Raw genomic sequence first — 49,112 nt, forward strand, 5'->3', positions numbered from 1 at the left:
AGGGGCTTCTAGCCGCTTTCTTTGCTTATCTTTCTTTGCGGCGGCAAAGAAAGTAAGTGCCGCCCCGCACAGGGGCAACGCTAATAGACCACTAACAATGCAAGGAAAGGCACCAAAGCCAGAACAAGGAAAGGCCAAAGCCCTAAGAACACGAACAACAAGCGCCGCGAAGGCAAAAAAACCGAAAACCTTCAAACAACAACCCCTTCCGCCGCAGGCGCCCCCAACGCATTACGAATAGCATTAGCCAGTTCACCGGCTGCAAACTTAGCCACATACCCATTCGCCCCAGCATTCTTCACATGCGCCTCGTTGGCTGCACCCGTCAAAGAAGAATGAATAATCACCGGAATATCCCGGGTCCGCTCATCAGCCTTGATCTGACGGGTCAACATGAACCCGTCCATCTCCGGCATCTCGAGATCAGTCAACACCAGCGCAATACTGTCCTTCACCCGCGTGCCGTTAGCCTGCGCTTCACGCGCAATCTGCTGCAACGTATTCCACGCCTCTTCGCCAGTCTTGGTCATCACGTAGTCCGCGCCGATCGCGCTCAACGCCTGCTCGATCAGCTTGCGCGCAAACCCGGAATCGTCAGCGGCGAGAATCTTCGCGCCAGGGCGGATGCCAAGCGCGTCACCCACCGAGGTCGGGTCGACGCTCGGATGCTGTGACGGAAACACGTCGCGCAACACCTGCTCCACGTCGATCACCTGGGCAAGCCGCGAATCGCCCGTGTTGCCGTCGATACGTGCAATGCTCGTCACCAGATTACCGCCGGCCGCGCCTTCCGCGGAGAGCACCTGGTTCCATTCAAGCCGCACGATGTCGTCTACTTCCTCGACCGCAAAAGCCTGCGTCGAACGCGCGAATTCCGTCACCAGCAAAATGTTCAAACCGCGCGTCGGCTCGCAGCCCATCAGGCGCGGTAAGTCGATCACGGGAATAATCTGGCCGCGAATGTCCACCGCGCCCATCACGAACGGCGAAGAACCCGCAATCGGCGTCACCGGCGGCATCGTCGAGATTTCACGCACCTTGAAAACGTTGATGCCGTAAAGCTCATGCGCATCGCTGCCGGGGACCGAACCCAGCCGATACAGCAACAGCTCGAATTTATTGGAACTCGTCAGGTTGCTGCGTTCGTCGTTCGCGCGGTGATCTACTGCCATCGAATCTCTCCAGGGATTGCGGTGCGAGTGGTGCGCCATGCATACCGTCCGTTCGGCCCTGGCGCGTGCCCTACCTCTCTGTTATCGGCGCAGCAGCAGGAAAGTTCAGCGAATTCAGGCGGTTTGCCGCTGCTTTCTGGTTTACACCAAGCCACTATTCAGGGTAGGAAGAGGCCGGTGGCTGTACAGCAAAAACAGGTATTTCGTATGAAGGTTACCTAACGTTACAGAAGCGACAGCATGGTTTCACATGCTGGGTAGTGCGCCTCCTAGAATGCACAGCGATAAGAGCGCGGCGCCGTTAGTCAGTCGCAAGCGACTTGCAAGGTTCAGTGCAATCGCGTGCCATGGCCAAGGCGCACTCGCATCTCCGTCGCTTCGCTTCCACTCCAAGGAGAACGTATGATCCGCTTGCCTCTCGCCGCCATCACCAGTGCCTGCATGGCCAGCCTTATGGTTGTCGCTACCTCGGCCAGTGCCCAGACTGCGGCCGCGCCGGATGCAGTTCGCATTCATGCCGCCGACCAGACCTTTATCACCGACGCCACCAAGGCTGTCGCCACGCAACGCGACGCCGCACGCATCGCCACTTCGCGCTCAACCGACCGGGACGTGAAGGCATTCGCTGAGCGCGTGTCGAACGACAACGCGAAAATATCCGACGCGCTGCGCGCCGCTAGCCCGCGTGGCGTCGACGTGCCGAAGAACGATCCGGACCCGGCGGTGCTCGCGAGCATCAATAACCTGCGCGGCGCCGACTTCGACAAGACCTACATCGAGCAGGTCGCGCTCGCCGGCGAACAGAAAGCGCTGTCGGCCTTCCAGGCGGAAATCGCATCGGGCCGCGACGAACAATTGAAGGACGCGGCGAAAAAGGCACTCCCGACCATCCAGGAGCACTACGCAATGGCTCAGGATCTCGCCAAGCGTAAGCATCTGACTGCCCAGTAAGCCGGACATCGGACACATCAGTCACACCAGCCACAGTCCAGGCATCAAGGCGCGCGTCACGTAGCGACGTGACGCGCGCCGCAACGCGGCATAGAAAGCCGCTTAAAAACACGTCTAAAAGAGACGCCTGCAAAGCCCGCCCCCCAAAACAAGCAGTTCTCCCTCCCGCTCGCGCACATTCGAAGCCGCTTGCACACAGCAGACCAAACGCGTTCTTTTCGGCGATAATCGGCTTCGTTCTTTCAAGCCTGACCCGCATGGCTTCCGCCGCGACTCAGGAAGCTTGAAGGCGGTTTCCCGATTCCACACGCATTCAATCCAAGCTCACCTCATGAGCAAGCCTGCCAATCTCCCGCAACAGTTGGACCATATGCTTAGGCAAGCCGTCGCGCTTCAGCAGAACGGCGCATTCGCCGAGGCCGAAGAACTCTATCGTGAGATTCTCGAACTCAAGCCACGCCATTTCGAGGCACTCCAATTGTTGGGCTCGCTCGCGCTGCAGGCGGGCCGTGTGGAGGAGGGCATCGAGTTCCTCAGAAAGGCGCTCGCCATCAATGCGAAACAGGCGCCCATTCATTCGAATCTCGCCTATGCGCTCAATGCCTTGCAACGTTTCGACGAAGCACTTGCGAGCGCCAATCGCGCGCTCGCATTGCAATCGAAATTCCCGGACGCACTGAACAATCGCGGCAACGCGCAAGCCGGCCTGAACTTGCCGCTCGAAGCGCTCAGCAGCTTTGATCGCGCGATCGCCTTGACGCCGGATTTCGCGCAAGCCTGGAACAATCGCGCCTGCGTGCTGCGCGATCTGGGTCGTCCCGCCGATGCGCTCGCAAGCTGCGATCACGCGCTCGCATTGCAGCCGACTTATCCCGACGCGTGGAGCAATCGCGGCAACGCGCTCAGCGACCTGAATCAGGCGGACGACGCACGGCAATGCTATGAGCGCGCGCTCGAACTCGCACCTGCGTTTGCCGATGCCTGGAACAACCTTGGACTGACCCAGGTCGATCTCGGTGAGCACGCGCAAGCATTGCAGAGCTATGAACGCGCATTGGCCGTCAATCCCGCCGCTGCCGAGACGCATTGGAACCAGTCGCTGTGTCTGCTGCAACTGGGGCAGCTAGAAGCGGGTTGGAAAGAGTACGAATGGCGTTGGGAGCGTAGCCGGATCAAAGCAGGCCGGCGCACCTTCGCGCAACCGCTTTGGCTGGGCGATTTTTCGATCGACGGCAAAACAATTCTGCTTCACGCGGAGCAGGGTCTCGGCGACACGCTGCAGTTCTGCCGCTATGCCGGGATGGTGTCGAAGCTCGGTGCGAAAGTCGTGCTCGAAGTGCCAGATGAGTTGATGCGGCTAATGTCCACGCTCGACGGCGTGGATCAATTGATCGAAGCGGGCCAGGTTCTGCCGCCGTTCGATTGTCACTGCCCATTGCTGAGTCTGCCGCTTGCATTCAAGACCGATCTCGCGAGCATTCCGTCAAAGACGCCTTATCTGTTCGCCGACCCGCAAGCAACGCGTGAATGGCACGAGCGTATCGCTGAGCAAGCAGAAGGTCGCCCGAAGGTCGGACTCGTGTGGGCCGGCGGAAACCGGCCGCATGTCGCCGAACTCCGCAAGAACGACGCACGCCGTTCGATTGCGTTCGAGCGGCTAGCACCGATTCTCGATGTGCCGAACGTGCAGTTCTTCAGTTTGCAAAAGGGGCCGTCTGCGCTTCAGTTACCACACAGCGATTCGCACCCTAACGTCATTGACTACACCGAAGAACTCGATGACTTTGCCGACACTGCCGCGCTGGTGGCAAACCTCGACCTGGTGATATCCGTAGACACATCCACCGCGCATCTGGCTGGCGCGCTAGACAAGCCGGTATGGATTCTGAATCGTTTCGACACTTGCTGGCGCTGGATGCTGGAGCGCTCAGATACGCCCTGGTATGCGCAAGCGAAATTGTTCCGGCAGCCGGCATTGGGCGATTGGGACAGCGTGATTCGAAACGCGCGTGATGCACTGGCCGCGCTCGCCGGCACGTTTGCCGAGACGCGCGTAGACTAAACGTCCGTTTATCGATGGCTACGACACGGAGAATCGTCAATGGAATACAGGCATTTGGGTGCATCTGGTTTAAAGGTGCCGGTACTGAGTTTCGGTACGGGCACATTCGGCGGCAAGGGTGAGTTTTTCCAGGCGTGGGGCGCCACGGACGTCGCCGAAGCGCGTCGTCTGATCGACATCTGTTTCGATGCGGGCGTTACGATGTTCGACAGCGCCGACATTTATTCGAGCGGCGCTTCCGAGTCGGTGCTCGGCGAAGCGCTCAAGGGCAAGCGCGACAAAGCGATTATTTCGACCAAAGCGACTTTCCGTTTCGACGACGGTCCGAACAATGTCGGCTCGTCGCGCTTTCATCTGATTCAGGCGGTGGACGCAGCGCTCAAGCGTCTGCAAACCGACTACATCGACCTGTTCCAGTTACACGGTTTCGACGCGAAGACGCCTGTCGCCGAAGTCATGTCGACGCTCGACGATCTCGTGCGCGCCGGCAAGATCCGCTACACCGGCGTGTCGAATTTCTCCGGCTGGCATCTGATGAAATCGCAGGACACCGCGGATCGTTACGGCTATCCGCGCTATGTCGCGAATCAGACTTACTACTCGCTGATCGGCCGCGATTACGAGTGGGAATTGATGCCGCTCGGCGTCGATCAGGGTGTGGGTGCGGTGGTGTGGAGTCCGCTCGGCTGGGGACGTCTCACCGGCAAGATCAAGCGCGGCCAGCCGTTGCCGGAAACGAGCCGGCTGCATAAAACCTCTGACATGGGGCCGCCGGTGCCGGATGAGTACCTGTTTCGCGTGCTCGATGCAATCGACGAGGTTGCGGCCGAAACCGGCAAGACCGTGCCGCAAATCGCGCTGAACTGGCTACTGCAGCGGCCGACTGTATCGACGGTGCTGATCGGTGCGCGCAACGAAGAGCAGTTGCGGCAGAACCTCGGCGCGGTGGGTTGGAATCTGACGCCCGAACAGGTGGCGAAACTCGACGCTGCGAGCGCTGTACGTCCCGCGTATCCGTACTGGCACCAGGAAGGATTTACGGAGCGCAATCCGAAGGCGGTTTAAGCGCGCTTCCTCGGCGTTTGCACAGCGTAATCACACGCTCCGGCTCGACTGCTATTTGACGAGTTCGGCCGGAGCGGCGAACAGTTCGCTGTAATAGCGGCGCCCTGCATCGAGATGTTGATCGAACGCGAAACCTTGTTTGAGCATCACGTCAAAATCGGCGCGTTCGATTTTCATCACATAGCTGTGTTCGGTCGTGACAAGGCTGCATGGCCGATCGGTCACAGTCGCGCTAAACCATTTGCCCGCACTCGCATGACCGGCCGGATACGACTGTTGACCATATTCGATACGCCAGCCGCCGTCCAGAAGAATCCACATGCCTTGATCGTTCGCAGCGCCGTCGTGCGCGCTGCCGTCGCATTGCGCGACCACGGTACCGGGCTGCGCTTCCCATTCATGCGAATGGCCGATCACCGAACGCAATTGTTCGGTTGTGAGGCTCGTAAAGAAGGGCGTGTGCTTCAACAGATGAAGATAAGTCACTGAGGGTTTCATGGCTGTACTCCGCGTGGTGACGGATGCGTCCGGCGACTGAGCTTGTTGTCGCGCATCGCAAGCGGCGATCAGAAATGGCAGCAGCACGGCGCAGGCGAGCAGGATTGAGGGTTTCATGAGCGGTGTGTTCAAAGCGGAAAAGGAACGGTGGGACGCAAAGGTTTATCAATCACCCTCGGCGTCCCTCACGGTCATGCGCTGATTACCGCTTGATCTTCGCTTCAAGCAGATCGCCCATACCGATGCGTTTGGCGAACTCGATGCGCACGCGCTCTGAGACTTCGAGCACTTCACGCGCGCCGTCGCCGACGAAGTCGATCACCGAGCGCATCGGCCGCTCGCCCGAAGGCAACGCGACGATCCGCACGATTTCATCGGCTACGGCTTGCGGATCGGCGTCGTCCGGTGTGAGTTCGGACAGGCGCTCGCCGATCTGATCCATCACGCCGTCATAGCGTGCATACGCGGCGGCGCGCTCTGCATCGGCAGGTTTGCCGGCGCTCGGAAAGTGTGCGGTGCCGCGAGTGAACGCGCCCGGCACCACGATCGAGGTCTCGATACCGAAGCGCGCGATTTCGTAGGCGAGGGTGACTGCCAAAGAATCCATCGCTGCCTTTGCGGCGCCGTAGGGTCCGAGGAAGGGAGGGAAACCGCCCTTGGTCGTCGTGCTGCTGATCCACAACATCAAGCCCGCTTCCTGCTGGCGCAGATACGGCAGCACTGCACGGTTCACACGCTGCGCGCCGAACAGGTTGGTGTCGAACACCTTCACCATTTCTTCGGGTGTGAACGCTTCGGTCGGACCGACCACCAGATGGCCCGCGTTCTGCATCACCACGTCGAGCCGTCCTTGCTCGCGAATGATCGTCGCGGCGGCGGCATCGGCGGATTCTTGCGACAACACATCGAGTTCGAGCGGATGCAACTGGATGTCCTTCGCCTGGGCGAGCACTCGAATTTCACCGGCGCGCGGCTTGTTGCGTCCTTCGATATCGCGCATCGTCGCGTAGACGATATGGCCGGCTTCGGCCAGGGATTGCGCGGTGAGCTTGCCGATGCCCGTACCCGCGCCCGTAACCAAAATGACGTTCTTCTGCATTTTTCTGCTCCGAGTCGTGAAAGTGATATGACTTTTAAAGGTGCCGTGAGAGAGGCTCTTTGCGTGTTTTCAAGCTCGGTTAAGCCACGCCGCCGTTGGCGCGCAGGATCTGGCCATTGACCCAACCTGCATCCGGACCGACGAGGAAAGACACGACCGAGGCGATGTCGTCCGGCTGGCCGAGGCGTTGCAGCGGCGGCATTTTGGCGAAGGTCTGGATCTGTTCTTCGGTCTTGCCGTCGAGGAACAGCGAGGTCGCGATCGGGCCCGGCGCCACCGCGTTGACGGTGATGTCGCGGCCGCGCAATTCCTTGGCGAACACATGCGTGAAGGCTTCGACGGCGGCCTTGGTGCCGTTGTAGATCGCGTAGCCCGGCATGTTCAGCGCCAGCGTCGTGCTCGAGAAGTTGACGATGCGTCCGCCGTTGTTCATCCGTGCGGCCGCTTCGCGCAGCGTGTTGAAGGTGCCGCGCACGTTGATGTCGAAAGTCTGGTCGTACAGCGCGTCGCTGGTGTCGGCGAGCGGCAGCGTCTTCAGCACGCCGGCGTTGTTGACCAGCACGTCCACTTTGCCGAGTTGTTGTTCGGTGATTTCGAACATGCGACGCACGTCGTCGGCGTTCGCAACGTCGGCCTTCACGGCGATGGCTTTGGTGCCTGCCGCTGTGAGTTCCGCGACCAGCGCATCGGCTTCCGTCGAGCTCGATGCGTAGTTCACGGCAACTGCAAAGCCGTCCTTGGCGAGGCGTTGCGCAACTGCTGCGCCGATGCCGCGGGATGCGCCAGTAACGATGGCGACTTGAGCGTTTTTGATCGTGTTCATGATTCGTTTCCTTCTGTCTGGTGGGTTGGTGAGGTGAATCATGGTCGCTTTCGTCGCTGAGATAATCGGGTTAGACTTGCCATCATCATTCCATTTGCTTTAATAATTGGCCGACGAGCAGCCGGATCTCCAGTCCGGCAAAGGCATCAACCATGGATCGTTTCGAGGAAATGCGGGTGTTCATCCGGATCGCCGAGCGGCAAAGCTTCACGCGTGCTTCGGATGATTTGCAGATTCCGCGCGCCACCGTCACCAACCTGATGAAGCGCATGGAGCAGCGGCTCGGCGCGCGGCTTCTCGAGCGCACCACGCGCTCCGTCCGCCTCACGCACGACGGCGAGGCGTATTACCGCCGCTGCGTGCGGCTGATCGCCGATATGGAGGAGGCGGAGGGTTCGTTTTCCAACATCGCGCCGAAGGGCCTGTTGCGTGTGAATTTGCAGGGCACGCTGGCCCGGCACTTTGTCGTGCCGGCGCTGCCGGCGTTTCTCGAGCGATTTCCCGACATCGAACTGACGATCGGCGAGGACGACCGGCTGGTCGACCTGGTGCGGGAGGGGATCGATTGCGTGTTGCGGGCGGGCAATCTGCAGGATTCGTCGATGGTGGGGCGGCGCGTGGCGCAACTGCCGCAAGTGACGGTGGCGAGTCCGGCTTATCTGGAAGCGTACGGCGAGCCGGCCGATCCGTCGGCTTTGTCCACGCATCGCGCGGTGAATTATCTATCCAGCGCGACGGGCAAGCCGGTGCCGCTCGAATTCAGAATTGACGGGCGCGATACGGCCACGTATTTGCCGTCGACGGTATCGGTGACGGGTGCCGATCTCTACACAGGTTCGGCGGTGGCCGGGCTTGGCATCGTGCAAGTGCCGCAATACCGCGTGATGAGTGAACTCGCGTCAGGGCGGCTGAAGATCATTCTCGCGGAATTCCCGCCGCCGCCGATGCCGGTTTCGGTGCTGTATCCGCAGAATCGCCAGTTGTCGTCGCGGGTGCGGGTGTTTGCGCAATGGTTGCGGGATATTTTCGAGGCGGCGGGCGCGCAGACGGGTTCACGGTAAGCGTGTGAGTTCAGCGCAGGCGCGCGGCGATTGGCATATGGCGCGAGCAGTCCGTGCTTTTGCGTAAGCCGCGCTGCGTATCGTGGGATCATACGTGCAGTGCTGGGCGATATTGCTTTTTGCACGGTACGGAATAACAGGAGCAGGACGATGATCGATGGACTGGTGGGCGGGCGCCTATACGGCGAGGCGCAGATCCGCACGGGGCAGAATGGTAAGCGCTTTGTGACCTGCAAGGTCCGGGCGACCACCAATGATGGCGATACGATTTTCGTTAACGTGATTGCGTTTGATGATGAGGTGCAGACTGCGCTGCTCGCTCTTGGTGACGCGGATAGCGTCGCGTTGAGTGGTGCGTTGACGCCGAAGGTTTGGACCGACAAGAATGGGTTGATTAAGCCTGCTGTGGATATGGTTGCGCATAAGGTGCTTGTGGGGTATTTGCGGGAAGGGTAATGGTTGGTTTTTGCCTTTTGCGGCGGCATTTGGCCGTGTTCTGAGGGCTTTGGCCTTTCCTTGAATTGTTAGTGGTCTATTAGCGTTGCCCCTGTGCGGGGCGGCACTTACTTTCTTTGCCGCCGCAAAGAAAGATAAGCAAAGAAAGCGGCTAGAAGCCCCTGCTAAGTGGGCACCGTGGTCTACGCAGGGTAGTGGTGCGACTGGAATCTGTGTTCGTGCCGCTGCACGTGCCTGTGACAAGGGCGTCATACTTCCGGCGGCGCTGCGCGCGCCGAAGAGCAGTTCATAAAACCAATCGCTGCGTTTTGGCGCTCGCGTCTCGCCATCAGACAGCGGCTTCATCATTGCCCCGCCATCGCCATCGCCATTGTGATTGGAACGGCAACGGCACCGGCGCCGTGACCATAATTGCGGCACGCCGCCATATCATTTGAAGTGGGGTTCCCTAGGGAGTGCAGAAGCGCGTCGCCGAGGCGAAGCCGACGGCCGCCACAAACTCAACCGAAGCCGGTGGTTTCCCCTGCAGACCCGTCCGCGACGCACGCAGTGCGGAGTGGGAGCTGATGACTCCTTTGTCACTAACGCCGAATGCGAGAGAACACGGATTCCAGTCGCACCACTACCCGTAGCAGACCACGGTGCCCGCTTAGCAGGGGCTTCTAGCCGCTTTCTTTGCTTATCTTTCTTTGCGGCGGCAAAGAAAGTAAGTGCCGCCCCGCACAGGGGCAACACTAATAGACCACTAACAATTCAAGGAAAGGCACGAAAGCCAGAACAAGGAAAGCCCAAAGCCCTAAGAACACTGACAAAAGCGCCGCGAAGGCAACAAAAAAACCTCACTTCCCATCTTTAAGATACTCAACAAACCGCTCCGCGACAGGCTCCGAATCGCCCCCTCTCCGCAAAAGCAAAACCTGCGACAGCAGCGTCTCCCCCTGCAAGGGCAAAAAGCAAACCCTCGGATCCTGCACCTGCCGTAAGGTAAAAGGCACCAACGCCACCCCCATCCCAAACCCGACCATCGTCACAACGGTCTGCCACAACCGCGCCTCGTGGCGAATCAACGGACTAAACCCAGCCCCCACGCACTGCGCAATAATCAGATCGTGATAATGCGGCGACACCGTGCGCGGAAACAGAATAAACGGCTCCTGCGCCAACGCCCGCAGATCGACCTTGCGCTTTCGCGCCAGCGGATGATCAATCGGTAAGCAACACAAAAACGGCTCCGAAAAAATCGGCGTCGAAAGCACATCCGACGGAAAATTCCCCCAATGCGCGCAGCCCATGTCGATCTGCATCCGCTGGATCGCATGCACCTGTTCGCTGGTGTTCATCTCCTTCAGCACGATTTCGACGCCCGGATAGTCAGCCTCGAAGCGGCTCACCGCGTGCGGCATCCCGCGATACAACATCGAGTTCACAAAGCCGATCCGCAAGCGGCCAGCTAGCCCGTGCGCAGATCGGACCGTGATGCGTTCGGCTTCGCCCGCCTGCAGCAGCAAGCGGCGCGCCTCGCCAAGCAGCACCTGCCCCGCGTTCGTCAGCGCGACCGTCTTGTTGGTGCGCGCGAGCAGTTGCACCCCTAACTGTTCCTCGAACTTGCGGATGTCGAAACTGAGCGCCGGCTGCGAAATGAACAGCCGCTTCGCCGCGCGGCCGAAATGCAATTCCTCGGCGACCGCCACGAAATAGCGCAATTGCTTCAGGTCCACGGCAGTCTCCGGTTCTGTGATCGATAAGCTGTATCTATCGTACCGGATATAAGTTGTATTAGACGTTTATCGAAGCCGCTTCTATGCTCCTTCCACAAAGGAGACAAGCATGAGCGAAATCACCGCGCAGCCGGCACACGGCTCGTCCAATATTCCCGACAGCCGGGGCGTCAACCTCTTCAGCAGCGACCCCGACTTCGCCCGTCTGCTCAAACTGCATCTCGGTGACGCGCTATATCAGGAACTCGAAAGCCAACTCGTTTCGCTAGGCCAGCGGGCGTCCGACGAACTCGACGTGTGGGCGTTGTCCGCCGACAAGAACCCGCCGCAATTGCGGCATCGCACGCGGCGCGGCGAAGCGCTGCAAAGCATCGACAAGCATCCCGATTACGTCGCGCTCGAACGCGTGGCCTACGCGGAGTTGGGGCTCGCGTCGATGAGCCATGACACCCGCGATGGCAAAAAGGCAGCGCCGCCGCTGGTCAAATACGCACTGACCTTCCTGTTCGTGCAGGCGGAATTCGGGCTGTGCTGTCCCGTCAGCATGACCGATTCGCTCACGCGTACGCTTCGCAAATTCGGCGCGCCCGAACTGGTCGCGCGATTTCTGCCGATGCTGGCTTCACGTGATTTCGACACGTTGTTTCAGGGCGCGATGTTCATGACCGAACAGGCGGCGGGCTCGGACGTTGCCCGTATCGCGACGCGTGCCGCGCTCGAAACCGGCGCGAACGGTGAAGAAGCCTGGCGCCTCTACGGCGACAAATGGTTCTGCTCGAACGCCGACGCCGATCTCGCGATGGTGCTCGCGCACGTGGACAACGCACCTGCCGGTATCAACGGCCTTGGGCTGTTCCTGTTGCCGAAGACTTTGCCGGACGGCTCGCGCAACAGCTATCGGATCGTGCGTCTGAAGGACAAGCTCGGCAGCCGCTCGATGGCGAGCGGCGAGATCGTGCTGGAAGGCGCCGTGGCGTATCTGATCGGCGAAGTGGGGCGCGGCTTTCACCAGATGGCCGACATGATCAACATGTCGCGTCTGTCGAACGGCGTGCGTGCAGCGGGTTTGATGCGCCGCGCGCTGACCGAGGCGCTGCACATCGCACGCAATCGCGAAGCGTTCGGCCGCAAGCTGATCGATATGCCGCTAATGCAGCGGCAGTTGCTCAAGATGATGCTGCCCGCGGAACAGGCTCGTTCGATGTTCATGCAAATCGCTTTGTTGCTGGAAAAGGCCGACGCCGGCGATCGGCAGGCGGCGAAATGCGTGCGCATCCTTACGCCGTTGATCAAATTTCGCGCGTGCCGCGATGCTCGCCGTGTGACCGGCGACGCGATGGAAGTGCGCGGTGGCACCGGCTATATCGAAGAGTGGAGCGACGCGCGTCTCGTGCGCGACGCGCATCTCGGTTCGATCTGGGAAGGCACTAGCAACATTGTCGCGCTCGATGTCGCGCGTGCAGCGAAACGGGATGGTGCGCTCGAACCGCTGCGCACATATCTGCAGGATATGCTCGGTGCTGCAGGACTGCCCGCTGCGAGTCTCAAGGTGCTGCGTTCTACTTTGACGCGCGCTTGCGATGCCCTTGCGAGCGTCGCCGAGTGCGGACGCGATGAATCGGTCCGGCAGGCGGGCACGGCCCTGTATCACGCGAGTACGGCTGTGCTCATGGCCTGCGAAGGTGTGCGTCTCGCGCCGGATTTCAGGCGTCTCGCGCTGAGTCATCTGGTGTTGCGGCACAAGCTGCTGCCGTTCGATCCGCTCGACGTGCAGACGCCTTCCGATGAAAACGACGTCATCAACGCACTGGTCAATGCCCGTAGCGTGACGCTCGACCAGACATTGCAACTGCTGCCGGCAGGGAGCGAACAATGACCGAACATGTGAACAACGGTACGCAAGCAACGCCGGGCGCATTGCAAGGCATCAAAGTCATCGACCTCAGCCGCGTGCTCGGCGGCCCGTACTGCACGCAAGCGCTGGCCGATCACGGTGCTCAGGTCATCAAACTGGAGCCCCCTGGCGGAGATGAAACGCGCGGCTGGGGGCCGCCGTTTTACGGTGACACTGCGTGGTATTTCGCGGGCGTGAACCGTAACAAGCAGGGCATCGCGGTCGATCTGTCGTGCAACGAGGGCCGCGACATTTTGTGGAAACTCCTCGAAGACGCCGACGTGCTGGTCGAAAACTTCAAGCCCGGCACGCTCGCGCGCTGGGGCATGGATTACGAGCGCGATTTGCGCGAGCGCTTCCCGAAGCTGATTCATTGCGCGGTATCGGGCTTCGGTCCCGACGGCCCGCTAGGCGGCTTGCCCGGCTACGACGCCGCGATTCAGGCGATGACCGGCCTGATGAGTGTGAACGGCGAGCGCGACGGACCGGCGACGCGCGTCGGCTTGCCGGTCGTGGATATGGTGACGGGTTTGAACGCGCTGGCCGGCATTCTGCTGGCGCTCGCCGAGCGCACGAAAAGCGGGCATGGCCAATCGATCGATATCGCGCTATACGACTGCGGCGTGTCGCTCCTGCATCCGCATTTGCCGAACTATTTCGGCTCGGGCCGCACGCCCGAGCGCAGCGGCAATGCCCATCCGAACATCACGCCGTACGACAGCTATCGGACCGCGACCGCGCCAATCTTTCTCGCCGTCGGGAATGACCGGCAGTTCGCGCGGCTGTGTGCGCATCTTGGCGCGCCGGAACTTGCGGACGATCCCCGCTACGTGGATAACCGCAACCGCTGCGCGCATCGCGAGCCGCTAAAGGCCGCGCTCGAAGATTTGCTCGCATCGCACGACTGCGAGCCGCTCGCTCAGGCATTGATCAATGCAGGCGTGCCGTGCGGGCCGGTGCAAACCGTCGACGTCGTCGCGCGCCATCCGCACACACTACATCGCGGCATGGTGATCGAGATGGGCGAGTATCGCGGCACGGCGTCGCCGATCAAATTGTCGCGCACGCCGGCCACCTATCGCAGTGCGCCGCCGACGCTCGGCGGCGACACACGCGATGTACTCGACGCACTCGGCATCGATGCTGCAACCCAGCAGCGTTTGCTCGAAGCGGGCGTACTCAAAGCCTGACCGCAAGCAAGCAGTTTTCCGGTGACGGCACGCAGAAGCCGCGCTATCCAGAAGAACGACCTTGGAGACGAAACACATGAATCGCGAGCCAGACGACCTCGCCGCAGGCCGGCAACCCAACCGTGCCGCAGCAGCGGCATTTGTAGGCACCACAATCGAGTGGTACGACTTTTATATCTACGCCACCGCATCCGCGCTGATTTTCGGCAAGCTGTTCTTTCCCGGCAGCGACCCTTTCTTCGCTACGCTGGCTTCGTTTGGCACGTTCGCGGTGGGCTTTTTCGCGCGACCGTTCGGTGGCCTCGTGTTCGGCCACCTGGGCGATCGCATTGGCCGCAAGAAGGCGCTCGTCGCGACGCTGGCGATCATGGGTGTCGGCACAGTCGGTATCGGTTTCCTGCCGACGTATGCGAGCGCCGGCGTCTGGGCGCCTGTGTTGCTGGTGCTACTGCGCGTCGCGCAGGGCATCGCGATCGGCGGCGAGTGGGGCGGCGCGGTACTGATGGCAAGCGAACACGCGCCACAGGGCAGGCGCACTTTCTTCGCCTCGTTTGCGCAGCTCGGCAGTCCGGCGGGGCTGATCCTGTCGCTGCTCGCGTTTCGCGCGGTGGCGTCGATGGATAAGGAAGCGTTTCTCAGTTGGGGCTGGCGTCTGCCGTTTCTCGCCAGCGCGGTGTTGCTGGTGGTGGGTTTGCTGATCCGCGCGGGAGTCGATGAATCGCCCGAATTCAAGGCGTTGAAAGCGCAACGGCGCGTGGCGACGTTGCCGGTCGCCGAGGTTGTGCGCGACGCATGGCGCACGGTGTTGTTGTGTCTCGGTGCGAATGTGATCGGCGTGGCCGGTGCCTGGTTCGTCAATACGTTCATGCTGAATTACACGACGCAGACGCTTGGACTCGATCGTTCGCTGATTCTCGATTGCCTGTTTGTGGTGGCTTTCATTCAGTTGTTCACGCAACTGGGTTCCGGATGGTTTGCGCAACGGATAGGTACCGGCAGGTTTTTAAAGGGCGCAGCGGCGTTGGCGATGCTTTCGCCTTATCCGATGTTCGCGCTGGTATCGACCGGGCAGCCGGTGGCGATTGTGTTCGGCATCGCGCTGGCGGTGATGTGCATGTCGAGTTCTTATGCGGTGATGGCCGGTTTTATGTCGACTGCATTCCCGGTGAGAGTCCGGTATTCGGCTATCTCTTTGTCCTATCAGGTGTGCGCCGCATTGGCCGGTGGCTTGACGCCGTTGATCGGGACGTTGCTCGCGCATCGATATCCGGGCGCATGGTGGCCGTTGGCCGTGTTTTATAGCTGCCTCGCAGGGGTTTCGCTGATTTGCATCGGCACCTTGGAGCGCCGTAAGCGCGGCGCGGCGCGAGGTGTTGTCGAAGTCGCCTAGGTTAAGGTGCGTCGCCGTGTGACGCCTGTTTGTCCGTATGCCCCCGAATTAGGGCAACGCCAATCGATCCATTACAAAACGCGGACAGGCGTCACCGCAGGAAAACCTTCAGTAAGGACTCACCCAGGCATAAACCCGCTATTTCGTGATTAACAACATCCTGAATCCCCGAAAGCATCCTAATATCAAGGCGAACTGAAAAAACGACAGGGGAAAGCCATCATGTATCGTCATCGTTCGCTGGGTGTGGTGACGGGCGCGTCGCCGCTCGCAAGCGTCGACGTATTGAGCAGGATGACCGCGGCCTGGCGCCGGCCCGGTGCGGCCAAGCCGTTTGACTTCGTCCTCGAGGAGCACTCGTGGCAAGGACCGGCAACGCCAGGCGCCGCGAGCGCGTCATTCAAAATCCACGTGTTCGACACGATTCGCGCCTTCGAGAAACGCGGTGTCGACGCGATCGTCCTGCCGTGCTTCCTCAGTCACACCTTCATCGACGAACTCTCGGCGAACGTGGCGCCGCCGATCGCCAACATCATGGCCGCGCTCTTGGCGCATGTACGGCAGGCTTTTCCGTCGGTTCGCCGGATCGGTGTGCTGACTTCCGGCACGATCCGCCGCCACGGCCTTTTCGAACGTTATTTCGACAGTGCGCGATTCGACGTGCTGCATCCGCGTGATGAAGCGGGCGTCGATTGCGTAACGAGTGCCGTGTATGGCGACGAGGGCATCAAATGCGGGCATCTGTACGGCCGACCAGTCGAGTTGTTGCGCGCCGCATGCGCCGACCTCATTGCGCAAGGTGCGGAGATCATCGTTCCCGGACTCGCCGAAATTCCGTTGGTGGCGCGCGCACTCGGCACGCTGGAAGTGCCGTTTATCGATACCAATCTCGTCTACGCGCGCTACGTTGCAGCGGCGCACTATGCGCAGCCGGAGCGGCGTTTCAAGGTGGGCGTGTTGGGTGGTGTCGGCCCGGCGGCGACTGTCGATTTCATGGCGAAACTGGTGCGCAACACGCCGGCCGCCTGCGATCAGGACCACATCAAGGTTATGGTCGAGCAGAATCCGCAGATTCCGGATCGCACTGAAGCGCTGCTCGGCAACGGCGACGATCCGACACTCGCGCTCTACGCTGCCTGCAAGACGCTCGAAGAGGGCGGCGCCGATCTCATCGCCATTCCGTGCAATACGGCGCATGCGTTCGTGGAAGGGATTCAGCCGGCATTGACCATTCCGATCGTCAATATGCTGACCTGTACCGCCGATTATCTGCGTGAGGCTTTCCCGAGCCTGCGCGAAGTCGGCGTGCTGGCTACGTCGGGCACGCTGGCGAGCCGGGTCTACGAGAGGGCGCTCGAAGCATGCGGCTTCGTGCAGATCGCACCGGCCGCGGCCGCCCAGGCCCGGCTCATGAACGCGGTTTATGGGCCGAGTGGCGCCAAGGCGGGCTACACGTCGGGTGAGTGCTGTGACGACCTCGCCGCTGCGGTGGTTGATCTGGTCGCGCAAGGCGTGCAGGTCATCGTGCTGGGCTGCACCGAGTTGCCGCTGCTGCTGCGCGGTTCGACGCTGACGCGGCCGGACGGGTCGGTGGTGCGGCTTGTCGATCCGACCGAGGTGCTGGCAAAACGCTGCGTGGCTTACGCGCTGGGCGGAAGCGGAGTGGCGCAGGCCGCTGCGGAACCGGCGGCGCCGGTGATGGGCCGGTTTAACGTGGAAAGTGTCTTCGGCTAGGGCCGGTCCGATCCGGCCGGTTTCGGCTAGTTCCGGCTGGCGCGCGCGCCCCCGCGCCGCGCTGCGCCGGAAAACCTTGTATTTCCCACCTCCGCCGCCATTTCCTGACGGCTGCATGGTTTCCTCTGAAACGGCACATCGCTTGCTGGTCGGCTGATCGGGGCGCCCTCGGCGTCGCCTTTCCAGACCCGAGGCGCTGCGAGCTTGCAGCCATGCCGTGTCATGGAAAACTGTATAAATATACAGTATAGTATCCCCCTATAACCCGGCCTTTGGCGTGTCGTTCCGTCAGCCGGGTATCCCGAACTTGCGCGGTCGCGAGGCGTCCGTGAGAGGTGGTCCACTCATTCAGACGGTCGGAAAAATTGGCATCTAACGGAATTATCCGCATTCGCGGCGCGCGCCAGCACAACCTGAAAAACGTCGATCTCGACGTGCGAACCGGCGAAATGACGGTCGTCACCGGGCCGTCCGGTTCCGGCAAATCGAGCCTCGTGTTCGACACGTTGTACGCGGAAGGGCAGCGGCGCTACGTCGAAACCTTCAGCGCCTACGCCCGGCAGTTTCTTGATCGCATGGATCGGCCGCAGGTCGATCGGGTCGATGGCGTGCCGCCCGCCATCGCGATCGACCAGACCAACCCGGTGCGCAGTTCGCGCTCCACCGTCGGCACCATGACGGAGCTCAACGATCACCTGAAGCTGCTCTACGCGCGAGCGGCCGAACTGTTCGATCGCAAGACCGCGCAGCAGGTGCGCCACGACACGCCAGAAACGATCTACGCCGAACTGCTCGAGCGCACTGCGGCGAATGATTCGCGGCTGGTCGTCACGTTCCCGGTCGAGTTGCCGGAAACGGCGTCCGAGCAGGAAGTGGAGCAATGGCTCTCCGCGAGCGGCTACACGCGTGTGCAGGCGCAGCGCGAAGTCGACTCGCCCACTGGCAAGCGCAAGCTGCTCGACGTGGTGGCCGACCGCTTCCGTTTGAGCTCGGTCGACAAGCAACGGGTGGTCGAAGCGATCGAGGCATCACTCAAGCGCGGTGGCGGCCGCGTCAATATTTACGTGCTGCCTGCAGCGCCAGAGGCGCCGGAAGCCAAAGAGGCCGAGCCGCAAATCTGGCGCTTCTCCACTGGCCTGCACAGCCCGGAGAGCGACCTGCGCTATGCGGATCCGCAACCGGCACTGTTCTCGTTCAACTCGGCGTACGGTGCGTGCGAAGTCTGCCGCGGTTTCGGCCGCGTGATCGGCGTCGACCTCGGTCTGGTGATTCCCGACGCGCGCAAGACGCTGCGCGACGGCGCGATCAAGCCCATGCAAACGCCCGCCTGGAAAGAATGCCAGGACGATCTGATGCGCTACGCGGCGAAAGCCGATATCCGCCGCGGCACACCTTGGGGCGAGTTGACGGACGCCGAACGCGACTGGGTCATCAACGGTTCGCCAGACTGGAACGGGAAGTGGCAAAGCCATTGGTACGGCGTCAAACGCTTCTTCGAGTATCTCGAATCGAAGGCGTACAAGATGCACATCCGTGTGTTGCTGTCGAAGTACCGCAGCTATACGCCGTGCGAAACCTGTGGCGGCGCGCGTCTGAAAACGGAATCGCTGTTGTGGCGTCTAGGCAGCAAGCAGAACGCGGACGAGGTGCTGGCGCCCGAGAAACGCTTCATGCCGCGTGGGGTCGAGTGGAAGCGTGCGCAACTCGAAGCCTTGCCGGGTCTGACCGTGCACGATCTGATGCTGATGCCGATCGAGCGCATCCGGCGTTTCTTCGACGAAATCAGCCTGCCTAGCGCCTTGCTCGACGACGCACTCAAGCTGTTGCTCGCCGAAGTGCGCACGCGCCTCAAATACCTGTGCGACGTCGGCCTCGGCTATCTGACGCTCGACCGGCAAAGCCGCACGCTGTCGGGCGGCGAGGTGCAGCGGATCAACCTGACCACGGCGCTCGGCACATCGTTGACCAAAACCCTGTTCGTGCTCGACGAGCCGAGCATCGGCCTGCATCCGCGCGATCTGAACCGGATCGTCGAGGCGATGCATCGGCTGCGCGATGCGGGCAATACGCTGGTGGTGGTCGAACACGATCCCTCGGTGATGCTCGCGGCAGATCGTCTGATCGACATGGGTCCGGGGCCAGGCGAACGCGGCGGCTCGATCATTTACGACGGCGCGCCTGAGGCGATCCGTTCGTCCGGCACGCTGACTGGTGAGTACCTGGGTGGTCGCCGCCATGTGGCGGATGCGGCGCACTGGTCGCAACGTCCGGTGGATGACAGCACGCCGCGCATCGTGCTCGAAGGCGCAACCGAACACAATCTGCGCGACGTCACGGTCGAGATTCCGCTGCAGCGGCTTGTCTGCGTGACAGGTGTGTCGGGCTCCGGCAAGTCCACCTTGCTGCAGGATGTTTTGTATCCGGCTATGGCACGTCACTTCGGTCTCGCCACCGAATCGCCGGGCTCATTCAAGAGCCTTAGCGGCGCCGACCAGGTCACCGACGTCGTATTTGTCGACCAGTCGCCGATCGGCAAGACCGCGCGCTCGAATCCGGCCAGCTACGTGGGTGCTTTCGACGAAATCCGCAAGCTCTTCGCCAAGGCGCCGCTCGCGCAGCAACGCGGTTACGGTCCGGGCATGTTCAGCTTTAACTCCGGCGACGGGCGCTGCCCGACCTGCGGCGGCTCGGGCTTCGAGCACATCGAAATGCAGTTCCTGAGCGACGTTTACCTGCGCTGCCCGGATTGCGATGGGCGCCGCTATCGCGCGGAGCTGCTCGAAGTCAAAATCGAGCGCGGTGAGCCGGCGCGTGCGTTGAGCATTGCCGACGTTCTGGAGCTGACGGTGAGCGAAGCCACCGCCTACTTCGCCAAGGATGCCGAAGTATTGCGTGTGCTGCAGCCAATCGTCGACGTGGGTCTCGAATACGTCAAGCTTGGCCAGCCGGTGCCCACGCTATCCGGTGGTGAAGCGCAGCGGCTCAAGCTCGCCGGCTTCCTCGCGGAATCGGCGCAGGCGCGCACCGCGCGCAGCGCGAAGCAGCCGGTCGCTAAACGCCTGTTCATGTTCGACGAGCCGACCACCGGCCTGCATTTCGACGACATCGCCAAACTGATGCAGGCGTTCGGCAAGCTGTTGACGAGCGGCCATTCGCTGATCGTGATCGAACACAATCTCGACGTGATCCGTGCGGCCGACTGGTTGATCGATCTCGGTCCCGAAGGCGGCGACGGCGGCGGCAGGGTGCTGTGCGCGGGCACGCCGGAAGACGTCAAGCTTTGTCTGGAATCGCATACCGGCGAGGCATTGCTGCAATACGACCGCGCCATGAACGCGGCGGCCGAACCGGAATCGCAGGGTGTGCCGCTGCAAAAGGCGTTGAGCGCGGCGCGTGCGCGGCGGGCGATTGAAGGCGAGGACGTGGTGCGCATCGTCAATGCGCGCGAGCACAACCTGAAATCGCTGGATGTGGATATTCCGCACGGCAAATTCAACGTGATTACCGGTGTCTCCGGGTCGGGCAAGTCCACGCTTGCCTTCGACATTCTGTTCCACGAAGGGCAGCGCCGGTACCTCGAATCGCTCAACGCGTACGCACGGTCCATCGTGCAGCCTGCCGGCCGGCCCGAGGTCGACGCGGTGTATGGCATTCCGCCCACCGTCGCGATCGAGCAGCGTTTGTCGCGTGGCGGCCGTAAGAGTACGGTGGCGACTACGTCCGAAGTGTGGCACTTCCTGCGCCTGCTGTATGTGAAGCTCGGTCTGCAGCATTGCATCCACGACGGCACGCCGGTCACGTCGCAAAGCGTCGAATCGATTGCGGCGCAATTGCTGCGCGATCATAAAGGGCAGCACGTTGGTTTCCTCGCACCGCTGGTCGTGAACCGCAAGGGCGTCTATACCGATCTCGCCAAGTGGGCGAAAGCGCGCGGCAATACGCATCTGCGTGTGGACGGTGAGTTCGTGCCGGTGGACCCGTGGCCGAAGCTGGATCGCTTCCGCGAGCACACCATCGAGTTGCCGGTGACCGACCTCGTCGTATCGCCGGATAAGGAAGTGGAACTGCGCCAGGCGCTCGATCGGACGCTGGAAATCGGTAAGGGCGTCATGCATCTGCTGGCGCCGCTCGACGGTTTGCACGACGCGATCAGAGGCGGCCGTCCCACGGCGAAACTTGGCACGGTGAAGGTACTGTCCACCAAGCGCGCCTGTCCGGTATGCGGCACGAGCTATCCCGAGCTTGATCCGCGCATGTTCTCGTACAACAGTAAGCATGGTTGGTGCACGACATGCGTCGGCACGGGCCTCGCGCTGACGCGTGAACAACGCGCGGCGTACGACGACACGGTGATCGTCGACGACAACCGCGGCCGCGAGCAGAGCTTGCCTTCTGAGGAGCAGGAACCGGAAGGTCTCGTCGACGAGCCCTGTGCGGATTGCGCCGGCACGCGTCTGAACCCAACTGCGCGCGCAGTCACGTTCGGCGAGCAGGCCATCGTCGACGTCGCGCAATGGACGGTGTCCGATACGCGTGCGTGGATCGACACGCTGGAGATGAGCGGTCGGGACGCGGAAATCGCGCGCGACGTGGTCAGCGAAATCGGCAGCCGCCTGCAGTTTCTGGAAGAAGTTGGGCTCGGTTATCTGAGTCTCGATCGCGCGGCACCGAGCCTGTCGGGCGGCGAAGCGCAGCGCATCCGGCTCGCCGCGCAACTGGGCAGCAACCTGCAAGGCGTGTGCTACGTGCTCGACGAACCGACCATCGGCCTGCATCCGCGCGACAACCAGATTCTGCTCAACGCCTTGCGCAAGCTGGGCGAGAAGGGCAATACACTGGTGGTCGTCGAGCATGACGAGGACACGATTCGGCGTGCAGATCACATCATCGATATCGGGCCGGGCGCGGGCAAGCGCGGCGGCACGCTGGTCGCACAGGGCAGCGTGGCCGATCTGTCGGCGCAACCCGATTCGCTGACCGGACAGTTCCTCGCCAATCCGATCGTGCATCCGCTGCAGCCGCGCCGCGAGGTGGTCGCGCCGACCAAGCGCATCGCCGCGGTGCCGGAGAATTGGCTGACGGTGCACGGCGGCAAGCTGCACAACTTGCAGAACGTCACCGTCGGCATTCCGCTTTCACGGTTGGTAGCGGTGACGGGCGTGAGCGGTTCGGGCAAATCGACGCTCGCGCGCGATGTGCTGATGGCCAATCTGCTGGATGCGGTGGGGCGCTCGGTGCTGTCGTCGCCGGCCACACGGCGTGCGCGTGCGGTGGCCGAGACCCAGCCGGCGGCGAACCGGCGTTCGAGCGTGTTGGCGCGCACGGCGCCGCGTGCGCCGCTGAACGTCACGCATGCATGGCAAGGGTGCGATGCGATCACCGGCTGGGAAACCATCGACCGTGTGCTCGAAGTCGATCAGACACCGATCGGCAAAACACCGCGCTCGTGTCCGGCGACCTACATCGGCGTGTGGGATGCGATCCGCAAGCTGTTCGCCGGCACGCTCGAAGCGCGCGCGCGTGGCTATACGGCATCGCGTTTCTCGTTCAACACCGGCGAAGGACGTTGCCCCGCTTGTGAAGGGCAGGGCGTGCGCACCATCGGCATGAGTTTTCTGCCCGACGTGAAGGTTCCGTGCGACGTCTGTCACGGGCAGCGCTTCAACCCCGAGACGCTGGCAGTGACGTGGCGCGGCAAGAATATCGGCGACGTGCTGACCATGGAAATCGACGAAGCCGTCGAGTTCTTTGCGCCGATTTCGAATATCGCGCATCCATTGCAATTGATGAAGGATGTCGGGCTCGGTTATTTGACGCTCGGCCAACCGTCCCCAACATTGTCGGGCGGCGAAGCGCAGCGTATCAAGCTCGTCACCGAGCTAAGCAAGGTGCGTGACGACATCACGCGTCGTGGTCAGAAGCCACCGCACACGCTGTACGTGCTGGACGAACCGACTGTCGGCTTGCATATGGCCGACGTCGCGAAGCTGATTCGCGTGCTACATCGTCTCGCGGATGGCGGTCATAGCGTCGTCGTCATCGAACACGATCTCGACGTGATTGCCGAGGCGGATTGGATCATTGATCTTGGTCCGGAAGGTGGTGTGGGTGGCGGCACGATTGTCGCTGCTACGGATCCCGAAGGATTGTCCCGTGTTGCCGCAAGTCACACCGGTGCGGCCTTGCGTCCCGTGCTCGCGCGTACGCGGAACGATACCGCAGTCGTCGTGAGCGAGGGAACCAACGGTTAAGGCAGCGGAGCGGCGCAATCGGCTTAGCGCCGCTCCGGTTTGTTCGTCAGGTCTGGAGAGCCGCACATACATGGCGGCTCAGGCGTAAACCAACTCGCCACTGGCGGCCCATGAACGCGTATTGTCGATACGCCCGGTATGCCCGAGTCGGGCATTATCGTTATCGTCGGCGATATGTAATTTTTGGAATGATTTTGTAATTGTATAAATGGCGTAATTGAAATGTGTATTTAGAGTGTCGTAAATACCGCTAAAAAAAATTTGGAAACGGTGTTTTTCTTCTGCTATCTTCCCGGCCTTAACGCAGGCCTCTGGTCGGCGCTTGAAACGTACGTTGGATGACCTGTTCGGGATTCGTCGAGGTTGCCGCGCAATCCTCGCGCAACGCCCACCCAGCAGGCCTTTGCGCTACGTATCACCAGCGGCCCGTCAGCAGTTCATGGCGTGTCACGGAAGCCTGTAATAGCGGCTTCATCCCAATTAGCGAGCCGCGCATGACTCGCTTGCATCTGTCCGACGCACGCTTATTCTTTTAAAGCGACGCGAATACGGCATTAGTTAGAGTGTTCTCTCTAAACTTAGTATGCTCCCATCAAAAAAAGTTTGACCCCGCATTTTTTGTCCTGCTATTGTTGCCTCCCATGAAATGCAGGTGACAAACGCGCAAAAAGTTCAGGAGCTGCAGCGCGCTTCGATCAAATTGTCTTCAGCATATTCATGCCAGACGGAAATGAGCGAGTCGAAATTAATCTATTAGTACTTCTACTTAGATGATCGTTCGATTGCTCTGAAATACCGTCGCGGCGTCTCACAGCCATGCCCGTGCCATTGCAGCAGGGTTGGGCCTCACAGCATAAATTTTGGACTACAAATCAAAGACCTGGGCAATGGATGCGATTGTCTGAAGTGAACGTTGTTTGCCGTATGTAAGCGCACTGCAGTTACAGAAATGGACGGTTCACGCCGGAGGAGTAAAGGTGGGTACGAAAGTCGAAGGGCAATTTCCGGCAGCAACGGCCCGTATGGAGAGGCCAGGACGCCCGCGTGAGTTTGGGCGCAAGCAGCAAAACCCAGTACGCCGCTTCGGCGGTATCGCAGTTGTTCTGCTCCTGCACATCGTGCTGATCTATGCACTCATCAATGGCCTTGCCACCAAGGTCGTGCAGGTCATCCAGCATCCAATCGAAACCAAGATCATCGAGCCGGTGAAACCGCCTCCGCCACCGCCTTTGCCTACCGTGCAATTGCCGCCGCCGAAATTCGCACCGCCGCCGCCGCCGTTCGTGCCGCCGCCGGAAGTGCAGGTGCAAGCACCGCCCCAGCCGACCATCACGCACCAGGCCGCACCGGTCGTATCGGCACCCGCTGTCGCGCCTGCACCGCCGGCGCCGCCTGCGCCGAGCAAGCCCGTGAGCGCTGAAGTAGGGGTTGTGTGTCCGAACTCGGATCAGGTTCGTTCGTCGATTCGCTACCCGAAGGAAGCGCAGGAGAACAACGTGACGGGTGATGTGTTGATTGAATTTGTAGTCGACCCGCAAGGCCATATTACGAATGAGCGTGTTGCCAAGTCGGCGGACGATTCCTCACTGGACCGCGCAGCCTTCAACGCGGTCAAGCAGTTCACGTGCGTTTCCCAAGGCCAGGCTGTCCGTGTGCAAGTTCCGTTCTCGTTTAACCTGAACTGAAACCCACGGCTGTTCGGTACCGGTAGCGATTTATCAGTCTTGGTTTAGAAGTTGTACTAATGAACTTGGAGCAGGCATGAAGAAGCGTACTCTCGCCGCATTGGCGGCAACCATGTTGTTCGCCGTAACCACGGTGGATACCTTTGTGGCACCGCAAATGGCCCACGCGCAAGCGAGCGACGCGAGCGCGTCGGCTGCCGCCACTGCCACCACCACCGCCGCACCGCAAACAGCGGCCCCGGCCGTTGACGAAGCAACGCCGCCGCCGGCGCCGGCCACGTCCGAAACCGTCAATAACCCGTACGGTCTCGGGGCGCTCTGGAAAAACGGTGACTTCGTTGCACGCTTCGTGCTGATTCTGCTGGTGCTCATGTCGATGGGTAGCTGGTACATCATGATCACCAAGTTCTTCGAGCAGTTCCGTGCGAACCGTCGTGCGAAGAGCGCCGACGAACAACTGTGGACTGCGCCATCGTTGGTCGAAGGCACGAAGCTGCTCGACGAAGCATCGCCGTTCCGCTTCATCGCCGAAACGGCCATCGAGGCAGGCGAGCATCACGACGAAGCACTGCTCGAGGCTGTCGACCGCAACACATGGATCGATACGTCGGTCGAGCGTGCGATCACCAACGTGTCGAACCGTCTGCAAGACGGCCTGGCTTTCCTCGGTACGGTTGGCTCGACGGCGCCGTTCGTCGGTCTGTTCGGTACGGTGTGGGGGATTTATCACGCGCTGACGGCAATCGGTATCGCCGGCCAGGCTTCGATCGACAAGGTTGCAGGCCCGGTGGGTGAAGCGCTGATCATGACCGCGATCGGCCTCGCCGTCGCCGTGCCGGCTGTGCTCGGTTACAACTTCCTGGTTCGCCGCAACAAGTCGGTGATGGAGCGTGTTCGTGCGTTCGGCGCACAACTGCACACTGTCCTGCTCGCCGGCAGCCGGCGCTCGGCACGCGCTTCGGCTCGTGAAGCATCGCTGGTCCAATAAGCGGAGTCTGTCATGGCTATGAGCGTTGGGCAGGATGATAACGACGAGGTCATCTCCAGTATCAACACCACGCCGCTTGTCGATGTGATGCTGGTTCTGCTGATCATCTTTCTGATCACAATTCCGGTGGTGACGCACACGGTGCCGGTGCAACTGCCGAAGGAGACGATCCAGCCGCTGCAGACCACGCCCAAAAGTATCGTCATTGCGGTCAACCGCGACGGCGATTTCTTCTGGAACGAGAAGCAGGTGGATGGGCCTACGCTGCTGACACGCCTGAAAACCGTGTCGGTCATGACGCCGCAACCGGAAGTGCACGTTCGTGGCGACCAGAGCGCGCGTTATGAGTTTATCGGCCGGGTCATTACCGCGTGCGAGCGCGCCGGTATCGCCAAGGTTTCGTTTATTACTGAGCCGCCCGCGCGCGGGGGCTAGCTTTGCATGGGACCAGAGTAAGCGCTAAAGCGCTAACTCTGGTCGACAGGAGGTGATCATGGGAATGAACGTATCTTCGGGCGGTGGCAGTTCCGAACCGGATGTGATGGTCGATATCAACACCACGCCGCTGATCGACGTGATGCTGGTGTTGCTGATCATGTTGATCATCACGATTCCGATCCAGACGCATGCCATCAAGATGAATTTGCCGATCGGCAATCCGCCGCCGCCGATCACGCAGCCGGAAGTGGTGCAGATCGATATCGACTTCGACGGCACCACGACCTGGAACGGTCAACCGGTGCCGAACCGCGCAGCGCTCGAGTCCAGGCTCGCGCAGGTGGCGGCCGAACCGGTTCAGGCGGAAATTCATCTGCGGCCTAACAAATTGGTGCCGTACAAGGATGTCGCCGCGGTGATGGCGTCCGCGCAACGACTGGGCGCGACGAAAATCGGCCTGATCGGCAACGAGCAGTACATGCAATAGGGAAGTGGAATGCTAACGATCCATCAACGGTTCAAGCGCGCCGTCATTGCGGCCGCTATCGGAGGGCTGTCGGCGCTCGTCGTGCTGCCGGTCACGTCTCATGCCGCCGACACTTTGCGGCCGGATGTGGCGAAGCCGCTGAACGCCGCGCAGGATCTGTATCGCGCGCACAAGTACAAGGACGCGTTGACGAAGATCGATCAGGCCGACGCCGTGCCGGGAAAAACGCCCTATGAAATCTACATGATTCAGGAGATGCGCGGCGCCGCGGCAGCGGCAGCCGGCGAATCCGGTGTGGCTGCGCAGGCCTATGAAACCTTGCTGGGTTCAGGACGCCTGACCGGTGCTGACGAGCAGCGCACCACCGCAGCGCTCGCAGGCATCTACTTCCAGCAGAAAAACTACGCACAATCTGCGAAGGTCGCGCAACGCTATCTGAAGTCGGGCGGCAGCGATCCCGACATGCGCACGTTGCTTGTTCAGTCTTACTACCTGTCAAACGATTGCGCCAGTGTTGTGAGCCTGCTCAAACCGGGCATCGATGCGCAAGTGCGCGCCGGTCATGCGCCCGACGAGTCGCAACTGCAATTGCTCGGCACCTGCGCGCAACGCGTGAAAGATGATGCGACGTACCGCAGCACGCTCGAAAAGCTGGTTGCCTATCATCCGAAGCAGTCTTACTGGGATGATCTGTTCAACGCGATTCGCAGCAAGCCCGGCTACTCGTCCGCGCTGGATATCGACACCTTCCGTCTGCGCCGTGCGACCGGTTCGCTCAGTACGGCCGACGACTACATGGAAATGACGCAACTCGCGATCGTGGCCGGCACCACGGCCGAAGGCAAGCAGGTTATCGATCAAGGCTTTGCGTCAGGCGTTCTGGGCCACGATGCGCAGGCCGATCGCGAGAAGCGGCTGCAGGCACTCGCCGCGAAGCGGGCGCAAGCGCCGGCCGATCCCGCAAACCCCGTCGCGCCGGTCGACGTCGCCTTCAACGAGGTCTTCGCCGGGCAGGCCAAGCAAGGTCTCACGGCAATGGACGCTGCGATCGCGAAGGGCGGAATCGATCATCCGGACCAGGCACAACTGCATCTCGGCGAGGCGTACTACATGGCGGGCGATAAAGCGCGTGCAGTGCAAACCTTCCGCGCAGTGAAGGGTACCGATGGTTCAGCCGACCTCGCCCGTTTGTGGGTGCTGGTGGCGTCGAAGTAGCGGCATCCTGGCCCCGATATGTTTTTTCCTGCGAAGTGCCTCCGAGGTATCCGTGCATCGAGCCGGGAGGCACATTCTCGCCATATGGGACACATGCCGTCGCGAATAGACGGGGATGGTTGTGTGCGCAACCATCGCCCGGTTTGCGGCGAGTATGAAAGTGTCCCGGCGATCGCCTTGATGGAGTCACTTACGGCGGCAACTAACCAGGCATATCGCGCATGTCTTAGGGAGGATGTTGCAATCAACGAAACATAGTTTCGTTTCATCAAACTAATTTTGACTACGGGATTCTGTCTTGCTATGGTTTTGCCACTCGATAACAAGGCACAGGTCGCAGTTTCTATAGGAAGCAAAATCCGCGCGCTTCGCCAACGGCTCAAGCGCACGCTGGATGAAGTGGCAACCACGGCGGGAATTTCCAAGCCCTTTTTGTCGCAGGTGGAACGAGGTCACGCAACACCGTCGATTACATCGCTAGTTGGTATTGCTCGGGCTTTAGGTGTAACGGTGCAGTACTTCGTCGATACACCAACTGAAGACAGGTCGGTGCAAAGAGGCAAAGAGCTGAAGTACTTCGGCTTCGACGGAACCGCGAATCTTTTTGGACGGCTGACGAATCTGTCGGTTGGCAGCAAGCTGGAAGTGATTCTCGTCAGGATGCCGGTTGGGCAGAACCCGTCGGAAGTCACGACGCATGCAGGGGAAGAGTTCTTGTATGTGATGAGCGGTCAGATATCGCTCACGTTAGAAGGTACAACGTTCGTATTGCAGGCCGGTGACACCGCGCACTACGAGTCCACTGTGCCGCATGCCTGGTGCAATACTGCTCGCGAAGAAGCGGTGGTCGTCTGGGTGGGCACGCCAAGATTGTTCTAGATGTCTTTGCTTCATGCTTTCGTCGAAAGCGGTCAAGCTGTATTTGTAAGCATTGCTTAAGGTTGAATCGGGAATAAGTCCGATTGGGAGCGTGTTGCCCCAATAGCCAGAGCCCGAAGTAGTAGAAGTGAAAACAATTAGAAAGCGCTGCGCATTTCGTTTGTAATAAATAAGTAGTCCGATATTGAAGTATCTGAAGTGTCCCGTCTTCCTGTCTGTATTTGCAAACTGGTGAGCTGTTGACCGGTTTGCCGGGCAATGGAAGGACGGGTCAGCTTTGACGGAGCGCGGCGCAAGATCGCCGTATATCGAGTGGGGAGGTTCACAAGACCTCTCTTCACACACACAGCTGTGGCCTTAATTGACGAGCGGGAAGGGGAAAATGAAACAAAGGGCATTGGCGTTGGCCATCAAAAGAATAATCTGGGCTGAACTGGCATTGTCGGCCGTAATCGCCGTACCGGCGTTTGCACAAAGCCAGCCGGCCACCACCGGAACCGCGGCAGGCGCGACGACGGAGAGCACGCCGGCAGCGGCTGCCACTCCGGCATCGGGCACCGCCGCGACACCGTCCGCGGACAACACGACCGCGACGCCGGCTGGCAAAGGCGTTCAGCAACTGAAGAAATTCGAAGTGACCGGGTCGCTGATTCGCAGCTCGGACAAGGTCGGCTTTAATCAGGTTCAGACGGTTACGCAGAAAGACATTCAGAATAGCGGTGCAACGACCGTCTCTGATTTTCTGCGCGACACTTCGGCTAACTCGGCGAATAGCTGGAGCGAAGGCCAGTCCGGCAACTTCGCCGCAGGCGCCGCGGGTATCGCCCTGCGCGGCCTCAGCGAAAAGTACACGCTGGTGCTGGTGGACGGACAGCGCGTTGCGCCGTTCGCGTTCTTCTCGAACAGCGTCGACTCCTTCTTCGACCTGAACACGCTGCCGTTGAACTCCATCGACCGCATCGAAATCGTGAAGACGGGCGCCGTGTCGCAATACGGCTCGGATGCGATCGCAGGCGTGGTCAACATCATCACGAAGCACGACTTTCAGGGCTTGCAACTCGACGGGAGCTACGGCAGCGCCATCAACGGCGGCGGCGGTGCCGGCACGACCAAGTTCGGCGCGCTCGGCGGCTTCGGCGATCTCAACTCCGATCGCTTCAACGTGACGGCTGCCGCGAGCTACTACAAGTCGAACGGCTTCACGCTCGCAGACCGTGACTCGACGCGCAATCAGGACTTCACCAATCAACCGGGCGGCCTTTCGTTGCTCGCGCCGTCGTACTGGAATATGCCCGACGGCAGTGTGCAGGCGTTGAGCGGCTGTCCGTCCGGCGGTTCGGTGCGCCCCGCTGCCACCAACTCGCTGACTGCCGGCAAGGCGGGCACGGTCTGCGCATTCAATACCGCAGAAGACACGTCCATCGCGCCGATGACCGAGCGTCTCAATGCGAAGCTTCACGCTGACTTCAAGATCAACGATACGACCACGGCATTCGGCGACTTCCTGATCAGCAGAAACACAACCACCACCAACGATGGTCTGTGGGGCAACGTAGTCGGCAACCCGCAGAATCCCACGCTGGTGTTGAACCCGCAGACGAAGCTGCTTACCCCGTTTAGCACTGTTGTGCCGGCGACCAACCCGTACAATCCGTTCGGGGTCGGCACAGCGCTCACGTATGCTTTCCCGAACGCGGTCGAGGAAAAGACGGATGCCACGTACTGGCGCGCATCGACGGGTGTCAAGGGTTCGTTCAACCTGCCGAACGGTGAATGGGATTGGGCGACGTCGGTCAGCCACTCGCAAAGCACGGTCGCGAACACCTACACGAACCAGCTGAACTCCGCCGCACTGGCCAACATTTACCAGAACGGTACGCTGAATTTCGCGAATCCGTCGGCTACGCCCAATGCGTTCAACGGGCTGTACCAGGATGCGGACAACCTGGGTGTCTCGAAGCTCGATACGGTTGACGCGACGTTGTCGACGCCGGAGTTGTTCCACCTGCCGGCGGGCGACGTAGGTCTTGGGTTCGGTGCGCAGTTCACGCACCAGAGCGAAGTGCTCACGCCGGGTGCGGCATTCCTGTCGGGCCAGGTCATCAATCCGAATCTCCAGACGGTGAACGGTCAGCGCAATGTGGCGGCCGTGTATTACCAGGTGGACATTCCGATTGTGCGCAACCTGACATTCAGTCAGTCGGGTCGTTACGACCACTACAGCGATGTGGGTGGTGCGTTCTCGCCGCGCTTTGCGTTGCGCTATCAGCCGGTTCAGGCGTTGACGATGTACACGTCGTATGACCGCGGTTTCCGTGCGCCGACGTTCGTGGAAAACAGCAAATCGCAAACGCTCGGGATCCAGGTTGATCCGAACACGGGTCTGAACTACACCTCGATCACAGAGGGTAATCCGAACCTGGCGCCGGAGCACACGCGCAACTTCAACATCGGCTTCCAGTTGTCACCGACCCGTACGACCGATGTCGGCCTTGACTGGTACAAGATTCGCGTCGACAACGTGATCGGCCAGGGTTCGCCTTCGCAGGTTGTTACCGATCCGACTACGGGTGACGTGCTGTACAAGGTCATTCCGTATCAGAACCTCGGCTACCTCGACACGAACGGCTTCGAAGGCACGTTCCGTCAGGCGCTGCCGACGACGACCGCCGGTACGTTCACCTTGTCGACTGACTGGGCGTATGTGAACAGCTTCAAGATCGGCTTCCTGGGCGGAGCACCGGTGAACGGCGCGGGTAATAACTTCACCCTCACGCAACCGTTCGGCGGCAGCTTCCCGCGCTGGAAGGGCAACACCACCCTGGACTGGACGTACCACAAGTTCGACGCAGCATTGACGTGGCAGTTCACGGGTCCGTACGCGCAGAATCTGAATCCGGCCGCGTCGAGCAGGGTGGGATCGTACAGCCAGTTCAACCTGATGATGACGTACACGGGCTTCAAGCACTGGACGATTTACGGCGGTATCGACAACATCTTCAACCGCACGCCGCCGTACGATCCGATCTTTGCAAATGGCACGTTGGATCAGAACGGGTACGATCAGTCGATCTATACCTACATTGGCCGTTTCGCGCAAATCGGCGCAACGTACAAGTTCTGAGGTCGCTGTAGTTGATCTGATGGAAGCACCGCTCCGGTTCCGTTCGTGCAAGGAACCGGAGCGGTGTGCTTTAAGCGGCGACTCATCGTAAGGCGGCGCAGTCTGCCTGTCGTCGCAATGGACCAGCGTGCACCGGTAAAGCCAACAGGTTGTACTCGTGCCGCAGGACGAATCGCGCGCAGGTCACGAGCCGGTGCGCACTGTATGGGCTGATGAAAAGAATGATGAATTCCGGACTGTTGCGCCTGCACGACGCGATTGGATGTTTGCTCGGCGCAGTGCGCCGCGCCGCGAGCATCTCGTTCGTCATTGCCGCTGCGCCTGGCCTACTAGCGGTATGCGGAGCGATGCCGACGGCGGCGCAGGCAAAACCGTCGATTTCACAGTACGACCAACCGAAATATCCCGCCGATTTCACGCACTTCGACTACGCGAATCCCGACGCGCCCGCGAGCGGCTCGCTCAGTTTCGAAAACTATAGCGAACTGCAGACTTACGATTCGCTCAATCCGTTCCTCGTGCGCGGCGCGCCCGCGCCCGACATCCTTAACCTGATGTTCGATACGCTGATGCAGCGTAGCTGGGACGAACTGGCCTCCGAATATCCGCTGATCGCCGACGATGTCGAAGTCGCATCGGATCTGACGTCAGCGACATTCCATATCAATCCCGCCGCACGCTTTTCGAACGGCGATCCGATCACGGCCGCCGACGTCAAGTATTCGTACGACACGTTGACGAGTCCGCAGGCTTCGCCGCTTTTCAACGCGCAGTTCTCAATCATCAAAAGCGCGACGGTAATCGACAAGAGCACGATCCGCTTCGATTTCAAGCATGCTGAACGCGATGCGCCATTGATTGCCGGCGACCTGCCGATTTTCTCGCCGAAGTGGGGGATGCAACCCGATGGCAAGCGTCTGCCATTCGACCAGATATCTTCCATGCCGCCGATCAGTAGCGGCGCCTATCTGATCGAGAGCCGCAAAAACGACAAGCAGATCACGTATCGCCGCAACCCTGACTACTGGGCGGCGAATCTGCCTTCGCGACGTGGCATGTTCCGTTTCGAGCGCATCACGTTCAACCTGTACCGCGACCACTACACGCAGCTCGAAGCCTTCAAGGCGGGCGACGCGGACGTCATCGTCGAATACAGCGCGACGCAGTGGGCACGCAAATATGTCGGCAAGAACTTCGACAACGGACTGCTGAAGAAGGGCGAATTCGCCGACGGTCCCGCGCAGATGCAGGGCATGCTGATGAATATGCGCAAGCCGATGTTTCAGGATCCGCGCGTGCGTCACGCCTTGACGCTGGCACTCGACTACGACTGGATGAACCGGATGATGTTCTACGGTCAATACCGGCGAACGAACAGCTATTTCGAAGCCAGTCCGTTCGGCGCGACCGGCATGCCGGGCGAGAAGGAGCTGGCGCTGCTCGAACCATTGCGCGGCAGCGTGCCGCCTGAAGTGTTCGGCCCGATGCTCAAGCAACCCGACACGATTCCACCGAATTCCTTGCGTGGCAATTTGCGCGTTGCGCGCGATCTGCTGGCGCAAGCCGGTTGGCACTATCGCGACGGTGCGTTGCGCGACGCCAACGGCACGCCGATGACAATCGAGATCATGGACGACCAGCCCGGCATGGATCGTCTGATCCTGCCGTATATGCAGGCGCTCGGCATGCTCGGCATTCAGGCGCATATGCGCGAAATCGACAGCGCGTTGTACGAGAAACGTCTGGACAATTTCGAGTACGACATGACCACCTTCATCTATCCGCCGGTCACGATTCCGGGCGCCGAACTGACGCGCCGCTTCGGCAGTGCGGCTGCGTCCGAAGTCGGCTCCGAGAACTATACGGGCATCCGTTCGAAGGCAGTCGACTCGTTGATTCACTCCGCGCTTACCGCCACTAATCTCGACGATCTGGAAGCCGCCACCCGTGCGCTGGATCGCGTGTTGATCTATTCGTTTTACCTGGTGCCGGAGTACTACTCGCCGGGGGCGCGCATCGGCTACAAGACCACCCTCGGCTTTCCGAAGACCGTGCCGAATTCCTACCAGTACGAAGACTGGGTCATCGACTACTGGTACGCGAAAGCGCCGGGCGCACAAGCGACACAGAAACTCCAGGCCGCGCAATCCGCGAGTTCAACCACGGCCACGGCCCACTGAGGAACATCATGCTCGCCTACATTCTCAGACGATTGCTGTTGATGGTGCCGACGTTGCTCGGTGTGGTCACGCTGACCTTTGTCGTCACGCAGTTCGTACCGGGTGGGCCGGTCGAACAGGTGATGACGCAACTCCGCCACGGCGCTGGCCGTGGCGGAGAGGCGGGGTCGGGCGGCGGAGGCTATCACGGCAGCCAGGGTGTCGATCCGCAGCAGTTGGAGCAGATCAAGAAGCAATTCGGCTTCGACAAGCCGCCGCTCGAGCGCTACGTTCTGATGCTCAAGCGCTATGCGACCTTCGATCTCGGCCAGTCCTACTATCAGCATGACAGCGTGTGGGATGTCATCAAATCGAAGCTACCCGTGTCGATCACGCTCGGCTTATGGACGGTGATGCTCACGTATCTGATATCGGTGCCGTTAGGCATTGCGAAAGCAGTGCGCAACGGCTCGCGCTTCGATACCGTGACCAGTGTGCTGGTGCTTGCCGGTTACGCGATTCCCGGCTTCGTGCTGGGTGTGCTGTTGTTGATGCTATTCGGCGGCGGCACCTTCTGGCAGGTGTTTCCGATGCGCGGCCTCACCTCGGATAACTTCAACGACCTCAGTGCGTTCGGCAAGCTGCTCGACTATTTGTGGCACATCGTATTGCCGGTCACGGCTTCAGTAGTGGGCAACTTCGCGATCGTCACGATCCTGACCAAGAATACTTTCCTCGAGGAGATAGGACGTCAATACGTATTGACTGCACGCGCTAAAGGAGCACCGGAGCGCGACGTGCTGTGGAAACACGTGCTGCGCAATGCTGCGATTCCGTTGCTGACCGGTTTGCCGGCAGCCTTCGTCGGCGCCTTCCTGAACGGCAATCTGTTGATCGAAACCCTGTTCTCGCTCGACGGCATGGGCCAACTTTCGTATGACTCGGTGATTCGCCGTGACTATCCGGTCGTGCTCGGTTCGCTGTTTCTGTTCACGCTGATCGCCCTCGTAACCAAACTCATTGCTGACGTCTGCTATGTCCTCGTCGACCCCCGCATCCAATTCAACCGCCTGGACCGCTGATCAGTCCGGCGCGGCGCACGTGGCGTCGCCGTCTCCCTGGCGGCGTACATGGCTGCGCTTCAAGCGGCAGAGGCTCGGCTACTGGAGCCTTGTGATCTTCGTGTCGCTGTTCGTCATCAGCCTGTTCGGCGAGGTGCTGTCCAACGATCGTCCGTTGATTGTCCGCTATGACGGGCATTATTACTTTCCTATCGTCAAAGACTACTCGGAGAAGATTTTCGGCGGCGATTTTCCGGCGCGCGCGAATTACCTCGACCCGTATATCCGTTCGCGACTCGAATCGAATGGCAACTTCGCGATCTATCCGCCGAATCATTTCCATTACGACACGATCGACTACTTCGCGGCCCATCCGTACCCGGCGCCGCCCACCCGAAGCAACTGGCTCGGCACGGATCAGTACGGCCGCGACGTGCTTGCGCGGCTGCTGTACGGTTTCCGGCTCTCGGTGCTGATGGCGCTCGCGCTCACGGTGTCCGGCGTTCTGATCGGCGTATTGACCGGCGCGGTGCAGGGCTTCTACGGCGGCCGCACCGATCTGATCGGCCAGCGTCTGATCGAGATATGGAGCTCGATGCCTGACCTGTACCTGCTGATCATCTTCGCGTCGATCTTCGAGCCCACGCTATGGCTGCTCTTTATTCTTCTCTCGATGTTCGGCTGGCTAGTGCTCTCCGATTACGTGCGCGCCGAGTTTCTCCGCAACCGTTCACTGGACTACGTGAGGGCGGCACGCACCATGGGTCTCTCGAACTGGCAGATCATGTGGCGCCATGTGCTGCCGAATAGCCTGACGCCGGTGATTACCTTTCTACCGTTTCGCATGAGCGCGGCGATTCTGTCGCTGACCAGTCTCGACTTCCTTGGGTTGGGTGTGCCGCCGCCTACGCCGAGCCTCGGCGAACTGCTTCAGGAAGGCAAAAACAACCTCGACGCCTGGTGGATTTCGGTTTCGGCTTTCGCCGCGCTGGTGATCACGCTCCTGCTGTTGACCTTCATGGGCGACGCATTACGCAATGCGCTCGATACGCGCAAACGCGGTTCGGCCTTCGGCGGAGGCCCGCGATGAGCGACGTCAAACCAAACCGGCCGTTGCTGGAAATCGACCGCTTCTCCGTACGTTTCGGCGACAAGATCGCCGTGCATGAACTCAGCCTCTCGATCGCGCGCGGAGAGCGCGTCGCCCTGGTCGGCGAATCGGGCTCCGGCAAGAGCGTCACTGCATTGTCGATTCTGCGTCTTGTCGAGCATGCTGATCTCAGCGGCCGCATGCTGCTCGACGGTGAAGATCTGCTGCAGAAGACCGAGCAGCAAATGCGCGGTCTGCGCGGTGCCGACGTGGCGATGGTGTTTCAGGAGCCGATGACGGCGCTCAATCCGCTCTTCACGATCGGCAAGCAGATCGCCGAAAGTTTGCGCCTGCACGAAGGCTTGCGGCCGAACGCGGCGCGCAAGCGCGGCATCGAGTTGCTCAGGCGCACGGGCATTCCCGAGCCGGAACGGCGCATCGACAGTTTTCCGCATCAACTGTCCGGCGGCCAGCGGCAGCGCGCGATGATCGCCATGGCGCTGGCGTGCCGGCCACGTCTGCTGCTTGCGGACGAACCGACCACCGCGCTCGACGTCACCGTGCGTCAGCAGATCGTGGATCTGTTGATCGCGTTGCAGGAACAGGAAGCGGCTGAGCGTGGCATGGCCGTGCTACTGATCACGCATGACTTGAATCTGGTGAAGCGTTTCGCGCAGCGCGTCGCGGTGATGGAAAAGGGTGTACTGGTCGAAACCAATACGACTGAAGCGTTGTTCTCCAACCCGCAGCATCCTTACACGAAGCGCTTGCTGGACAGCGAGCCGCAACGTGCGGTGGAGCCGGTCGAGCCGGATGCGCGGCGTTTGCTCGAAGTGCAAGGACTCGCCGTCGACTACAGCACCTCCGCGAAGGGCTGGCGCTCCATGTTCGGCCGCTCCACGTTCCGTGCAGTACACGACGTCGACCTGAGCGTGCGGCGCGGTGAAACGCTCGGTATCGTCGGCGAATCGGGGTCGGGAAAATCGACGCTGGCGGCCACCGTGCTCGGTCTGCAGCGACCGGCCGCCGGCCATATCCATATCGACGGTTTGCCGCTTGCCTCCCTGAAAACCGCGCGCTCGCGCCGCGAGTTGTATTCGCGCATGCAAGTCGTGTTTCAGGACCCGTTCGGTTCCCTGTCGCCGCGTATGACGGTGGAGCAGATCATCGGCGAAGGCCTGACCATGCATCAGCCCGACATGGACGCCAAGGCGCGGCGCGCACGCGTGGGTAGCCTGCTGGAAGAAGTGGGCATGCCCGCGGACGCCATGTTGCGCTACCCGCATGAGTTTTCCGGCGGCCAGCGCCAGCGTATAGCGATTGCGCGTGCGCTCGCGGTCGAGCCTGAGTTGCTGGTGCTCGATGAGCCGACCAGTGCACTCGATGTATCCATTCAGAAACAGGTGCTGAATCTGCTGACAAATCTGCAGAAAAAGTACAAGCTAAGCTATTTGTTCATTACGCACGATCTGGCGGTGATGCGAGCCATGGCGCATCGTGTGATCGTGATGAAGTCAGGACGCATCGTCGAAGCCGGCGACACACTCGATGTGTTGCACGCGCCGTCGCATCCTTATACCCAGTCGCTGCTCGCGTCGTCGCTGATCGTGTCGCCGGCGGGGGCAGCAAAGACTCCTACGGGAACCGTTAATGATTGACGAACGTTGGGCGCAAGCCGCCCGGTCGCTTACGAGCCGCGCGGCGTTCTGGTCGCTGCGCATTGTCGATGAACAGATCGACGATCACGAGATCCGCAACGACGTCGCGCAGCCCATGCGCACCGTGCGCGATCGTGGCGCGATGCTGATCGCATGGGTGGGCGCGGGTGCAGGCTATGCGGCTACCGCGAATCTGAGTGCAGCGGGTCTGCAGGAAGCGCTGGATCTCGCCACGGCTCGCGCCGAAGCGAGTGCGGCCTTGTCGCTGATCGACCATCGCGAGGTAGTGCGTCCTGTGATGAGCGGCCACTATGTGTCGCCGAACGCGCAGCTTGCATTGCCGGGCCGCGCTGAATGGTTGGACCGTTTGAGCGTGGAGTGCGCGGGTGCGAATCTCGATGCACGCATTGTCGAACGCGTCGCGGCCGTGCAGATCACGCTAACCGATCAGCTCTACATCACCAGCGACGGCGTGCGCATCGATCAGCAGTTCCAGTTCGTGATGCCACAATTGAGCGTGGCCGCTCACGCGGATGGCGATACGCAGGTACGTACCCTCGGTGGCAACTACGGCACCCTGGGGCAGGGCGGCATGGAAGTGCTGGTGCGCTTCGGTTTCGACGGCTCGGGTGCGCGTGTCGCCAATGAAGCGCTGCAATTGCTGGCCGCACCGAATTGCCCGTCAGGCAAGCGCGATTTGCTGCTGATGCCCGATCAGATGATGCTGCAGATTCACGAGTCGATCGGCCATCCGCTCGAACTCGATCGCATTCTCGGTGACGAGCGCAACTTCGCCGGCTGGAGCTTCGTCAAGAAAGAAATGTTCGGCTCGTATCGCTACGGTTCGGAACTGCTGAACGTGACCTTCGACCCGGAACTGCGCGAGGAAGCCGCCACGTACGCATTCGACGACGACGGCACCGAAGCGAAGAAACAGTATTTGATCCGCGACGGCGTGCTCGAACGTCCACTCGGCGGCGCGCTTTCGCAGCAGCGCGCGCATATGGCGGGCGTGGCGAATTCACGCGCGTCGAACTGGAACCGCCCGCCGATCGACCGGATGGCGAATCTGAACATCGAGCCCGGCGAGAGTTCTCTGGAGCAGATGATCGGCAACATCGAGCACGGCATTCTGATGCGCACCAACACGTCCTGGTCGATCGACGATCATCGCAACAAATTCCAGTTCGGCTGCGAGTTCGGTCAGCTGATCGAAAACGGCAAGCTCACCCAGGTCGTCAAACAGCCGAATTACCGCGGCATCTCGGCGAATTTCTGGCGCAGCCTGAGCGCGGTGGGGAACGCGGAAACGCGCGAGGTGTACGGCACGTCCATGTGCGGCAAGGGCGAACCGGCACAGATCATTCGCGTCGGCCATGCCTCGCCGGCTTGCGTGTTCAGCGACATCGACGTGTTCGGAGGCGCTTGATGAGTCAATTCATCTCCTCGCGCACCGGTCCTTCGATCGACTGGCAGCAGCATTTCACTTCGCTGGCCGATGCTATCGAACGCCTGCAGCAAGGTGCGGAAATCACGCTGAGTTCATTTGCCGGCGAGCAGTCCGACTTTATCCGCTTCAACTCGGGCAAGGTGCGGCAGATCGGCAGTGTCTCGCAAGGCAAGCTCACCTTGCGTTTGATCGACGGTGCACGTCAGGCCTATTCGACGCTGACCGTCTGCGGCGATCTGCAACAGGATCTCGACGACGTGAGCGCGGCGCTTGCCACCTTGCGTGAAAGCCTGCGCGGCGCGGCGGACGATCCGCATCTGCTGTTCGACACCTCGCAATGGCAGCGCGCCACGCAGCGTTCGGGCAAGCTGCCGGAGCCGGGCGGCCTGCTGCGCACCGTTGCCGAATGCGCGCAAGGGCTGGATTTCGTCGGCTTTTACGCGGGCGGCACGATTGTGCGCGGTTTTGCGTCCACGAACGGCAGCCGCGGCTGGTACGAAGTCGATAATTTCAATTTCAGCTGGTCGCTATACGACCCGAGCGGCCGCGCGATCAAAACCACTTACGCGGGCGACGACTGGAGCGACGCTGTTTTCGCGCACAAGGTCGAGCAGGCCGCAACGCGTCTCTCGGTGCTCGCGCGCACACCGCGCACCTTGGCGCCGGGGCGTTATCGTTCGTATCTGGCGCCCGCAGCGCTCGCGGAATTGCTTGGCGTGGCGGCATGGAGCGGTTTCTCCGCACGCGCTCAGGCCACGTCGCGCAGCGAGTTGTACAAGCTGCATGTGGGAGAAATCGTAGTCGACCCGCGCGTCACGATCAGCGAAGATCTGAATCTCGGCATTACACCCGGCTTCAACGACGATGGTTATTTGCGCGAGAGCGTCCCGCTGATCCAGGCGGGCCGCAGTGCCGAACGCCTGACCAATGCGCGCAGCGCGCGCGAATACGGGTTGACGCCCAACGGTGCGCTGGCAAACGAGTCGCCAGCGGCGCTCTCGATGGAAGCGGGCGATCTGCTGGAAGAGGACGTGCTGGCGAAGCTCGATACCGGTCTCTACATCGGCAACCTCTGGTACGTGAATTTCTCGGACCGGATGAATTGCCGCCTGACCGGCATGACGCGCTTCGCAACCTTCTGGGTCGAGAACGGGCAGATCGTCGCGCCGCTTGAAGCCATGCGATTCGACGATAGCCTGTACCGTGTGCTCGGCAGTGAACTTGAACAACTCGGCGCGCAAGCGGAATTGTTGTTGAGCGATTCGACATGGGGTGAGCGCGCCACCGGCGGCATGCAATTACCCGGCATTCTGACGAGGTCATTCGAATTGACGTTATGAGCCTATGAATCAAGAGATAAGAACAAAATCTAATTCTGGGAGCTTGCCTGAGGGCCTGACGCTGCGCGCGTTGCGCGTGGCCGACGCGGAGCAATACCACGCATTGCTGCAGCTGCCGGCGGTCGTGAACGGCAATCCACACGTGCCGTTTCAGACGATTGCCAGTACGCGCGAATACCTTGAAGAACTCGCGGCCCCCGAAATCGCGATCGCGGCGATGGTCGGCGACACACTGGTCGGTCAAGCGGAGCTCACGCCTTTCAAAGGGCGCCGCGCGCATGCCGCGTCACTCGGCATTGGTGTACACGACGCATGGCACCGGCGCGGCATCGGCAATGCGCTGATGACTGAACTGATCGATCTTGCCGACAACTGGCTGGGTCTGCGCCGCCTCGAGTTGTTCGTCTTCGCCGATAACCATGCGGCTTTTGCACTCTATCGCAAGTTCGGCTTCGAGATCGAAGTGCATCAGCGTGGCGCCGTGTTGCGCCGTGGCGTGCTGATCGACTGTTATTTCATGGCGCGCCTGCGTGAGGCGCCGCCGTGGATGTCGACGCCTGAGTAGTCAACATCGGCCCCTATCGGCCAACCTCGCAGCGGAACAAGACCATGAAAGAAGAAACGTCGCAGAGCGACGCCGCGCTCGACAACCTTGACGATCTCGACAATCGCATTACGGTTCGAGCGGTCGAATCGTCCGACGCGGTCGGGTTCGCCGATATCATGACGCTGCCCGGCGTGCGGCGCGGCACGCTGTCGGTCGGCTACCGCAGCCCTGAACAGCTCCAGGCGTGGTTCGACCGGCGCCTCAAAAACGGTGTGAACGTGTGCGCGACCATCGGCGGGCGCATGGTCGGCCACGCCAGGCTGGAGGTTCATCGACCCAGCCGCGCGCATTGCGCGCATTTAGGATTGGCCGTTCATGACGCGTATCATGGGCGCGGCGTTGGCTCAGCGCTTCTGCACGCGCTGATCGACTGCGCGGACGCATCGCTCGGTTTGCGCCGCATCGAACTCTCGGTGTTCTGCGACAACGCGTCGGCGATCGCGCTGTACCGCAAGTTCGGCTTTGTCGAAGAAGGCCGCTCGCGCGGTTATGCAATGCGCGACGGCGTACTGGCCGACGTACTGCATATGGCTCGCCTCGTTGACGCGCCACGTCTCCAGACAATCTGAACGGATTTTTTGCGTGCCATTTTTCTTCATCGACCGCCCGGTTTTCGCATGGATTGTTGCGCTCGCCATTGTCGTGGCGGGCGCGCTTGCCATTCCGCAGTTGCCGGTCGCGCAGTATCCGCGTCTTGCGCCGCCGCGCATCGTGATCAGCGCCACCTATCCGGGGGCCGCCACTGAAGTGGTCGATGCCAACGTCGGCAGCATCATCGAGGAGAGTCTCGATGGCGCCGACAATATGCTGTACTACGAAACGACCAGCGACAACCTGGGCGATCTCGAGATCGACGCGACGTTTGCGCCAGGCACCAATCCGGACCTCGCGCTGGTCGACATCCAGAACCGTCTCAAGCAGGTCGAGCCGCGCTTGCCGCAACAGGTCGTGCAGCAGGGCATCACCGTTTTCAAGGCGGCCAATACGTTTCTGATGCTGGTTGCGCTGACCTCCACGGATGGCTCGCGCGATTCCGCGCAATTGGGCGACTACCTGAGCCGCTACGTGTTGCGCGAACTGAAGCGCGCGCCGGGCGTGGGCGCGGCGGAGTTGTGGGACGCGGACGAAGCGTTGCGCATCTGGCTCGATCCGATGAAGCTGCGCGAGTACGGCCTCGGCGCCGCGGAAGTGAACGCCGCGATCGCCGCGCAAAACGCCACGGTAACGGCGGGTACGCTGGGCGACGCACCGTTCGTTCCAGGGCAGCAATTGACGGCCTCAGTGAGCGTGAAAGGGCAACTGATCTCGCCCGCCGAATTCGGACAGATCGTGCTGAAGGCGCTGCCCGACGGCTCGGCGGTGCGCTTGCGGGACGTCGCGCGAGTTGAACTGGGACGCGACAATTACTCGTTCTACTCTCGCCTGAACGGCAAGGCCGCGGCGACCGTCGGTATTCAACTCGGACCGCGCGGCAATGCACTCGAGACGTCCAACGCGATCCGCGCGCGGCTTGCCGAACTATCGAAAGGCTTGCCGCCGGGTGTTGCCGTCGAAATTCCGTTCGACAACGCGCATTTCGTGAAGATCGCGATTCGTGAGGTGCTCGTCACGCTGGCTGAGGCGGTGGTGCTGGTGTTCTTCGTGATGTGGCTGTTCCTGCGAGATCTACGCTACACGCTGGTGCCGACGGTGGTGATTCCGGTCACGCTGATGGGGGCGTTTCTCGCGATGTACGCCTGCGGCCTGTCGATCAATGTGTTCACGATGTTCGGCCTGGTGCTGGCCATCGGGATTCTCGTTGACGACGCGATCGTGGTGGTGGAGAGCGTGCATCGCGTGATGGAAGAGGAGGGCCTGCCGCCGCGCGAGGCCACCCGTAAGGCGATGACGCAGATCGGCGGCGCGATCGTCGGCGTGACGGCGGTGCTGACTGCCGTGTTCGTGCCGATGGCGTTCTTTCCGGGCGGCGTCGGCGGTATTTACCGGCAATTCGCGGTGTCGATGATCGCGTCGATGCTGGTGTCATCGTTTATGGCCTTGTCGTTGACGCCCGCGCTATGCGCGAATCTGCTGAAAGCGCACAAGCGCCCGGTGAGTCAACGCGATGCCCGTCGTGGCCTGCTCGGCTTCGCGGCGCGAGCGGCGAGCCGCTTCACGACCGGCTTCGATCGGGCCGCGAGTGGCTATCGCGGGCTGACCGCGCGTACGCTGCGCCGTATCGGCCCGATGCTGGCGATCTATGCCGTGCTGGTCGGCGCGTGCGTCGCGCTCTATTGGCAGATGCCTGGTGGTTTTTTGCCGAGCGAAGATGAAGGCCAGTTGCAGGTGATGGTGCAATTGCCGGCCGGTGCGACGCAGGCGCGTACGCTCGCGGTGGTCCAACGCATGGAAACGATCCTGCACGCCGAACCGGCGGTCGCGCACGTCACCAGTGTGATCGGCTGGAGTTTTACCGGCAGCGGTCAGAACGTGGCGATGGGCTTTGTCGAACTGAAGGACTGGGGCAAGCGCGACATCGATGCGATGGCCTTGCGCGAACGGCTCAACGAGAAGTTCGACAAGATTCTCGACGGCAACGTGGAGGCGCAATTGCCGCCTTCCGTGCCGGGACTCGGGCATTCGGACGGTTTCGTGTTCCGGCTTGAAGATCGCGGCGGAGTCGGGCTGGATGCGCTGAAGGCAGCGCGCGAGCACCTGTTCGCGCAGGCCAAGGCGAGCCCGGTGCTGGCCTCGGTGCATTCGGAGGATCTGCCGGATGCGCCGCGCGTTGAACTTGTTATCGATCGTGCGAAAGCGTATGCGCTCGGCGTGCCGTTCGACCGGATCACCGACGTGCTGGGCAGCACCTTCGGCTCGACCTATATCGACGACTTTCCCGCCGGTGGCCGGATGCGCCGTGTGATGATTTCCGCCGACGCCGCCACGCGGATGACCGAGGACGATCTGATGGCGCTCGCCGTGCCGAACTCGTCCGGCGGCATGGTGCCGTTGTCCGCGATTGCGTCGCGTCATTGGAGCATCGGTCCGGTGATGTTGACGCGCTATAACGGCTATCCGTCGCTCGACGTGAGCGGCCACGCGGCGCCCGGCTACAGTTCGGGCGCTGCGATGGCGGAGATGGAGCGGCTTGCGGCTTCGTTGCCGGTCGGGGTCTCGTATGACTGGGTCGATGCGGCGCGTGAAGAAACCGCGGCGGCGCAGCTCACGCCGTTGCTGATCGGCCTGTCGCTGCTGGCCGTGTTCATGGCGCTGGCTGCCTTGTACGAAAGCTGGACGATTCCGCTTGCCGTGCTAATGGTGGTGCCGCTCGGCGTGATCGGCGCAATCGCCGCGATGCTGCTGCGGGGCATGCCAAACGACGTGTACTTCAAGGTCGGCATGATTACGGTGATCGGCCTCGCGGCGAAAAACGCGATTCTGATCGTGCAGTTCGCACGCGATCTGTATCGCCGCGGCCTGCCGTTGACGCGCGCCGTGACCGAAGCCGCCGCCGCGCGCTTCCGGCCGATCGTCATGACCTCGGCAGCATTCCTGCTGGGCGTCGTGCCGCTGGTGGTGTCGAGCGGGGCGGGTGCGGAAAGCCGTCGCTCGATCGGTACCGGTGTGTTCGGCGGGGTGCTGGCGGCCACGCTGTTCGGCCTCGTATTCGCACCGGTCGCGTTTCATGCGGTCGCCTCGCTAACGTATAGCAAACGGCGACTTGCCGAGTTGCGCCGTAAGCGTGACGAGCGGCACGCACGGCGGCAGGCGAGCGAAAGCGGCCAGTTGACGAATGGCCGGTGACGTGACGTCGGCCACGTTGCGCCTGGGCGCAGCCGCCGTCTGAGTCGAGCGCGGCGTTCAGCCGGCCGGCTGATTCACCGCTTGCGCGGGTGCTGCACCGGCCGGCGTTTGCGTCGCGGTTGTCGACGCAAGCGCGGCCGGCAAGCAGTCCGCGCGATATTCGGCTTGCAGCTTTTGCTCTGCCTGCTGCAGATCGCTGGGGTATTCGTCGTCGTCGTTGCTGGGGCTGTAGCCGACCGCTTCCAGCTCGCCAAGCTCATTCATCAATTGCCTGTGCGTCACTTCGCCCTTGAGCGGTTTGAACGGGTAGTCATTGCATTGCTGCTGCGTGAGCGCCGGCGAAGCCATCGCCGATGCGCTGCCGATCAGCAGGAGGGTGGTGACGAGGGTTCTGGTTGCGAGCTTCATTTTCATACCATCCACGATAAGGTTCGAATCGGACCGCAAAGAAAACGGCGGGATGGCATTAGGCTAGTGGAGGCGACCTACCGGAGCGGCGTCGGGAAAATGAAATTTGTTTTATCGTTTCGTCGTCAGTTTTAGCCGCCCTGTGGCGAACTTAAATTTTTCTTCATGAAGCGGATATTCATCCGCTATGCAACTGCGCGTAGCCTGCTGGCAGGCACTTTGGCAAAGCGGCGACACCCGTCGAATCGCACGCCCGTGCTCTGAACGCGTAAGCCGAATATGGCATCATGTCCTTCTACTGATAACCGGTCGCGCCCGCCGCTTGCATCGGTAGAGCTGGCGGTGGCGCATGCAATGATCATGTCGCGAGTACTGACGATCGAAGACGATGAAATTACCGCGAATGAAATTGTCGGTGAGCTGAAAAGCCGTGGTTTTACCGTGGATTGGGTGGCCAATGGCCGCGACGGCATGGCGCGCGCGATCAGCGAAGACTACGACGTGATCACGCTCGACCGCATGCTGCCCGGCGTGGACGGCCTCACGATCCTCACCACCATGCGCAGTATCGGGATTCAAACGCCGGTGCTGATGTTGAGCGCGTTGGGCGATGTGGATGAACGAGTTCGCGGCCTGCGCGCCGGTGGCGACGACTACCTGACCAAGCCGTTCGACCCCGAAGAAATGACAGCGCGTCTCGAGGTGCTGTTGCGCCGCAGTCAAACGCCGGCAGCACCGCTCGAAACCCATTTGCGGGTCGGCCCGCTCGAACTCGATCTGATTTCCCGCAAGGTTCAGCGCGACGGAGAAGAGATCGTCTTGCTGCCCACCGAATATCGCGTGCTCGAATTCATGATGCGGCATGCGGGGCAAACCATCACGCGCACCATGCTGTTCGAAGCGGTGTGGGGTTATCACTTCGACCCGGGCACCAATCTGATCGACGTGCACATGGGCCGGCTGCGCAAAAAAATCGACCCGCCCGGCGTCACGCCAATGATCCAGACCGTGCGGGGCTCGGGTTATATCCTCGCATGAGCAGGGCATTTTGATGGACACAACCTTCCCGGCTCAATCAGCGCTCGGGCGGCGCTGGCATTCCACGACCTTTCGCCTGCTTTCGGTTTACGCCGTCATCTTTTCGCTTTCGGTGATGCTGCTGCTGGGCTATATCGGCTGGGCCGTGACCGGCGACATGGAGCGCGAGACCGATGTGGTGATGGACTGGCAACTGGTCTACTTCGATTCGTTGCCCGACTCTGGTCTTGCCGACGCGATTCACCGCCGTATCGAACATGAGCGCATGCACACCAATTACTACGGCCTGTTCGGGGCCGACGGCAGTCTGCTGGCTGGGGACGTGCTGGTGTATCCGTCGCAACTGCCTATCAATCGTACTGGCAAGACGCTCGATCTCGTGCTCTCGATGGCGCGCAACGACGAGGCGCCGGTGGTCCGCGCCATGGCCGAGCGGCGCAAGGACGGCTCGACGCTCGTCATCGCGCGTGATCTGACGCACATCCTGCGGATTCGCGAGACCATCATCAACGCGCTGGTGGGCGGCGGGATCGTGTGCCTGCTTGCAGGCGTGGCAGGTGGACTGGCGCTGAGCGTGCGGCAGATGCGCCGGCTGAAAGCGATCCGGCGCGTCACGCAGCGTATTGCGCAGGGCGATCTCGCGCAGCGCTTGCCGATCGGTGGACGCGACGAAGTGGATATGCTCGCGCATCTGGTGAACCATATGCTCGCGGAGGTCGAACGCCTTATGAATGAGGTGAAGGGTGCCTGCGACGGTATCGCGCACGATCTACGCACGCCGCTCGCACATGTGCGAACCTTGCTGGCGCATGTGGCGGAGCGCACCGATACGCTCGACGACGCCGCGCTCTCGCAGTTGGTTGAGCGCGCGCGTATCGAGACCGATGCATTGCTCGACCGGTTTCGCGCGATGTTGCGTATCTCCGAGATCGGCACGCTGCAGCGGCGCGGTGGATTCGGCGAAATGCAGTTGGAGACGCTGATGCAGGAAGTCGGTGAACTATATGAACCGCTCGCCGAAAGCCGCTCGATTCAGCTGTCTGTGCATGTACAGACGGTCGATGCGGTTCATGGTGATCGGGCCTTGCTGTTCGAGGCGTTGAGCAATCTGGTGGATAACGCGATCAAGTTCACGCCCGAAGGTGGCGTGGTGCGTATGGAACTTCGACAGACGTCGGCAGGGCCTCAGGTGGACATTGTCGACAACGGGCCCGGCATCGCCGCGGATGAACGCGATGCGGTTCTGCAGCGGTTTTATCGCGGGGAGAGTACGCGGCATCTGGCCGGATCAGGGCTGGGATTGAGCATCGTGTCGGCAGTGATGCGGGTGCATGACTTCACGATGAAAATCGGCAATGCGCAGCCCGGCACCAGGATTTCCATCGAATGCTGGTCGAGGACGCTCGCATGAGGGTGGTTTATCTTTTTGCTCTGGCAGGGTGGTGAATGCGCGTCCTCTTCGTTGGACCTTCTCATCCGGAAGCGGCGTGGCTGTTCAAGGCGCTGCAGGAGAGCGCCCATAGTCTGCAACGGGCCGACGATCTGCGGGACGGGGTTTTTCTTGCCTCGCAGGAACCGTTCGACGCGATTGTTTTGATGGTGCTCGAGGTTGGGTCTTATTCTGCGTTGCATGGGTTCATTGGGGAGTTTGCTACTGCCGGGAGTGGGGCGGCGATTGTTGCTGTGCTCGGTGCGGCGACCGCTCAGGATCGCACGAAGGTTTTGCGCGCTGGCGCGGATGCGTGCTTTTGCCAGCCTTATTCGTTTATTGAAATGCATGAGCGGATGGCCGCTTTGCAGCGGGTTGGGGGTGGTGGTTTTGCTTCTGCTGTCGCTTCTGTTTTACCGGCTGTGGGTGGGCCATCTTTGGATGCGGCTACCCGGGAGCTCGTTTGTGGCGCCCGGCGTGTTGGCGTGACACGGCGGGAGTTTCTTCTGCTTGAGTGTTTGCTGAGGCAGGTTAATGCGCCGGTGGCCAGGGATCAGCTGATCCGCTATGCCTGGCCTGAGAAGGAGGACGTCGATCCTTCGAGTGTCAATCTTGTTGTGTCACGGTTGCGGCGCAAGCTTTCGGATGATGTGCCGGAGGTTCGGATCGAGACTGTTAGCCGGTTTGGGTATCAAGTTTCGGTATTGTGTTTTTGAGGTTTTTGCCTGCGCGGCGCTTTTTGGCCGTGTTCTTAGGGCTTTGGGCTTTCCTTGTTCTGGCTTTGGTGCCTTTCCTTGTATTGTTAGTGGTCTATTAGTGTTGCCCCTGTGCGGGGCGGCACTTACTTTCTTTGCCGCCGCAAAGAAAGATAAGCAAAGAAAGCGGCTAGAAGCCCCTGCTAAGTGGGCA

At 61.1% G+C, this 49,112-nt stretch carries 36 protein-coding genes; 29 read left to right on the forward strand and 7 right to left on the reverse strand.

Features of this window, described 5'->3' with window-relative positions; translation table 11 throughout:
* A partial coding sequence (locus KHO30_RS38045) for a hypothetical protein (protein WP_211703986.1) occupies positions 1-195 on the reverse strand: 195 nt, incomplete at its 3' end.
* Entirely contained in the window at positions 192-1,172 is a 981-nt protein-coding gene (locus KHO30_RS38050) for a chemotaxis protein (RefSeq protein WP_093647809.1), read from the reverse strand. The genes KHO30_RS38050 and KHO30_RS38045, both read right to left, overlap by 4 nt.
* 402 nt (positions 1,173-1,574) lie before the next feature.
* Here KHO30_RS38050 and KHO30_RS38055 point away from each other — a divergent pair, with 402 nt between their 5' ends.
* The 3 genes from KHO30_RS38055 (at position 1,575) to KHO30_RS38065 (ending at position 5,250) form a co-directional block, all read left to right on the forward strand.
* Positions 1,575-2,123, forward strand: a complete 549-nt coding sequence (locus KHO30_RS38055; protein WP_093647807.1) for a DUF4142 domain-containing protein — start codon at positions 1,575-1,577, stop codon at positions 2,121-2,123.
* Between the two features lie 331 nt (positions 2,124-2,454).
* A complete protein-coding gene (locus tag KHO30_RS38060) occupies positions 2,455-4,185 on the forward strand; it encodes a tetratricopeptide repeat protein (protein WP_211703987.1) in 1,731 nt (576 codons plus the stop codon).
* 39 nt (positions 4,186-4,224) lie between these two features.
* Positions 4,225-5,250, forward strand: coding sequence for an aldo/keto reductase (locus KHO30_RS38065; protein ID WP_054043530.1), 1,026 nt, complete (start codon positions 4,225-4,227; stop codon positions 5,248-5,250).
* A gap of 51 nt (positions 5,251-5,301) precedes the next feature.
* Here KHO30_RS38065 and KHO30_RS38070 read toward each other — a convergent pair whose 3' ends face one another.
* The 3 genes from KHO30_RS38070 to KHO30_RS38080 all read right to left on the reverse strand — a co-directional run bounded on the left by KHO30_RS38070 (position 5,302) and on the right by KHO30_RS38080 (position 7,670).
* The gene (locus tag KHO30_RS38070; RefSeq protein ID WP_244864238.1) at positions 5,302-5,748 is read right to left on the reverse strand and encodes a cyclic nucleotide-binding domain-containing protein; all 447 of its coding nucleotides are present in this window, start codon (positions 5,746-5,748) and stop codon (positions 5,302-5,304) included.
* 202 nt (positions 5,749-5,950) lie between these two features.
* Positions 5,951-6,847, reverse strand: coding sequence for an SDR family oxidoreductase (locus KHO30_RS38075; RefSeq protein ID WP_211703989.1), 897 nt, complete (start codon positions 6,845-6,847; stop codon positions 5,951-5,953).
* Positions 6,848-6,926: 79 nt separating this feature from the next.
* Positions 6,927-7,670 (reverse strand): SDR family oxidoreductase, encoded by a 744-nt coding sequence (locus tag KHO30_RS38080; protein ID WP_211703990.1) that lies wholly within the window; start codon positions 7,668-7,670, stop codon positions 6,927-6,929.
* A gap of 152 nt (positions 7,671-7,822) precedes the next feature.
* On the opposite strand from KHO30_RS38080, the gene KHO30_RS38085 reads away from it, so the two are divergent.
* Both KHO30_RS38085 and KHO30_RS38090 read left to right on the forward strand, forming a co-directional pair.
* Entirely contained in the window at positions 7,823-8,731 is a 909-nt protein-coding gene (locus KHO30_RS38085; protein ID WP_211703991.1) for a LysR family transcriptional regulator, read from the forward strand.
* A 150-nt stretch (positions 8,732-8,881) separates the two neighbouring features.
* Entirely contained in the window at positions 8,882-9,187 is a 306-nt protein-coding gene (locus KHO30_RS38090; protein WP_054043526.1) for a single-stranded DNA-binding protein, read from the forward strand.
* An 839-nt stretch (positions 9,188-10,026) separates the two neighbouring features.
* On the opposite strand, the gene KHO30_RS38095 is transcribed toward KHO30_RS38090, so the two are convergent.
* The gene (locus KHO30_RS38095; RefSeq protein WP_200622659.1) at positions 10,027-10,905 is read right to left on the reverse strand and encodes a LysR family transcriptional regulator; all 879 of its coding nucleotides are present in this window, start codon (positions 10,903-10,905) and stop codon (positions 10,027-10,029) included.
* Positions 10,906-11,014: 109 nt separating this feature from the next.
* Here KHO30_RS38095 and KHO30_RS38100 point away from each other — a divergent pair, with 109 nt between their 5' ends.
* From KHO30_RS38100 to KHO30_RS38200, 21 genes are all read left to right on the forward strand, one after another.
* A complete protein-coding gene (locus tag KHO30_RS38100) occupies positions 11,015-12,781 on the forward strand; it encodes an acyl-CoA dehydrogenase family protein (protein ID WP_211703992.1) in 1,767 nt (588 codons plus the stop codon).
* The gene (locus KHO30_RS38105) at positions 12,778-13,989 is read left to right on the forward strand and encodes a CaiB/BaiF CoA transferase family protein (RefSeq protein ID WP_211703993.1); all 1,212 of its coding nucleotides are present in this window, start codon (positions 12,778-12,780) and stop codon (positions 13,987-13,989) included. The genes KHO30_RS38100 and KHO30_RS38105 overlap by 4 nt, the downstream gene beginning before the upstream one ends.
* Before the next feature lie 76 nt (positions 13,990-14,065).
* Positions 14,066-15,379 carry an MFS transporter gene (locus tag KHO30_RS38110; protein ID WP_211703994.1) on the forward strand — a complete coding sequence of 438 codons (1,314 nt, stop codon included), beginning with the start codon at positions 14,066-14,068 and terminating at the stop codon, positions 15,377-15,379.
* Positions 15,380-15,601: 222 nt separating this feature from the next.
* A complete protein-coding gene (gene cuyB / locus KHO30_RS38115; protein WP_211703995.1) occupies positions 15,602-17,113 on the forward strand; it encodes a cysteate racemase in 1,512 nt (503 codons plus the stop codon).
* Positions 17,114-17,478: 365 nt separating this feature from the next.
* A complete protein-coding gene (gene uvrA, locus KHO30_RS38120; RefSeq protein WP_211703996.1) occupies positions 17,479-23,364 on the forward strand; it encodes an excinuclease ABC subunit UvrA in 5,886 nt (1,961 codons plus the stop codon).
* A gap of 1,022 nt (positions 23,365-24,386) precedes the next feature.
* Positions 24,387-25,049: an energy transducer TonB gene (locus KHO30_RS38125; RefSeq protein WP_200653232.1), complete on the forward strand. Its 663-nt coding sequence runs from the start codon at positions 24,387-24,389 to the stop codon at positions 25,047-25,049.
* A gap of 76 nt (positions 25,050-25,125) precedes the next feature.
* Positions 25,126-26,037 (forward strand): MotA/TolQ/ExbB proton channel family protein, encoded by a 912-nt coding sequence (locus tag KHO30_RS38130; protein ID WP_211703997.1) that lies wholly within the window; start codon positions 25,126-25,128, stop codon positions 26,035-26,037.
* A gap of 12 nt (positions 26,038-26,049) precedes the next feature.
* Positions 26,050-26,472, forward strand: coding sequence for an ExbD/TolR family protein (locus tag KHO30_RS38135; protein ID WP_093647163.1), 423 nt, complete (start codon positions 26,050-26,052; stop codon positions 26,470-26,472).
* Positions 26,473-26,530: 58 nt separating this feature from the next.
* Positions 26,531-26,962: an ExbD/TolR family protein gene (locus KHO30_RS38140; RefSeq protein WP_093647165.1), complete on the forward strand. Its 432-nt coding sequence runs from the start codon at positions 26,531-26,533 to the stop codon at positions 26,960-26,962.
* 9 nt (positions 26,963-26,971) lie between these two features.
* Complete coding sequence (locus tag KHO30_RS38145; RefSeq protein ID WP_211703998.1) at positions 26,972-28,177, forward strand: tetratricopeptide repeat protein; 1,206 nt, start codon at positions 26,972-26,974, stop codon at positions 28,175-28,177.
* 303 nt (positions 28,178-28,480) lie between these two features.
* Positions 28,481-29,056 (forward strand): helix-turn-helix domain-containing protein, encoded by a 576-nt coding sequence (locus KHO30_RS38150; protein ID WP_054043150.1) that lies wholly within the window; start codon positions 28,481-28,483, stop codon positions 29,054-29,056.
* Between the two features lie 382 nt (positions 29,057-29,438).
* Entirely contained in the window at positions 29,439-32,180 is a 2,742-nt protein-coding gene (locus tag KHO30_RS38155; protein ID WP_211703999.1) for a TonB-dependent receptor, read from the forward strand.
* Positions 32,181-32,527: 347 nt separating this feature from the next.
* Positions 32,528-34,360, forward strand: a complete 1,833-nt coding sequence (locus KHO30_RS38160) for an extracellular solute-binding protein (RefSeq protein ID WP_244864239.1) — start codon at positions 32,528-32,530, stop codon at positions 34,358-34,360.
* Positions 34,361-34,368: 8 nt separating this feature from the next.
* A complete protein-coding gene (locus KHO30_RS38165) occupies positions 34,369-35,421 on the forward strand; it encodes a microcin C ABC transporter permease YejB (protein ID WP_093647172.1) in 1,053 nt (350 codons plus the stop codon).
* Positions 35,375-36,490, forward strand: coding sequence for an ABC transporter permease (locus KHO30_RS38170; protein WP_093647174.1), 1,116 nt, complete (start codon positions 35,375-35,377; stop codon positions 36,488-36,490). The genes KHO30_RS38165 and KHO30_RS38170 overlap by 47 nt, the downstream gene beginning before the upstream one ends.
* Positions 36,487-38,148 (forward strand): ABC transporter ATP-binding protein, encoded by a 1,662-nt coding sequence (locus KHO30_RS38175; RefSeq protein WP_093647176.1) that lies wholly within the window; start codon positions 36,487-36,489, stop codon positions 38,146-38,148. The genes KHO30_RS38170 and KHO30_RS38175 overlap by 4 nt, the downstream gene beginning before the upstream one ends.
* A complete protein-coding gene (locus tag KHO30_RS38180; protein ID WP_211704000.1) occupies positions 38,141-39,577 on the forward strand; it encodes a TldD/PmbA family protein in 1,437 nt (478 codons plus the stop codon). Before KHO30_RS38175 ends, KHO30_RS38180 begins: the two co-directional genes overlap by 8 nt.
* Positions 39,577-40,938 (forward strand): TldD/PmbA family protein, encoded by a 1,362-nt coding sequence (locus KHO30_RS38185; RefSeq protein ID WP_211704001.1) that lies wholly within the window; start codon positions 39,577-39,579, stop codon positions 40,936-40,938. Before KHO30_RS38180 ends, KHO30_RS38185 begins: the two co-directional genes overlap by 1 nt.
* A 43-nt stretch (positions 40,939-40,981) precedes the next feature.
* Positions 40,982-41,503: a GNAT family N-acetyltransferase gene (locus KHO30_RS38190; protein ID WP_328822090.1), complete on the forward strand. Its 522-nt coding sequence runs from the start codon at positions 40,982-40,984 to the stop codon at positions 41,501-41,503.
* 44 nt (positions 41,504-41,547) lie between these two features.
* On the forward strand, positions 41,548-42,114 hold the full coding sequence (locus KHO30_RS38195; RefSeq protein ID WP_211704002.1) for a GNAT family N-acetyltransferase: 567 nt from the start codon (positions 41,548-41,550) through the stop codon (positions 42,112-42,114).
* A 13-nt stretch (positions 42,115-42,127) separates the two neighbouring features.
* Entirely contained in the window at positions 42,128-45,328 is a 3,201-nt protein-coding gene (locus KHO30_RS38200) for a multidrug efflux RND transporter permease subunit (RefSeq protein WP_211704003.1), read from the forward strand.
* A 57-nt stretch (positions 45,329-45,385) separates the two neighbouring features.
* On the opposite strand, the gene KHO30_RS38205 is transcribed toward KHO30_RS38200, so the two are convergent.
* Positions 45,386-45,736 (reverse strand): DUF4148 domain-containing protein, encoded by a 351-nt coding sequence (locus KHO30_RS38205; protein WP_211704004.1) that lies wholly within the window; start codon positions 45,734-45,736, stop codon positions 45,386-45,388.
* A 360-nt stretch (positions 45,737-46,096) separates the two neighbouring features.
* On the opposite strand from KHO30_RS38205, the gene KHO30_RS38210 reads away from it, so the two are divergent.
* The 3 genes from KHO30_RS38210 to KHO30_RS38220 are packed head-to-tail and all read left to right on the forward strand — an operon-like array spanning position 46,097 to position 48,919.
* Entirely contained in the window at positions 46,097-46,774 is a 678-nt protein-coding gene (locus KHO30_RS38210) for a response regulator transcription factor (RefSeq protein WP_200621590.1), read from the forward strand.
* A 13-nt stretch (positions 46,775-46,787) separates the two neighbouring features.
* Positions 46,788-48,185, forward strand: coding sequence for a HAMP domain-containing sensor histidine kinase (locus KHO30_RS38215; RefSeq protein WP_211704005.1), 1,398 nt, complete (start codon positions 46,788-46,790; stop codon positions 48,183-48,185).
* Positions 48,186-48,220: 35 nt separating this feature from the next.
* Positions 48,221-48,919, forward strand: coding sequence for a response regulator transcription factor (locus KHO30_RS38220; protein ID WP_093647190.1), 699 nt, complete (start codon positions 48,221-48,223; stop codon positions 48,917-48,919).
* Positions 48,920-49,112 lie beyond the last annotated feature (193 nt).

The organism is Paraburkholderia aspalathi, assembly GCF_905220735.1.
Classification (GTDB): Bacteria; Pseudomonadota; Gammaproteobacteria; order Burkholderiales; family Burkholderiaceae; genus Paraburkholderia; species Paraburkholderia aspalathi.

Bases quoted from the DNA above. Each gene is read 5' to 3' on its own strand.
- KHO30_RS38050 (WP_093647809.1), bottom strand. From the start codon at position 1,172: ATGGCAGTAGATCACCGCGCGAACGACGAACGCAGCAACCTGACGAGT.
- KHO30_RS38055 (WP_093647807.1), top strand. From the start codon at position 1,575: ATGATCCGCTTGCCTCTCGCCGCCATCACCAGTGCCTGCATGGCCAGC.
- KHO30_RS38060 (WP_211703987.1), top strand. From the start codon at position 2,455: ATGAGCAAGCCTGCCAATCTCCCGCAACAGTTGGACCATATGCTTAGG.
- KHO30_RS38065 (WP_054043530.1), top strand. From the start codon at position 4,225: ATGGAATACAGGCATTTGGGTGCATCTGGTTTAAAGGTGCCGGTACTG.
- KHO30_RS38070 (WP_244864238.1), bottom strand. From the start codon at position 5,748: ATGAAACCCTCAGTGACTTATCTTCATCTGTTGAAGCACACGCCCTTC.
- KHO30_RS38075 (WP_211703989.1), bottom strand. From the start codon at position 6,847: ATGCAGAAGAACGTCATTTTGGTTACGGGCGCGGGTACGGGCATCGGC.
- KHO30_RS38080 (WP_211703990.1), bottom strand. From the start codon at position 7,670: ATGAACACGATCAAAAACGCTCAAGTCGCCATCGTTACTGGCGCATCC.
- KHO30_RS38085 (WP_211703991.1), top strand. From the start codon at position 7,823: ATGGATCGTTTCGAGGAAATGCGGGTGTTCATCCGGATCGCCGAGCGG.
- KHO30_RS38090 (WP_054043526.1), top strand. From the start codon at position 8,882: ATGATCGATGGACTGGTGGGCGGGCGCCTATACGGCGAGGCGCAGATC.
- KHO30_RS38100 (WP_211703992.1), top strand. From the start codon at position 11,015: ATGAGCGAAATCACCGCGCAGCCGGCACACGGCTCGTCCAATATTCCC.
- KHO30_RS38105 (WP_211703993.1), top strand. From the start codon at position 12,778: ATGACCGAACATGTGAACAACGGTACGCAAGCAACGCCGGGCGCATTG.
- KHO30_RS38110 (WP_211703994.1), top strand. From the start codon at position 14,066: ATGAATCGCGAGCCAGACGACCTCGCCGCAGGCCGGCAACCCAACCGT.
- cuyB (WP_211703995.1), top strand. From the start codon at position 15,602: ATGTATCGTCATCGTTCGCTGGGTGTGGTGACGGGCGCGTCGCCGCTC.
- KHO30_RS38125 (WP_200653232.1), top strand. From the start codon at position 24,387: ATGGAGAGGCCAGGACGCCCGCGTGAGTTTGGGCGCAAGCAGCAAAAC.
- KHO30_RS38130 (WP_211703997.1), top strand. From the start codon at position 25,126: ATGAAGAAGCGTACTCTCGCCGCATTGGCGGCAACCATGTTGTTCGCC.
- KHO30_RS38135 (WP_093647163.1), top strand. From the start codon at position 26,050: ATGGCTATGAGCGTTGGGCAGGATGATAACGACGAGGTCATCTCCAGT.
- KHO30_RS38140 (WP_093647165.1), top strand. From the start codon at position 26,531: ATGGGAATGAACGTATCTTCGGGCGGTGGCAGTTCCGAACCGGATGTG.
- KHO30_RS38145 (WP_211703998.1), top strand. From the start codon at position 26,972: ATGCTAACGATCCATCAACGGTTCAAGCGCGCCGTCATTGCGGCCGCT.
- KHO30_RS38150 (WP_054043150.1), top strand. From the start codon at position 28,481: ATGGTTTTGCCACTCGATAACAAGGCACAGGTCGCAGTTTCTATAGGA.
- KHO30_RS38155 (WP_211703999.1), top strand. From the start codon at position 29,439: ATGAAACAAAGGGCATTGGCGTTGGCCATCAAAAGAATAATCTGGGCT.
- KHO30_RS38160 (WP_244864239.1), top strand. From the start codon at position 32,528: ATGCCGACGGCGGCGCAGGCAAAACCGTCGATTTCACAGTACGACCAA.
- KHO30_RS38165 (WP_093647172.1), top strand. From the start codon at position 34,369: ATGCTCGCCTACATTCTCAGACGATTGCTGTTGATGGTGCCGACGTTG.
- KHO30_RS38170 (WP_093647174.1), top strand. From the start codon at position 35,375: ATGTCCTCGTCGACCCCCGCATCCAATTCAACCGCCTGGACCGCTGAT.
- KHO30_RS38175 (WP_093647176.1), top strand. From the start codon at position 36,487: ATGAGCGACGTCAAACCAAACCGGCCGTTGCTGGAAATCGACCGCTTC.
- KHO30_RS38180 (WP_211704000.1), top strand. From the start codon at position 38,141: ATGATTGACGAACGTTGGGCGCAAGCCGCCCGGTCGCTTACGAGCCGC.
- KHO30_RS38185 (WP_211704001.1), top strand. From the start codon at position 39,577: ATGAGTCAATTCATCTCCTCGCGCACCGGTCCTTCGATCGACTGGCAG.
- KHO30_RS38195 (WP_211704002.1), top strand. From the start codon at position 41,548: ATGAAAGAAGAAACGTCGCAGAGCGACGCCGCGCTCGACAACCTTGAC.
- KHO30_RS38205 (WP_211704004.1), bottom strand. From the start codon at position 45,736: ATGAAGCTCGCAACCAGAACCCTCGTCACCACCCTCCTGCTGATCGGC.
- KHO30_RS38210 (WP_200621590.1), top strand. From the start codon at position 46,097: ATGTCGCGAGTACTGACGATCGAAGACGATGAAATTACCGCGAATGAA.
- KHO30_RS38215 (WP_211704005.1), top strand. From the start codon at position 46,788: ATGGACACAACCTTCCCGGCTCAATCAGCGCTCGGGCGGCGCTGGCAT.
- KHO30_RS38220 (WP_093647190.1), top strand. From the start codon at position 48,221: ATGCGCGTCCTCTTCGTTGGACCTTCTCATCCGGAAGCGGCGTGGCTG.